This window comes from Bradyrhizobium sp. SZCCHNR1053, assembly GCF_032381235.1.
Taxonomy (GTDB): Bacteria; Pseudomonadota; Alphaproteobacteria; order Rhizobiales; family Xanthobacteraceae; genus Bradyrhizobium.
Genome location: NZ_JAUHJM010000010.1, coordinates 56,580 through 113,023, shown reverse-complemented (window position 1 = coordinate 113,023; position 56,444 = coordinate 56,580). Strand labels below are relative to the sequence as shown.

Genomic DNA, 56,444 nt, shown 5'->3' with positions numbered 1-56,444 from the left:
CCGGCGCCGGCCGGAATGTCCTTGTCGGCGCGCTGGCGCAGGATGCGGCGGACGCGGCCCGGCACGCTGTCGATCTCCGATTGCAGGGCATTGGAGATGTCGGCGCGGATCGCGGTGAGCTGCTTGCCCCAGTTCGATTCCGAGCGCAGGTCGAGCTCGGTGCGCAGGCCGCGAACGCCGTCATGCAGCGTCTTCAGCGTATCGCCGAGATTGGAGAAATGACCGCGCCGGATGTCGGCGCGCAGCACCGAGGCGAGCCCGGCGAGATCGTTGAGCGCGATGGTGACGGCGACGCCGAACGGAGTCGCCGCCACGCGGATCTCGTCGTCCGATGCCGCGATCTTGGTGGCGAGCCGGATGATCTGCCAGGGCGCGGCGAGCCGCTGCATCACCAGCGACAATGCGAACGGCAGCATCGAGGGCGTCTGCAGCGACGGCACGTTGATGGCTTCGGTGACGGAGGCAATCTGCGAATCGCCGAGCACGCGGATGATGCCGGGCAGCCGGCCGTTGAGGCCGTCGAGCGCCTCGCGATTCTGCAGCACCAGCGCGATCGGCAGCAGATCCTCGATCACGCTGGGGGCGCCGATGCGGGCCAGCGCGCGCTGGCGGTCGCCGGTCGCGTTGGGGCCGACGAGGTTCATCAGCGCGTCGGCGGCGGCGCGCTGCAGCTTGCGCGCGGCCATCTCGACCTCGCGCGAACTGTCGCTGGAGACCGCCATCGCGGCCTCGAATTCGGCGTAGCGCTCCGGCGCGCCTTCGCGGCCGAGCCACTGCCAGACCGGCAGCAGCGAGGCACGGCGGATCTGGCCGGGACGGAGAGGACCGGTGGAATCGGTGAGGAACGGGTCGAGCGGCCGGAACAGCCGACGCGGGCCATCGCCGCTCTGGCGGCGCTCCTCGCGGGCCTGCGGACGGGCGATCTCGATGGCGGGTTGGGGCCGCGCCGGGTCGGCAGATGGAGCGGGAGCCGGCGGCGCGACGGGACGCACCACCTTGCGCAGCTGCTCGAGCACCAGGGTCGCCACGGCGACGTCCTGGCCGCGCTCGATGGCGCGCTCGAATTCGCGCATCAGGAGCGACTGCGCGTTCGGCGGCAGCTGCCCGAGATATTCCCTTAACCGCTCGTGAGCTGTCTGACCCATGCGCCGGCGTGCAAATTTCCACGGCGAGAGCGCACATCGCGCACCCCTGCCCGAACCATAGCGTCCGCGGTATTAAGAACACCTTTAGGATGGCGAAATTCGCCGCCCCGTCAAACGCCGGGCAATCTCAGCTCCGCCCGCAGCCCCCCGGTCGGGGCATCGCCCAGGGTCAGGCGGCCGCCATAGAGCGCGGCCAGATCGGTGACGATCGACAGCCCGAGCCCCGATCCCGGCTTGGATTCGTCCAGCCGCTGGCCGCGCCGCAGCACCTGGGCGCGCTCGGCGGCCGAGAGGCCGCGGCCATCGTCGTCGACCACGATCCGCAGCATCGGCGACGCCCCGGACTGGGCCGGCGGCTCCACCGTGAGCTCGACCGAAACCCGCGAAGCCGCCCATTTGCAGGCATTGTCGACCAGATTGCCGACCATCTCCTCCAGATCCTGGCGCTCACCGCGAAACCTCGCGGCGGGATCGGCGGTCGCCTCGACCACGATGCTGCGGTTGCGGTAGATCTTTTCCATGGTGCGCCGCAGCGCCTCGATGGCCGGCGCCACCTCCGTCACGGTGGATACGATGGTGACGCGCGCGGCGATCCGCGCCCGCTCGAGGTGGTGGGCGACCTGGTCGCGCATGACGTCCGCCTGCTCCATGACCTTGGCCGCGAAGGGGTCCGCCGCATGGGTCGCCGCTTCATTCACGATGACGGAGAGCGGCGTCTTGATGGCATGGGCGAGATTGCCGACATGCGTGCGCGCCCGCTCGACGATCTCGCGATTGGCATCGATCAGCGCATTGGTTTCGCGGGCCAGCGGCGCGATCTCGACCGGAAACTCCCCTTCCAGCCGCTCGGCGCGCCCGGACCGGATGTCGGCGATCGATTCGGAGATCCGTTTCAGCGGCGCGAGGCCATAGCGGACCTGGAAGATGGTCGTGAGCAGCAGCACGATCCCGAGCGCCGTGAAGGTGCCGCCGAGGTAATAGTCGAAGCTGCGGGTCTCGTCGAAGATCTCCGAGGCATCGCCGGCGACGCTGACCAGGAATTTGCCGTCGGAGCCGAGATCCACCGGGCGCTCGACCATGCGCAGGTCCTGGTTCTCCGGCCCCTCGACATAGCCGATCCGGATCCCGGCCGCCGTGAGCTCGACCCCCTGCTCCTCCAGCTTGGGCAGCTTCTTGTCCCACAGCGAGCGCGAGGCCCGTACCTCCGGCTTCTCGGCGTCGGTACGGGTGATCTGCCAGTACCAGCCGGACAGCGGCAGCTCGAACAGCGGCTCACCCAATGACTGGAATTGGCGGTCCGGCGGATCGTCGGGGGTGGCGACCTCGGCGATCAGGGTACGCAGATAGAGGTTGAGCCGTCGGTCGAAGGCGCGCTCGGTCGCGTTGCGATAGACCGAGGACAGCACGATGCCGGTGATGGCGAGAATGACCACGAGCCACGCGGTCGCGGACAGGAACAACCGGGTGGCAAGTGAACTCTGGCGCATGACCGCAAACTAGCGAAACGGCCGGCGCCCGGCCACCTCGAATGGCATGCTCCGGAAACGGATCAGGCGCCTGCGGCCGGCGGCGGGGTCAGCAGGTAGCCGAGGCCGCGCACGGTCTGGATGACGTCGCAGTCGAGCTTCTTCCTGATGCGGCCGACGAACACCTCGATCGTGTTCGAATCGCGGTCGAAGTCCTGGTCGTAGAGATGCTCGACCAGCTCGCTGCGCGAGACGACGCGACCGGAATGATGCATCAGATAGGACAGCAGGCGGTATTCGTGTGAGGTCATCTTGACGGGGTTGCCTGACACGCTGACCTTGCCGGTGCGGGTGTCGAGGGTGACCGGCCCGCAGGTCAGCTCGCTCTGGGCATGGCCGGCCGAGCGGCGCAGCAGCGCGCGGATGCGCGCCAGGACTTCCTCGAGATGGAACGGCTTGGCGACATAGTCGTCGGCACCGGCGTCGAAGCCCTGGACCTTGTCGCTCCAGCGGTCGCGCGCGGTCAGGATCAGCACGGGCATCGCCCGGCCATTGCGCCGCCAGGCTTCCAGCACCGAGATGCCGTCCATCTTGGGCAGGCCGATGTCCAGCACGACAGCGTCGTAGGGCTCGCTGTCTCCCAGATAGTGCCCTTCCTCACCATCGAACGCACGGTCCACAACGTAGCCGGCGTCGCTCAGGGCCGTGGTGAGCTGACGGTTGAGATCCGGATCGTCCTCGACAACGAGCAGACGCACGCTTGCCTCCAAAGCTGAACTGCACGATTTCCGCCCTCAAGATGAACCGGAAGGCCGTGAACCGTGCATGAACGGAACCCGAGCGACCAAGTTACTTTTTGGTCATCTCGATCGGGACCGCCGGCAAGGGCCGACAGAATTGGGGCGGATATAAGCTCTGGAGGATGGGCATGTGAAGACCCGCCGCACCGATGGCGGGGCTCGAACGCGGACCTGCGGGGACGCGGACGGACGTTGCTCCCCCGGTCCCCTCCCCAGCCACGCAACGGAGCGGGTCGAACGGTCCTCGTGTCAGGTGCGGAAGAACACGAACCAGACCAGGCCGAGGACCAGCAGCGCCAGTCCGGTGGAGATGGCCAGGATCGCCAGGACCGACGGTCCAGGCTCACCCTGCCGCGCTTCGGTGGGGGTCTCGACGATCTGCGTCGGTCGTCTGGCTGCCATGGTGCCCTCAGCTGACTGTTATCCGCGTTCGAGCGGTAAAGCGCTCTGTCACGCACTCTCGTTGGCAACGTCGGCAGCCAGGTGATGTTCCGGTACGGCGCCCCCCTGCGACGGGTTAACGCCGATCCGAGAATCTGCCGGCCAGCTTGTTGAATCCGCAGCCTCGGGTGTTATCCTCGCGGCTGCCGCGAGAACGACATCCGCAGCAGCCCGGTTCGGAGCAAGCCGTTAGTTCGGAGTTAAGTGGAGTAGGTCATGGCCCCGCGCGCCAATTGGAAGGGTTTTCTGCGCCTGTCGCTCGTGACCTGTCCGGTCGCGCTCTATCCGGCGACGTCGGAGTCCGAGAAGGTCTCCTTCAACCAGATCAACCGCAAGACCGGCCACCGCATCAAATACAGCAGGGTCGATGCCGAGACCGGCGAGGAAGTCGCCAATGACGACATCGTCAAGGGCTACAAGGTCGACACCGACACCTACATCGAGGTCACCAAGGACGAGCTCGAGGACATCGCGTTGGAATCGACGCACACCATCGAGATCGACGAGTTCGTGCCGCGCACCGACATCGACAGCCGCTATCTGATCCGCCCCTATTACCTCGTCCCTGACGGCAAGGTCGGCCATGACGCCTTCGCGGTCATTCGCGAGACCATCCGCAGCATGGACAAGGTCGCGATCGGCCGTGTCGTGCTCACGAACCGCGAGCACATCATCGCGCTGGAGCCGCTCGGCAAGGGCCTGATGGGAACGCTGCTGCGCTACCCCTACGAAGTGCGCAACGAGGAAGAATATTTCGACGACATCCAGGATGTGAAGATCACCAGCGACATGCTGGATCTCGCCAAGCACATCGTCGAGAAGAAATCGGCCGACTTCCAGCCGGAGAACTTCGAGGATCACTACGAGGCCGCGCTGATCGAGCTCATCAACAAGAAGCGCAGCGGCGTGACGATCGCCGCCAAGGCCGCGCCGAAGTCGAGCGGCAACGTCATCAACCTGATGGACGCCCTGAAGCGCAGCCTTGCCAACGAGGGTGACAAGGCGCCTGCCGCGGCCGCCCCCGCGCCGAAAGCCAAGGCCAAGAAGCCGAAGAAGCGCGTCGAAGGCCAGCGCGAGATGCTGCTGCCGATCAGCGGCAAGAAGGCCAAGGACGAGACGAAGAAGGCCGAGGAGCCGAAGAAGTCGGAGAAGCCGGTGCGAACCACCGCACGCTCACGCAAGGCGAGTTGACGCTTCGATACGGCGAGCGACCTCCGGATCTCTGCACGTCGTACGGGTCCTCTGCATAACGGTCGCTCGGCCGCGACTGCCGCGAGTTCCAGGTGTTGCAGCGGGCACGCCACACCGCGCGTGGCGCCACGGGTCTGTCATCCACCAAGGACACCGCATCGATCGCTGCCGTCCCATTCACGGCGGAAACATCTGCCTTGGTCAGGTAAGTTGATCCTGCGACGGTGATCCAGCGATCAGGCGCGGATTTGTGATCGTGTCGACATCGCTCCGATGCTTGCGGAATGATCACGTCGCGCCTAGCTCTGCGGCGCGGGATGGTGATCCGGGCGTACAGCTTCCTGATGGAAGATTGATGTGCCTGGTCGGTCGGGACGACGCTGGCGAAGTCGTCCCAGCCGCACGACGCGGCGTATCAGGGGGATATGGATGTTTCAGCACGATGCGGACCAACGCCGGGCGCAGTACGCCTAGCGATGGCACGGGTTCAGCTGTCCGAGCTCTCCGCTTTCGCAGCCGTCGCGGATTCGTTGAGCTTCACCAAGGCCGCCGCTTATCTCGGCTGCTCCTTGCCCACCATCAGCCAGACCATCAAGAGCCTCGAGGAGCGGCTGGACGTCAGGCTGTTCAACCGGACGACACGCAGCGTGGCCCTCACGGAGGCCGGCGAGCGCCTGCTGGCGGAGATCCAGCCGATTCTCGAACGGGTCGACCAGGCCATCGAGAGCATCAACGCGTTCCGCGACAAGCCGATGGGCACCCTGCGCCTGACCGTATCCCGCGTGTTCGCCGTAAGGGGGCTCGGCCCCCTGATCAGGTCATTCCTGGCCGAATACCCGGACATCCATATCGAACTGGCTGTCGACGACACCAACAGTGACATCGTGCGCAATCGCTTTGATGCCGGCATCAGATCCGGACACCGGGTGGAGCGCGACATGAAGGTCATCCGCGTCTTCGACGAGTGCAGCTTCGTTGCGGTTGCCGCCCCCGGCTATCTCGCGGCGCATCCCGCGCCGGCCGTTCCCGAGGATCTCCAGGCCCATAATTGCATCCGGCATCGGGTCCCTGCCGACGATACGCTGCAGCCCTGGATCTTCGAAAAGGGCGGCGAGCGCACCGAGATTGCAGTGGACGGCTCCCTCATCGTCAACGACTTCGATCTTGCGCTGAATGCCGCGCTCGACGGCATCGGCGTTGCTTATCTCGTCGAGCCGATGATCGAGCCGCATCTGGCCGAAGGACGGCTAATGCGGCTGCTGCCCGGCTGGAGCTACGCGACGCCCGGACTGTTCCTGTACCATCCGAGCCGCCGGCAACCGCCGATGCCGCTGCAGGTCTTTCTCGACTTCGTCAAGCGCTGGCGCAGCGGCGTCACCCTGGACGCGATGTCGCGCGCGGCGGATTACGGCGCACACGGGTTGGTAGCAGCGACGTCACATCGAACGTCGATGCACGTCGAGCCCAACCGCCGCTGAGATCACGTGCGAGGCCGGAGAGATCATTCGCGCGTCGGCAGCGACGCTGCGAAACGCCATGATGCGCGCAGTTTGCGATGTGCAGCGGGATTGTTCGGGATTCCCATCTAACCTATTCACGATTATCACCATTAACAAATCGACACAGCGAGGCCAAAACCGCGGCGTGACCGCGTCGACGCTGGTGCGTGCGAGCAGCGTGTTAACGACGATCGAGTGTGCCTCGAACAAGCAGAGCACATTCATCAAATCGAAATTGGCTCATGCACACTGCATTCAACCATTCCGCCAGTCGCGCCGATCAAGCCGTCGACGGAATCAAATGTGTGAGAGCAGCAATCTGGCGAAGCCAGAGGCGACACGCGGGGGGCCGTGTGCATCGCCGTCAACCGGAGAAACGGAAATGAAGACGTTGAGGGGCCTGCTACTCGGGACGGGAGCAGTGATACTGTCCGCCGCAGCGGCTCAGGCCGCGGATCTTCCGCTGAAGGCCAAGGCCGTCGAATATGTGAAGGTGTGCTCGCTGTATGGCACCGGCTTCTACTACATTCCCGGCACCGACACCTGCATCAAGCTCGGCGGCTATCTGCGCGCCGAGACCGCGCTGTGGACCAACAGCAACTACGGTGGCGCCTATTCAGGCCAGGCCGGCGCAGACAACCGCCTGAGCAACCGCTATCAGACCCGTTCGCGCCAGGATCTGAACATCGATACGCGCACCGCGACCGAATATGGCGTGGTGCGCACCTACTTCGAGACCGTGCTGAACTGGACTTCGGGCTCCTATGGCGGCGCGGGCGCCGGCGCCACCTCCTACACTGGCGATGCCATCTCGGGCGGCATCGTCGGCGTCTACTACGCCTTCATCCAGTTCGCCGGCTTCACGATGGGCAAGGCTGTGTCGACCTTCGACGCGCCCTGGACCAACTATCCCGGCAACAATTTCGACGGCCTGGTCGGCGGCAGCGGCTCCAACAACGGCGTCAACCAGTTCACCTACACCGCCGATTTCGGCCAGGGCATCACCGCCGCGGTCTCGCTGGAAGACCAGACGCAGTTCTTCACCACCAACATCTGGAACACCTCGGGCATCACCGCGGCGGGCGTGCTCGGCGGCGCCTACGGCACCAGCAGCATCGGCGGGAACGTGTCCCCCGACATCATCGGCATGGTGCGCGTCGACCAGGCGTGGGGCATCTTCCAGGCGTCGTTCGCCGCGCATGACAATCATGCCGCCTATTACGGCGCGACCGAGACCTCGGGTCATCCCTCCGACAAGTGGGGCTGGGCCGCGCAACTGGCGCTGTCGATCAAGAACATCCCGACCGGTCCGGGCGACGTCGTCAACCTGCAGGCGGTCTACACCGACGGCGCGAGCCGCTACAACTTCCAGAGCCTCGCCAACACGACCTACGCGATGTACGGCGGCACCAACGTAGCCGGCGCCTATCAGAGCATCGGCTTCGCCGGCGTCGCCGACGCGGTGTTCGGCACCGGCACGGGCCTGTCGACCGTGCAGACCTGGGGCATGCGCGGCGCCTTCACCCACAATTGGGATCCGCGCTGGAATACGGCGCTGTACGGCGCCTATGCCCAGGTGCGCTATGGCCAGACGGGATCGAGCCTCATCTGTGCCGGCATTGCCGCCACCGCGATGCTGACGGCGGGCTCGACCTGCAACCCCGACTTCAATCTCGGACAGATCGGCCTCATCACCCGATGGACGCCGGTCAAGGGCCTGACCTTCTCGGCCGACGTGACCTACAGCCACCTCGACCAGAAATATTCGGGCACGGCGATTGCTCCGGCCGTCACGAGCACGGCGAAGCCGGCCGCGATCTACCAGCTCAAGGACCAGGACACGGTGAGCATGCTGCTGCGCGCCCAGCGCAACTTTTGAAGCTGGGCTGTTGAACCTCTGACTGCTCGACGAGCTTCCGGCGATGCCCCCGCCGGAAGCTTCGTTCGTGGAGACTGGCGGCGCGTCGCATGCAACAGAATGGGATGGGGCACAATGCAGCAGGCGTCGTGCACAATCACGACGCCTGTGACTTGATCGGCCAATGAGTTGATTCGGCCAATGAGTTGATCACGCGGCAATTTGACCGGCGGGCTACTTGATCGAGGTGTTGATCGCGGTGAACTTGCTGCTCAGCCCCGAGCCCAGGCCATTGACGGCCGCCAGGATCACGATGCTCAATCCGCCGGCAATGATGGCGTATTCGATCGAGGTCGCGCCAGCCTGATTCTTCAGGAAGCTCGCAATCAACTGCCGCATCTACCTCTCCGGTCGGGCTCGATCATCTGACGCGCCGGAAGGGCGCGCCGAGGCCGGGATGGACGCCCCGCCGGAAACCCTCCGTCATCGGCTTGAACAATCGGTTAACCCGATGAGGTACCTGCGCGGCCCAGATTCGGAGCCGGCATTCCATCGCAGGCCCGCCCTCGCCCGACCTCCGAGATCCGAACCGGAGTGCAAGCAACTGAACTTGCTTCGCTTTATTCTCAGTCCGCGGCCCCCGGCCGGTTGGCGGCAGAGCCGAGCCGCTGAATCCTCGTCCGACACATTCAGAAAAAATTCGGCTTATCCGCCGGATGCCACGTCATGATCTGGGTCAACGGCGATGGCGTGGACCGCCTTAAAGGTTATCCTGGTCGCCATGAGCACAACAGATTCCGCCCGCCCCCAGCTCAAGATCCGCAGCGTCGCGCTCGACACCGGCCGCGAGAACGTTGTCGTGATCTCCCGCCGCTCGAAGGCGCTGCGGCCCGAGGTCTTCCGCGGCTTCAGCCGCGTCGAGCTGCGCTGCAACTCGCGGACGCTGCTGGCCACACTCCTGATCACCGACGACGACGCACTGATCGGGCCCGACGAGATCGGCCTGTCGGAGCCGGCGCTGCGGCGCTTTGCCGAGCCGGCCGGCACGCTCGCGACCGTGTCGCCCGCGACGCCGCCCGACAGCATGGAGGCGGTCCGGGCCAAGATCCGGGGCGAGACCTTGAGCGACCAGGCGATCGTTGCCGTGATCGAGGACCTCACCCACTACCGCTATTCGGACATGGAGATCGCAGCCTTCCTGATCGGGTCGGCCAGCTTCATGACCTCGGGTGAGCTGCTGGCGCTGACGCGCGCCATGGCCAATGCAGGCACTCAGCTCAAATGGCCGGACCCGGTCGTGGTCGACAAGCATTGCATCGGCGGCATCCCCGGCAACCGCACCTCGATGGTGGTGGTGCCGATCGTCGCCGCCCACGGCCTGACCATCCCGAAGACCTCCTCGCGTGCGATCACCTCGCCGGCCGGCACCGCCGACACGATGGAGGTGCTGGCGCGGGTCAATGTCGGCGCGGAGGAGATGAAATCGATCGTCGCCGCCTGCAATGGCTGCGTGATCTGGGGCGGCCACGTCAACCTGTCGCCGGCCGATGACATCCTGATCTCGGTCGAGCGCCCGCTCAGCCTCGATACCCGCGAGCAGATGGTCGCCTCGATCATGTCGAAGAAGCTCGCTGCCGGCTCGACGCATCTGCTGCTCGACCTGCCGGTCGGCCCGACCGCCAAGCTGACCAGCGGCGCGGAGGCGATGCGCCTGCGCAAGCTGTTCGAGTTCGTCGGCGACAGGTTCGGTCTCAAGGTCGAGGTGATCACCACCGACGGCCGCCAGCCGATCGGCAACGGCATCGGGCCGGTGCTGGAGGCGCGCGACGTGATGGCGGTGCTGGGCAACGAGCCGTCGGCCCCGGCTGACCTGCGCGAGAAATCACTGCGGCTGGCGGCGCATCTGCTCGAATATGATCCGAAGCTGCGCGGCGGCGCCGGCTATAACAGGGCGCGCGAGCTGCTCGACAGCGGCGCGGCGCTCAAGCAGATGCTGAAGATCATCGATGCGCAGGGCCCACCGGAATGCCGCAGCGAGCTCGGCGATCTCGCCTTCGACGTCAAGGCCGAACACGACGGTATCGTCTCCGCGATCGATTGCCTGCGGCTCAATCGCCTGGCGCGCACCGCCGGCGCGCCCGTGAACAAGGGCTCCGGGATCATGCTGTTCAGGAAGATCGGCGATCGTGTCGACCGGGGTGAGCCACTCTATCGCGTGTTCACCTGCGATCCGTCGGAGCATGATCTGGCCGCAGCCGCGGCCGCCGCCAACCACGGCTATAGCTTCGCCGACGGCGCGAACGGTCGTTCGTGATGAACCGTCGTCGAGCATCGATCCATCGTCCTCGGGAGACCGCCGCATGAGTGTGACCGTTCGATTCTGCGGTGCCGCGCACACCGTCACCGGGTCCTGCTATCTGGTCCGGACCGACAACGGACAGATGCTGATCGACTGCGGCCTGTTCCAGGGTCAGAAGACGCTGAAGGAGCTCAATTACGGCGACTTCCCATTCCGTCCCGCCGAGATCGACGCCGTGCTGCTGACGCATGCGCATATCGACCATAGCGGCCTGCTGCCGAAACTGGTGCGCATGGGCTTCGACGGCAAGATCTTCGCGACGCGCGGCACCATCGATCTCTGCTCCTGGATGCTGCCCGATGCCGGCAACATCCAGGAGCAGGAGGTGCTGGCGCTGAACCGCCGCAACACCGCGCGCGGCCGCGGCGAGGTCAGCCCGATCTACACCCAGGACGACGCCATCGCCGCGCTGCAATACTTCCAAGCCGTCCCCTACGAGACCTGGACCGATATCATTCCCGGCGTCCGCGCCCGCTACTGGAATGCCGGGCATCTGCTGGGCTCGGCCTCGATCGAGATCGAATTCGCAGGACAAGGCGCCGACGGCGCGCCGCTGCGGCTGCTCGCCTCCGGCGATGTCGGGCCCGACGCCAAGCTGCTGCAGCCGGATCCGAAAGCGCCCGAGGGCTTCGACTACGTGATCTCGGAGGCGACCTATGGCGACCGCATCCGTGAGCCGACCACGCCGGAGCTGCGCCGCGGCCGTCTGGCCGGCGAGGTGCGCGACGCGGCGGCGGCCCAGGGCGCGCTATTGATCCCGGCCTTCGCGGTGGAACGGACGCAGGAGCTGATCGTCGATCTGGTCGGCCTGATGGAGCGTGGCGAGATTCCGGCCGCGCCGATGTTCCTGGATTCGCCGCTGGCGATCCACGCCACCGAGGTGTTTCGCGCGCACACCGAGAGCCTCGACGGCGGCAGCGATGTCGGCCGTCTGTTGTCGTCGTCGCATCTGCGCTTCACCGAGACCGTCGATGAAAGCAAGGCGATCGCCAAGCTGACCGGCTTCCACATCATCATCGCCGCCAGCGGCATGTGCGATGCCGGTCGCATCCGCCATCATCTCAAGCGCTGGCTGTGGAACAGCCGCGCCACCGTGCTGCTGGTCGGCTACCAGGCCAACGGCACGCTTGGGCGCTTCCTGCAGGACGGCGTCAAGGCGGTGCGCATCCAGGGCGAGGAGATCAAGGTCGCGGCGCGCATCCGCATGATCGACGACTATTCCGGCCACGCCGACGGCGCCGAGATCGCGCGCTGGATCGCGGCCCGCCGCCCGATCGCGCGCGGCCTCTTCCTGTCCCACGGCGAGGACGCTGCGATCGCGGCGCTGGCGACGCGCGTCGCCGAGCGGATCGTGCCGGCGGCGAAAGTGTTCTCGCCCCTGCTCGACGACGTCTATGAGCTGACGAGCGCAGTGCCGACGCCGCTCGACGTCGCGCGCCGACGGCGGCTGGCGCCGGAGGCGGTCACCCGGCTGGACTGGCACAACGACATGTCGGGTCTGCTGCTCGACATCCACGAGCGGATCGAGCAGGCCGCCGACGATCGCGCCCGCGGCGTCATCATCCGCCGCCTGCGCCGGGCGCTGGAGGAGTGATGCGAGCGGCGTAGCCGCGAAGGCTGCGCGCCTGCGATGTTCGTCGTCGAACGGTCACACTTTGATCGCACCTTGAGGACGATCGTGTGCGGTGCGAAGCTCGCAGACGGCGACGCTCTCACAGCTTGTGCATATTGAAACACACAACGTGCCGACGGCTGGTCTCCGAGAGCTGTTCTGATAGGCTCGACACGTGGTTCATGACAACGGAACGATCCGGGTGAACCGGGCGCAGGTGGGGAAACGAGGGGCTCTCACATGCATCAACCATCGAAATGGTGGGCGGGGCTGATCGCTGTTGCCGTGCTGTGGCTCGCGGCCATGAGCTTCAAGACGGCGGGGGTCGAGGACGATATCGCACCGCGGGCACGTGCCGCCGTTGCCGCCGCCGTCCCCGACACAGCCGCGGCTCTCAAGGTCTCTGTCGCGGGGCGTGACGTTCGCATCGAAGGGCCGGAGTTCAGTCCCAATCAGTCGACGAAACTGGAGGACGCCGCGTCGGTCAACGGCGTTCGGCTCGTCGACGGCACCTACGACAAGCTGCCGACACCGAAGCCGTATGCCTTCCGCGCCACGCGAAACGGCGGCCAGCTCGTGCTCGAAGGCGCGGTGCCGACGCCCGCCGTTCGGAATGCCGTGCTCAATGCCGTCCGTTCGTCCGGCGGTGAGGTGGTCGATCGCCTCGGCTATGCGCTGGGAGCTCCGGCCGACTTCGCGGCCATCGCGAGCCACGGATCGGTCCAGGCCGCCAAGCTCAACGGCGGCGCGTTCGCGCTCGCGGACAAGGCCTATTCGATCGCAGGTGCCGCCGCATCGTCGGACGCCTATGAGGCCGCCATCGCCGCGACGCGGCAGTTGCCGGGCGGCGCCGTGCTCGACAAGGTCGCGATCCTGCCGCCGGAGGCAAAACCGTTCATCTGGAGCGCGGTTCGCGAGGGCAACACGCTGGTGATGTCCGGCGTCGTTCCGAATGACGACATCAGGCGCGCGCTCGAGGCCGCCGCGATCAAGGCCTGGCCCGGCGCGTCGGTGATGCATCACATGCAGATCGCGCGTGGCGCGCCTGCTGGCGATTTTGGTGCCTACACGTCCTATGCGCTGACGGAGCTCACCAGGCTGAGCACGGGCCGCGTCGTCATCTCCGACGCCACCTACACGATTTCGGGCGAGGCGCCCTCGACCGCCGCCTATGACGAAACGATGGCCGGTGTCGGCAAGCTGCCGACCGGGCTGACCTTGGCGAAGGCCGACATTCTGCCGCCGGAGATCAAGCCCTATCGCTGGTCGGCGGAGTTCGACGGCACCGGCTTGAGCCTCACAGGTCTCGCGCCGAGCGGAGCGACCCGCGATGCGATGCTGGGCTCCGCCAGCGGACAGTTCGACGGCAAGCCGATCAAGAGCCAGATCGGCATCGCCCGCGGCGCCCCGGATGGCGACCTTGCCAAAGCGAGCGCGAGCCTGCTGCAGCAGCTCGCCCGGCTTTCGCAGGGGCGCGCCGAGATCAACGACACCCAGGTCTCGCTCAGGGGCGTCGGACTCGCCAACGTCACCGGCGCAGCCGTGCGCGAGCAACTGGCCGGCGCCCTGCCCGCGCCGTTTGCGCTCGCGTCCATCGACGTCCGCGACGGCCCGGTCTCGCCTTACGCGTTCGGACTGCAGAAGCAGGACGGCCGTGTCATGCTGAGCGGCTACGTGCCTGATGATGCCGCCCGCCGCGATCTCGTCGACGCCGCCACGTCGACGTTCATCACCGAGACGGTCGAGGACGGCCTGAAGATCGGCGACGGCGCACCAAAGGATTACGTGCAGTCGCTGAAGGCGACGTTCCCGGCGCTGGCGCGGCTGTGGTCGGGTGCGCTGACGGCGAAGGACGCGGCGATCACGGTCGACGGGCTCGCCATCTACGACAAGTCGGCAGAGCAGGTCCGCAAGGAGCTCGCCGATGCGGTCGGCAGCGGCTTCAAGCTCGACGACGTCAAGATCGGCCTCAAGCCGGAAAGCCCGCCACTCGCGGTCGCGGAGTGCCAGCCGGCGTTCAACGGGCTGCTCGCCAAGGGCCGCGTCCGCTTCAGCACCGGCAGCGCCGAGCTCAGCCGCGAGTCGCTGGCGCTGCTCGATCACCTGATCGAGGTTGCGCAGCGCTGCAAGGACGCCGAGATCGCGATCGAAGGCCACACCGACAATGTCGGCGACGAAGATAACAACATGGACCTCTCCAAGCGCCGGGCGGCCGCGGTGGTCGGCTATATCGGCGACGCCGGCATCGACACCTCGCGCATGACCTCGGAAGGCTACGGCCAGACCAAGCCGGTCGCCTCCAACGACACGGCCGAAGGCCGCGCGCAGAACCGCCGCATCGAATTCGTCGTCAAGTGAGGCGCTGACATCATGATGTACGACCTTGCGACATTTCCGTTCTGGATCATCCTCGCCGTCGGCATCGGCGGCTTTGTCGGCTGGCGCACCTGGTCGGACGAGCCGCGGCCGGACTGGCTGAGAAGCTGGCTGCTGCCGGCGACGCTCGCCCTCGTCATCGGGATCGTGATGGCGCTGCTGAGCGTGCTGCCCGGACGTGCCGGCCTGTGGCTCGAGGTCGGCCTGCTGATGGTCGGCGCCTATGTGCTCGGCTGCCTGATCGGCGGACAGCTCAAGGACTATGTCGGGCTGGGTGACACCAGTGCGATGTCGCCGGGCGGTCCTGGACACAGCGTCGCGTTCGCCGGCGCAACGGCGGCGGCAAGTCCTTGGGCGGACAGCCCATCCCCGGCTGCGCAAGCCGCAGCCAGCGTCGAGGCCGATCGCCTCGCCACTGAAGCCGCCGCGAAAGCTGAAGCCGAACGTGTTGCGGCCGAAGCCGCTGCAAGGGCGGAGGCCGAGCGTCTAGCCGCCGAAACGGCCGCAAAGACCGAGGCTGAGCGGCTCGCCGCGGAAGCCACGGCAAGGGCCGAAGCTGATCGTCTGGCGGCTGAAGCCGCAGCGAAGGCCGAAGCCGAACGTCTCGCTGCCGAGGCGGCGGCGAACGCCGAGTCCGAGCGCCTTGCTGCGGAGGCCGCCGCGAAAGCCGAAGCGGACCGCCTCGCTGCGGAAGCAGCCGCGAAAGCAGAGGCCGATCGTGTTGCGGCAGAAGCGGCCGAAAAGGCCGAGGCCGATCGCCTCGCCGCCGAAGCGGCCGCAAGGGCGGAAGCCGATGACCTCGCCGCAGACGCCGAAGCGGAACGGCTTGCAGCCGAGGTTGCCGCATCATCGGCGCCGGAGATCCCAGCCACAGCCGCCGGCCCTGCCCGCACCCAACGGTGCCGCCGATGATCTCAAGCTGATCAAGGGCATCGGACCCAAGAACGAGCGCGTCCTCAACGACATCGGCATCCACCATTTCAGCCAGATCGCGGCGTGGTCGCCTGACCATGCGAGCTGGGTCGGCCATCACATGGCCTTCCCTGGCCGCATCGAGCGCGAGCATTGGATCGCGCAGGCCAAGCTGCTCGCCGCGGGCCTCGACACCGCGCATTCGACTGCGGTGAAGTCCGGCGCGATCATGATCGATGATCAGGCCGACGCGCCGCTGAGCGAGGACGAGGCCAGCTACCTCCTGGCCCACCTGCCGGCGCTGATGCCGCCCGTCGAGAACGAGGACGCCCATGGCGGCAGCCGGCCGCTCGGGCTGGCGGCGCCGCGCGGCGGGCAAGCCGACGATCTCAAGCTCATCAAGGGCATCGGCAAGCAGAACGAGGCCCGGCTGCACGGCCTCGGCATCTGGCATTTCGAGCAGATCGCAGCCTGGACCGCCGAGCACGCCAAATGGGTCGGCTCGTATCTGGCGTTCGCAGGACGGATCGAGCGCGAGCGATGGATCAGCCAAGCCAGGGAGCTGGCGAACGGCCGATCGACCGAATTTGCGAAACGCGTCGAGGCTGGTCTGGTGAAGTCATCGCTCGACGACGGCTCGCGCGGGCAGGACAACATCGAGATCCTTCAGCCGCGCGAGTAGCGGCCCCAACTGACGAACCGTAGGGTGGGCAAAGACGCTGCTGTGCTCTCTCCTCGCGTCCCATCGCGGTGGCGCCGTGCCCACCATCTCGCCGCGGGCTGTGCTTGACGACGGTGGGCACGGTGCGCGACAGGGTGCCTTGGAACAACGGCTGTGCCGGGCGCCTTTGCCCACCCTACCTGTCTTTCCTATTCCGCCATCTCCACCGGCTCGGTGCGCGACGGGCCGGCCAGCGGCCGCTCCTCCATCAGCATCATGCAGACCGAGGCGCAGGCCAGCATCGCGGTGGCCGCGGCATAGACGAAGCGGAAGGCATGGATCATGTCGGCTTCCGCGATGCCGCTGACCGCGCCATGGGCGCCCTCCGCCAGCGAAATGTCGGCGCCCAGCGCCATCAGCAGGATGGCGCTGAAGGCCGCAACCGTGAACGAGGACATCATCGAGCGGAAGAAGTTCATCGCGCCGGTGATGGTGCCGATCTGGGAGCGGTCCACCGCGTTCTGCAACGACACCACTGAGATCGGGAACGCTGTTCCGAGCCCGATGCCGTAGATCGACAGCAGCGCCATCAGCACCCAGAGCGAGGGCGTCGTCACCGTCATGACCGCGGCGGCGATGGTGCCGATGATCGTGCCCACGATGGCAACGCGCTTGTAATGCCTGACCCGGGCCATGGTGCGGCCAGCGATCGCGGCGCCGAAGGTCGAGATCGCCGCGATCGGAATCAGGCCGAGGCCGGCCTCGCTCGGCGTCAAATGATAGACCAGCTCGTAATAGAGCGGCAGATGGACCGTGAGCCCGATCAGCGCGCCGAGTGCGCAGCCGCTTGCCAGCATGCCGTAGGGCACCACCGTGCCGCCCATCAGCGACAGCGGCAGGAACGGCTCATCGGCCCGTTTGGCGTGCCAGACGAAGGCCAAGCCCAGCGCCACCGCGCTGCCGATCATCGCCAGCAAGGTCGGCGACAGCCAGGCCAGCTTGTGGCCACCCCAGGTCAGCACCAGCATGAACACGACGGCCGAGGCCATCAGCAGCAGGCCGCCGGCCCAGTCGACCTTGCGCAGCCGGTGATAGACCGGCAGCCGGCCCATCTTGGGCAGCAGCAAGGCGAGAGCGGCGATCGCGAGCGGGACGTTGATCCAGAAGATCATCGACCAGTGCAGATGGTCGGCGAAGAAGCCGCCGATCACCGGCCCGAGCAGGCCGGCCAACAGCCAGACGCCGCTGAAATAGGCCTGGTACTGGCCGCGCTCGCGCGGGCTGACGACGTCGGAGATCACGGTCTGCACCACCGGCATGATGCCGCCACCGCCCAGCCCCTGCAGGCCGCGGGCGAGGATCAGCACCGGCATGTTCGGCGCCAGCGCGCAGACCACCGAGCCGACCACGAACAGGCTGAGCGCGGTGATGATCATCGAGCGCCGGCCATAGATGTCGCAGAGCGTTCCGAACACCGGCGCCACCGCGGTCGACGCCAGCAGGTAGGCAGTGATCACCCAGGAGAGATTGGTGACGTCCTGGAACTCGCGGCCGATGGTCGGCAGCGCGGTCGCCACGATGGTCTGGTCGAGCGCGGCCAGGAACATCGTCAGCAGCAGGCTCATCAGGATGGTCCGCACCTCGCCCTGGGTCAGCGGCACGGGCGGCGCGAGCGGCGGCGCATCCTCGATCGCCTGCACCTGCGGCGGAATGGCCGGCAGCTCGGCGGCGATCTCTTCGGGCAGGGATGGGGACGCGGCAGGACAATGGCTCTGCCGATCGAACTTGTTCATGGGATGAATGCTATGCCGGGCGCGACCAACGCCGCGCGGATTCGCTGACTGGCGAACTACTTAAGGCATAAATTTCCCCCGCGGCAGCCGGCCGGACGCATGGGTGCATCCCGACAGCACGAGAACGGTCGCATCATCGTGATTTGCTGCGAACGCGAGGTGATCGAGCCTATTTCGGCCGTCGCTTCAGCTTGGCCCGCTTCGGCAGCAGCACCGGCCATTGCACGATGTGGTCCTCGAGCTGGTCGTCCGGAACGTCGTCCTCGGTCCCTTCGACCCGGCCGCGCACCGAGACGCCGGCTTCATGCACCGTCTGAGGATCGCCCGAGATCAAGGGATGCCACCAGTAGAGATCGCGCCCCTCAGCCACGAGGCGGTAGCCGCAGCTCGGCGGCAGCCACGTCAGGGTGCGGACGTTCTCAGGCGTCAGGCGAACGCAATCCGACACTTGCTCGGAACGATTCGGGTAGTCCTTGCAGGCACATAGCCCGGCATCCAAGAGCTTGCACGAGATGTGGGTGAAGTAGATGTCGCCGGTATCCTCGTCTTCCAGCTTCTCCAGGCAGCATCGCCCGCAGCCATCGCACAGGCTTTCCCATTCTGCCTCGGACATCTCTTCCAAGATCTTGGTTTTCCAGAACATTCCCTCCTGGCCCGAGGGACGTTTGAGCGGTGCGGTCATCGGGCGATTCTCAAGGAGGGCATGGCGTGGCCGCCATCTAGGTGCCCGGCCCCGAGCCGCGCAAGGGGCTTTGCCGATTACGGCGGCACGTTAGCTTTGTGCATCAAATTGTGAGCGGAACCATTGGTTTGTGACCTCCGCTCGGCTAGATAGATGGTTGAGTCACTCCGGCGCGGCGCCGGCAACGCGGCTTGGGGTCAGGTGCTCGGGTTCGGGCGGCTGACTGTGCAGTGCCATGGGTTTGCCGCAACAATCGCGCAAGACCCTTCGATGGCCCCCAGCCCCACTTGCTGAGTGCTTTCGAAGCCAGCTGACACGCTTTCGAAACGACCAGGGTTCCCGTGCGGCAGATCATTCCAGACGATTGGAAGAAGCGGATCAACAATTTCCGCCTGGATCTCGACGCCCGCTTCGATTCGGCGCTGTTCTCCTCCCTGCGCGGCACCCGCGAGCTGTATGAACGCTATTCGGCGTTCATGGACCGCTTCTATGTCGGCGGCTGGAAGCGCTGGGTGTTCGTCGAGCCGTTCTCAGAGGCTGCCACCATCGGGCTGGGCGGCCTGGTGCTGATGCTGGCGCTCGCGATCCCCGCCTTCCGGGAAACAGCCGACGAGGACTGGCTGAAGAAGTCCGACCTCGCCGTCACCTTCCTCGACCGCTACGGCAACCCGATCGGCAGCCGCGGCATCAAGCACAACGACTCGATCCCGCTGGAGGACTTTCCGGACAATCTGATCAAGGCGACGCTCGCCACCGAGGACCGCCGCTTCTACGATCATTTCGGCATCGACATCGCCGGCACGGCGCGCGCCCTCGTCACCAACGCCCAGGCCGGCGGCGTCCGCCAGGGCGGCTCCTCGATCAGCCAGCAGCTCGCCAAGAACCTGTTCCTGTCCAACGAGCGCACCATCGAGCGCAAGGTCAACGAGGCGTTCCTGGCGATCTGGCTGGAAACCCGGCTGACCAAGAACGAGATCCTCAAGCTCTATCTCGACCGCGCCTATATGGGCGGCGGCACCTTCGGCGTCGACGGCGCGGCACACTTCTATTTCAACAAGTCGGTGCGCGACATCAACCTCGCCGAAGCCGCGATGCTGGCCGGCCTGTTCAAGGCGCCGACCAAGTTCGCCCCCCACATCAACCTGCCCGCCGCCCGCGCCCGCGCCAACGTCGTGCTCGACAATCTGGTCGACGCCGGGTTCATGACCGAAGGCCAGGTGTTCGGCGCCCGCCGCAACCCGGCCTTCGCGGTCGACCGCCGCGATGAAAGCTCGCCGAACTACTTCCTCGACTACGCCTTCGACGAGATGCGCAAGCTGGTCGACACGTTCCCGAAATCCTACACCGAGCGCGTCTTCGTGGTGCGGACCTCGATCGACATGACCGTGCAGCATGCGGCCGACGAGGCGATCGAGAACCAGTTGCGCCAGTTCGGCCGCGACTATCATGCGACCCAGGCGGCGACTGTCGTCTCCGACCTCGACGGCGGCATCCGCGCCATGGTCGGCGGCCGCGACTATGGCGCCAGCCAGTTCAACCGCGCCGTGGACGCCTACCGGCAGCCGGGATCGTCGTTCAAGCCGTATGTCTACACCACCGCGCTGCTGAACGGCTTCAAGCCGACGTCGATTGTGGTCGACGGTCCGGTCTGCATCGGCAATTGGTGCCCGCAGAATTATGGCCATTCCTATTCCGGCTCGGTGACGCTGACGCAGGCGATCACGCGCTCGATCAACGTCGTGCCTGTGAAGCTGTCGATCGCGCTTGGCGGCAGGGAGGGACCAAAGGCCGGCCGCGCCAAGATCATCGAGGTCGCCCGGCGCTTCGGCCTCAAGGCACCGCTGCCCGACACGCCGTCGATGCCGATCGGCTCCGACGAGGTCACGGTGCTCGAGCACGCGGTCGCCTATGCGACCTTCCCGAACAAGGGCAAGGCGGTGACGCCGCATTCCGTGCTCGAGGTCCGCACCGGCGGCGGCGACCTGGTCTGGCGCTGGGACCGCGACGGCCCGAAGCCGAAGCAGGCGATCCCGGCCTCGGTTGCTGCCGACATGGCGGGCATGATGAGCCACGTCGTCAGCGAAGGCACCGCACGCCGCGCCGCACTCGACGGCATTCCGACCGCCGGCAAGACCGGCACCACCAATGCCTATCGGGACGCCTGGTTCGTCGGCTACACCGGCAACTTCACCTGCGCGGTCTGGTACGGCAATGACGACTATTCGCCGACCAACCGTATGACCGGCGGCTCGCTGCCGGCACAGACGTGGCACGACATCATGGTCGCCGCGCATCAGGGCATCGAGGTCAAGGAGCTGCCCGGAGTCGGCATGGGCGAGAAGCTGCCACCGCAGCCCGCGTCCGCCGCGATGGCGCAGGCCGGCCAGCCGAAAACGCTGGAGATCAAGCCCGGCCCACCGCCGGTCCTGACCCGTCGCGGCGCCGACGTCCTGGTCCAGGTCGAGAAGATGCTCGACGACGCCGCGCGCGTGGCCGAGAAGGCGGCGCCCGTCGATCCGCGCAAACCCGCCAAGCCGGTGTCGTCGAGCGCGCTGGCCTTTCCTGAAAACTACGTCGCGGCAACGGCCGACGGCGTGACCACTCCTGCCCTGCGCAAGAACTGACGTCAGCGATCCCCGTGCGGCTGCTCTTCATCACCCTGCTTACGCTCCTGATCGCCACCGGCGTCGGCATCGGCGCGACCTGGATGACGACGACCCGCGGCACCGAATTCGGCACCTTGACGATCGGCGCGTGGACGGCGCGTCCGAAGACGGGCACGGCCGACGTCGACCCCTATGCCCGCGCGACCATCACCCGCAACGGCGAGCTGCCGATCGGCACCGGCGACGGCGTGGCCTTCACCGCCACCAGAGACGACAAGAAGAAGCCGCTCGACGGTCGCTGCGACATCCTCGTCAGCGGCGTCACGCCCCCCGCCCGCTTCTGGACGCTCACGCTCTACGACCGCAAGGGCCACCTCGTCGCCAACACGCTGCAGCGCTACGGCTTCACCAGCCAGGAGCTGGTGCGAGGTGCCGATGGCTCCTTCGAGATTCGCGTCGCCGCGCGCTCGCGCTCCGGCAACTGGCTGCCGACCGGCGGCATCGAGCGCTACGCGCTGATGCTGCGGCTCTACGACACGCCGGTCGGTGTCGCAACCCGCACGCAGCGCGACGCGCCGATGCCGTCGATCACGACAGTGGGCTGCCCATCATGATCCGGCTGCTGTTCACGGTCGTCGTCGGCGTGCTGCTCGGCGGCGTGGTCCATCTCGTCAGCGTGCTGGCGTTGCCTCGGATCTCGACCCAGGACGCCTATTCCCGGCTGACGCCGATGACCAAGCTGAACGCCGTGACGCCCTTGCCGCTCGCCGATCCCGGCAATTCGCCGATGCCGTTCATGGACCCGGCTTTCGCCATGGCGATCTGCCGCTACGATCTGTCCGACGGACCACTGAAGCTCACGGTTCCGGTGAGCCAGGCCTATACGTCGGTGTCGTTCTATACGCGCAACGAGATCGCCTACTACGCCATCAACGATCGCTCCGCCGGCAAGCGCGTGATCGAGCTCAACCTGATGACCGAGGCGCAGCATGAAGACCTGCCCGAGGACGAGGAGATCACGGCCGCCGACCGGCTGATCATCGATTCGCCGACGACGACCGGGTTGATCGTGCTGAAGGCCCTTGCCGCCGAGCCGGGTCTCATGCCGCAGGCGCAGGCCTCCCTTGCAGCGGCAAGCTGCGGCGTACAGACCGAGGCACCGGCCAAGGCCGAGAAGCCGCGCGGCAAACGATAAGTCAATACGACGTCCTGGATGAATTCGACAACACTCTCTTCATCCTTGGTGGCATAGTCGTTGTCGCGCGCCGCTGCTATGATGGATCAGGACGGCGGCGCTTCGCTCAACATCAGGTCATGGCTCTCGAAATCGAACGGAAGTTTCTCGTCAAGTCCGATGCTTGGCGGGATCAGGCGACGCACAGTGAACGCCTGCGCGACGGGCTCGTCGCACGTCAGGACGGCCTCAAGGTTCGCGTTCGCTGCTATGGCAACCGGACGACGCTGTGCGTGAAGAGCGGCCGCCGCGGCCTGACCCGAGATGAATTCGAATACGACATCCCCGCGGACCACGCCGCGGTACTGTTCGCGCATTGCAATGGGCGCATCCTCGAAAAGACGCGTCACTACGTGCCCGCGGAAAGCGGCGTCTGGGAGGTCGACGTCTACCACGACGCGCTCGAGGGCGTCGTGATCGCCGAGATCGAGCTGCCGACCGAAACGACCGTCGTGACCCTGCCGGACTGGGTCGGAGACGAGGTCACCGGCGACCCGCGCTACAGCAAGGCCAACATGCTGACGGAGCGCTCGCGCGCCGCGAAGGTCCGGGAGCTGCGACGCGCGCGCCTTGCAGGGCTGTGATGCACGCACGGGCCGTTGCGGCTTGACCCCTGTCAAATCACCCGTCGAGGGCCCACCTTAAACAGCGCGGACTTGGCGGTCTGGACGATCGCGCATGGAGTTTGCACGATGAGTTCATCGCAGGTGATGTCACAGGCGCTGCGCGCCAAGATCATGTCGGCGGACGAGGCTGCCGCGCTGGTCGAGCCCGGCAACCATGTCGGCATGAGCGGCTTCACCGGGTCGGGCTACCCGAAAGCGGTGCCGCTCGCGCTGGCGCGCCGGATCGAAGCCGCACATGCGCGCGGCGAACCGTTCCGCATCGGCGTGTGGACCGGGGCAAGCACCGCGCCCGAGCTCGACGGCGCGCTCGCCCGGGCTGATGGCATCGACCTGCGCCTGCCCTATCAGTCCGATCCGGCAACACGACAGCGCATCAACGCCGGCAGCATCGACTATATCGATCTGCATCTCAGCCATGTCGCACAGTTCGTGTGGTTTGGCTTTCTCGGCCATCTCGACGTCGCCGTGATCGAATGCGCCGGCATCCTGCCCGACGGGCGGCTGATCCCATCGACCTCGATCGGCAACAACAAGACCTGGCTCGATCTGGCGGACCGCGTCATCATCGAAGTCAATTCGTGGATGAACCCGGCGCTGCTCGGCATGCACGACATCTATTACGGCACGCGCCTTCCGCCACATCGCAAACCGATCCCGATCGTGGCGCCCGGCGACCGCATCGGCGAGACCACCTATCGCTGCAATCCGGACAAGGTCATCGCGGTCGTCGAGACCCATGCGGCGGACCGCAACACGAGCTTCGCCGCGCCCGACGATGTCTCCGGCGCGATCGCCGGGCACATCCTGGAGTTCTTCGCACACGAGGTGAAGCAGGGCCGCCTCCCGCGCAATCTGCTGCCGCTGCAATCCGGCGTCGGCAATGTCGCGAACGCCGTCATGGCCGGGCTCGACGACGGGCCGTTCCCGCATCTCACCGCCTACACCGAGGTGCTGCAGGACGGCATGCTGAATTTGATCCGCTCGGGCCGGATGGATCTCGCTTCCGCGACCGCATTGTCGCTGAGCTCGGAAGCTGCGATCGAATTCAACCGCGAGATCGAGTTCCTGCGCGACCGCATCGTGCTGCGGCCACAGGAGATCTCCAACCACCCGGAGGTGATCCGCCGGCTCGGCGTCATCGCCATGAACGGCATGATCGAGGCCGACATCTACGGCAACGTCAATTCGACCCATGTCCGCGGCAGCAGCATCATGAACGGCATCGGCGGCTCCGGGGACTTCGCCCGCAACGCCTATCTGTCGATCTTCATGACGCCCTCGACGGCAAAGAATGGGACGATCTCCTGCATCGTGCCGATGGTCACCCATGTCGACCACACCGAGCACGACGTACAGGTTCTCGTGACCGAGCGCGGCCTCGCCGATCTGCGCGGCCTGTCGCCGAAACAGCGGGCCCGCGCCATCATCGACCAGGCGGCGCATCCCAAATTCCGGCCGGCGCTGGCGGACTATTTCGAACGCGCCTGCCGTGATTCGACCGGCAAGCACACGCCGCATCTGCTCGAGGAGGCGTTCCGCCTGCTCAGGCCGGAATGAGCGCTGCGGCCCGATCACCGCAGCGGCACGTCTCGTAGGCAACGGGATCGTGGCTGTTCACGATCGTGACCCGGTCGCCATGGTCGCATTTCAGGCGCCGCAGCCGCTCCTGGTTGGCGATCCGCACCGTGCGATCCTGATCGCCCTTGCGCTGGAATAGCCCGAGCAGCAGCGGCATGCGTGGCCGCGGATCGAGCTGGCCGTGGAAGAAATAGGCATCGCCAGCGTGCAGCAGCCATTTGTCGCCGCGACGCACGGCGACGCCGCAATGCCCGCGCGTATGGCCCGGCAGAGGAATGATCAGAATGTCGCCGCTGCGATCGACGGCAGCGCGGACACCGCGAAAGCCGAACCAGTCCTCGCCGTCATCGCCGTAGAACTGCCAGTCGGGACGATGCCGCCATTGGCCGGCGACGTAGCGGCCGCGCGGCGGCGCCGGAGCCCCCTCGACGGCCATCGCATGCTCCGCGCGATGAACGTGCACCTTGGCCTTCGGGAAATCGCCGATGCCACCGGCGTGGTCACGGTCGAGATGAGTGAGCAGGATGTGCCTGACGTCATCGGGCGAGAAGCCCAATGCCCGCACCTGTTGCAGCGCCGTCTCCGACGCATCGAGAAGCGGCGCGGCCTGCCTCACCCAGCGTGCCCCCAATCGTGCGGGCGCGGCGATGTCGCCAGTGCCGATGCCGGTGTCGACGAGGACCAGGCCGTCATCGCTTTCGATCAGCAGGCAGTGGCAGACGAGGCGGGCGCGCGCGAACAGGCCGCCGCTGCCGCTCACCAGCCGACCGCCGCGTGGACACATCGTGCCGGTGTTGAGGTGGTGGACGCGCATCGATCTTCTCCTTCATTGCCGACATCGGGCGCATCCTTGCGTGCCGGCCTGAGATAAGTAAAATATTGATCAGTGATACATGTCATAGGCTACTCCTATGGATATCCGCGAGCTCCGCTACTTCTCTGCCGTGTTCGAGGAACGCAGCCTGACCAGGGCCGCGGCGCGCTGCTTCGTCTCGCAGCCATCGATTTCGCTGGCGATCGCCAATCTCGAGGCCGAGCTCGGCACCGAACTGTTCCTGCGCCACCGCAAGGGTGTCGTGCCGCTGGAGGCGGCCGAACGCCTGCAGCCGATCGCCCGCCGGATCGTCGGCGAGGCCGATGCCGCCCGCAACCTGTTCCGGCACGGCGCGCCGAAGCAGGCGCTCAAGCTCGGGCTCATGCGCACCCTTGACGGACGCCGCGTGACCGCGCTGCTCAAGCCGCTCACGGCGCGCGAGGATCTCAGGCTTCACATCGTCGGTCCGACCGAGCGGGCCGACGGACGCATCGTCTCAAAAAGCCTGGCCGGCGACGGCGAGCATTTCCTGCCGCTGTGGAGTGAGCGCTATGTCGCGGCGCTCCCGCTCGCGCATCCGCTCACGCTAAAGCCGCGCTTGCGCGCGGCCGACCTCGCCGACGTGGCGATGATCGACCGCTGCCATTGCGAGCACAGCGCGCTGGCGCGACGCAGCGGCGGACCGCGCGAGATCGCCGCCATTGCTGAAACCGAGGATTGGGCCCTGGCGCTGGTCGCCGCCGGCGTCGGCGTCGCGATCGTTCCCGAAGGCGTCGTGCACGGCCGAAGCGACGTTGCGGTCCGCGAGATCGAGATGACGTTGAAGCGCCAGGTCGGCCTCGCCTACTCCGCCTCGCGCGCCCCATCCGAGGCGCTGAAGATCCTGATCGCAACGCTGCGCGCGGCAGCGCCGCAGAAGCTCCGTGCGACAGCAGGGCGGCAAAAGGGAGCACCGGCCAAGCGAGGCCGGCGCCGGAGCAAGGTCGTGCCGGGCTAGCCCCGCGTCGTCAGCGGCCGTTCGATCAGGGGCCGCGCCGCGACCGGCGGATTGGCGGTCTGAGCCGCCAGTTCATGGATCAGGCGATCGGCGTCGGCGGCCAATCCGTCGGGAGCCTGGAGCACCAGGCGCTCCAAGGCCCAGCGGTAGGACGAGACGCGCTGCTCCAGGCTGATCTGCACCCATTGCACGATCAGCGAGTTCTCCTGCATGCGCGCGACCGCATCGGCCTTCTCGCGCGGCGAGAGCTCGGTCATGTATCTCATGCTGGCATCGCGCTTGCGGTCGAGATCGATGACGCGGATGGCCGATGCGAAGAACGGCTCGAAGCGGGTGATGTCGTCGCGCACGTCGTCGATCAACTGGGCGTAGCGCGAGGCGTGCGAGCGGTGCGGCTCGTCGATCAGGGCGCGGCCATAGGCGGTGCGGTCGAACACGACCTTCTGGCGCCAGGGCGAGGCCGACGGCTGATAGTCGCCGAACACGCTCTTCCAGGCAGGGCGCGAATGCGGCGGCTCGATCAGCGGATAAGCGAGATCGCGCAGCTGGCGCTCGTTGTCGGTCAGTTGGAATTGCGATGGGTTGACGCCGACGCTGGCGGTGGCTTCCGCCCCGATCCATTTGTGCATGTCGTCATTGCGCATGTCGGCGCGGGTGCGACCGAAATCGCCGCCGCTGCAGGCGCCGAGCAGTCCGCCGACGAGAACGAGTGCGAGGACCGGCAGCGCGCGCCGGGCCGGATTCACGATGGCCGGCATTCCCGTTTCCCCCGACCTGTCAGCGGCGACGGCGGCGGCGGCTTGGCGCTGTGCCCTCGCGGGGCCCGCGGTCGTCGGTCGGGGTCTCGCGCTCGATCCGAACGACGGGAAGAATCAGGATCGTTCCCATGCCCTCCTGCGGCGCGCCGGTCACGGCAGGCCGCGCGCGACGCGCAACGCCCGCCGGGAATTCAATGATGGTCGCCATGTTGACTCTCTTTCGTGCCCGAAGTTCTGACCCCCTGAAAACTCCCCGTCGCCCGAACTTCGCAGGCAAGAGGGCACGCAGAACTGACGATCACGAATGCCGGCGCATGAAGCTGCACTTTGGCATTCGGCGCGGCGAAGATCAGGCTGGCCGCGTGACGCGGCCAAGGCGAGATCATCGAACGGATCGATTAAGATCAGGACGTGGTTAAGAGGATATTAATGCGCGGGCCGCCCGACACGGATCGCGTGTACCGGCGGGAGAGAAGGCAAGCCAGCGTTGCGCCTTTGTCTCACCGGGTCATTTCGGCCCATCTTCACCGATTGTTTTCCTTAACGCCGCATTAAAACAACTCCGCTCTAATCGGCGCAACGATTGCCGAAGTTGCGTACCCCGACATGACAAGATCATCGCTGTTCCCCGGCTTCGACGGGTTGCTCACGCTCTCGCGCCGCGAGGGCGTGGACATCAAGCCCACTCTGCTGCGCGTCCTGACCGACCTCTATGTCCAGGCGAGCGCGCATTCCGCCGACGAGGAGCGGCAGTTCGTCGAATTGGCCTCCCGTCTGGTCGACGACGTCGATGATGCGACCCGTGCGGCGGTGCGAGCGCGGCTGGCGATCTATCCGGCGACGCCGATCGAGATTTTGAACAAGCTGGGCTTGCGCCCGGCGCAGAGCGAGCCGACGCCGCCGCTCGCCGGCCCCATTCCCGCATCGCTTCGCGCGTCGTCTCCGATCCCGCCGCGCGACGACGCGGCGTCCGGACTGTCGATGCAGCCGAAGGATGCCGCCGAGCTCAGCGAGATGTTCATGCGCGCCGCCTCGCACGAACGCATCGCCATCCTGCAGAACCTCGCCACCACGCCGCTGAGACCCGCCGCGCCGACGCCGTTGCACCGCGCGGTGCATGCGATCGAGGCGCTGGAGATGGCCGCCTTCAACGCCGACGTCGAGACGTTCACGATCGAGCTCGGCGAGAGCCTGATCCTGCCCTCACGCATGACCCACGAGGTCGTCAACGACCCGAACGGCGAGCCGCTGGCCTGCGCCGCAAAGGCGCTCGGCATGCCGGCGCCGGTGTTCGAGCGCGTGCTGCTGTTCCTCAAGCCGGAGATGGGCCAGTCCGTCCAGACCGTGTTTCGGCTGTCACGTTTCTACGAGCGCCTCAGCGAGCGCGCGGCGCTGATCATGCTGGCGGCCTGGCGCGGCTCCGGGATGGCCGCGATCAGGGCCAAGCATCGCACGGCGCTCTATGACGACGAACGTCAGCACGTCCGTGGCAGCACGGCGCGGGCCGGCACCGCGACGAGGCCGATCGTGCGCACGGGGACCGACGGCTTCAAGCGATGACGCGCGATCGCTGCCCCGAATCTTGGCGATGATCAGGGACGCTCGCGCACGAGATCGAGAAAATGACGGCCCTGCCTGTCCTCGGTCTCGATGATCCAGGCGTCGGGATCGAAGCGCAGCTCCTTGACCAGGCGTTCCTCGATCTGCGCTTCCTCGATCGGCTGCGGCGATATCGGTACGAAGAAGCGGTCGATCGGCCGGCTGTCGTCATAGACGGTCTGCGGCGCGGGAACATAGAGCTGGGCCGTGCCGTCCATCAGCGCGACCTTGACGAACACCGCGCCGGCTTCCTCGGCGCCACGGTGGCGGATCGCGCTGAACGCGCCGGCCGACTGGCAACGCCGCAGATAGGCGCTCACCCAGATGCTGCTCTTCAATCGCATGATGGTTCGATGCAGGTGCAAGCGCGCTGCAAGTCGCAGCCGCCCCTGCTCTATTCGATCGGATGACCGATGACAATCGCAAGCTCGCGCACCAGGCGGTCCGACACCTGGCCCGTCACCGGCAGCTTGCGCTCGCGCTCGAACTTCTGGATCGCGGCCTGGGTGTCGGAGCCGACCATCCCCGTCGGCTTCAACTGGCCATAGCCGTATTCGGTCAGCGCACGCTGGACCGCGGCGACACGGCGGACATTGCCGCCCTGCTGCGTCGGCTGCGGACGCGGCACGTTGCCCTGACCGCCGCTGACCGAGCGGACGAGATCCGCCAGAGGATCGGCATATTTCTGATCCGGACGCGCCTCGGTGGCGCGCTGCTCAACCGCCCTCTGCTCTGCAGCCCTGGTTTCAGCGGGCCGCGTCTCGATCACCTTCGGATCCAACGGCGAGATGTCCATCGGCCGGGGCCGCGGCAGCGGATTGGAGCTCGTCAGATTGGGCGGAATGGTCACGATGGACCCGAACATCGGCGCTGGATGCGGTCCGGATTGCAGGAACACGGCATTGACGATGATGGCGCTGCCGGCCGCGCAGGCCAGCAGGCCCGCAAACAGATCCTTGGGGCTGTAGAGCATGGCCCGCAGCAGCCAGCCGCGCTCGTCCGCGACGACGGCCGCAGCCGCGGCGGCGCGCTTGCGACGGCGCGGCGGCGCCGGATCATCCTCTGCAGCTCGTCTAGGCACTCTTCTTCACCTGCATGACCTGCCCTGGCAGGGCGGAGCGCGAGGGCGACAGCGGCGTGATGGTGGCGCCCGCGGCCGCCTCGGCCACGAAGTTGATCGGCAGCGCGATCGTGACCGTGGTCCCCTCGTCGATCTTGCTTTCTATCGACATTTCGCCGCCGTGCAAGTTCACGAGGCTCTTGACGATCGACAGACCGAGGCCGGTTCCCTCGTGACGGCGCTGGTAGGTCTTGCCGGCCTGGAAGAACGGATCGCCGATGCGCTTGAGATCATCGGCGGCGATGCCGACGCCGGTGTCGGTGATTCGCAGCAGCAGGCGCGCGCCGTCGACGCCGGCAGAGACCGTGACACGGCCGCCGCGCTCGGTGAACTTGATGGCATTGGAGACGAGGTTGAGCACGATCTGCTTGAAGGCGCGCGGATCACCGGTGACCATCGGCAGGTCCTGCGGCACGTCGGCCGACAGATCGACACCGTTCTCGCGCGCCCGCAGCGCCAGCAGGTTGCAGCAATTGATCAGCGCCGCGCGTGGCGCGAACGGCTCCGGCGTCAGCTCGAAATTGCCGGACTCCATCTTCGACATGTCGAGAATGCCGTTCACGACCGACAGCAGATGCTGGCCGGAATCGTTGATGAGCTGCGCATATTCGCGGCGCCGCGCGGCGTTCAGCACCAGCATTTGCTCCTGCATCAGCATCTCGGAGAAGCCGATGATGGCGTTCAAGGGCGTGCGCAGCTCGTGGCTCATGGTGGCGAGGAATCGCGTCTTCGCGGCGTCGGCGCGCTCCGCGGCGCCGCGCGCCAATTCGAGCGCCTGCTCCTGCAGCTTGCGGTCGGTGACGTCGCGCATGACCGCGACCACCTCCTGCTCCGATCCGCCCGGCGCCACGCCGATGCGGTCGAGGGGGCGGCAACGCATTTCGACCCAGATGAAATCGACCGGATGCTGAAAGCCGCGCCCCTCGCCCGGCGCATCGCGGCGCAGGCGGAACTCGACGCTCGAGGCTTCGCTGCCGCCTGCCGCCTCCGACAGCGCCGTGAGATAGGCCGGCCGGTCGACAACATGGACGCGTTCGAACAGGCCATGGCCGTGCAACTGCGCGACCGGCGCGCCGAGCAGCGTCTCGACCGCGGGCGAGATGAACATGACAGCGCCGTTGCGGCGATGACGGGAGATCACGTCGCTCATGTTGCGCGCGAGCAGCCGATAGCGCTCCTCCTCCATCGACAGCAGCGTCACGCTGGTGCGCGCGAGCGTGTCGGCGGCAAAGGCGAGCACGGCCGCATAGAGCGTCGCGGAGGCGACGCCGAAGGCGAGCAGCACGGTGCGCAAGGCGGGGGTGGTCTCGGGCTTCGGCAGCCAGCCGAAATGACCAATGAGGATGAGCAGCAGCGCGCAGCACAGCGCGAGCACGGCCGAGAACACGACGACGCGGCGCGAGGCCGAGAACGAGGCTTCCAGGGGAACGACGATCAGCCACACCGCGGCAAAGGATTCGATGCCGCCGGTCTCGATCGAGACCGCCATGATCAACGCCGACAACGCCAGCGACGACAGCGCGCAGGCGCTCTCGTAGCGGCCGGTGCGCGACAGATACCAGGACAGCAGGATGGGCGCGATCAGCCACGACAGCGCGCCGACCTCGAGCGCGCTCGGCGCGCCGCGCATCGCGAGATAGGCAGGAAACACGGCGAAGACGGCGAGGCTGCCCAGCAGGCGCGGCGCGATGAAGGCGCGGTGACGCGCGCGCGTCATCGCATCAGTTCGAGCCGATGGATGCAATAACGCATCGAGACAATCGCGGATGATACTCAACACACTCACGGCTCTCGCGCCTCGGCCTGTCGGTCGTTCTCACAAAGAGAACGCGCCGGGACGCCCCCTGTCGTCGGAAGTCACCGTGTCAGACTCGCATTAAGCGAACGCTAAGGGCCAGACTGCGGTGAGCCCGCCATTCGGCCGGGATGGTGAATGCATCGTTTCCGGCCGGGCCTGCGGTTGCGAAAGCTGTGCGATCTACAGCCGGTTGCGCGGCGCATGCGGCCCGCGCCAATGAAAAATTTACTCCGAAGAAAATCCGGCCTCCGGCTTCGCGAAATCTCAACCAATTAAGCCCAATGCAAGCAGTCGCGACATAGAATAATCAGCTGCGATCCCGGTTGCGCGATTTGAGCACGCGAGATCAGCAGCACGGTCGGGGTTGCGTGATGTTCTTTCTGCTTCGGATGGCATTCTGGCTCGGGCTCGTGCTGGTGCTGCTGCCGCGCGAGAAGAGCCAAGACGCCGACAAGCTGCCGCAGATCAATGCGCACGAAGCCGTGCAGGCTGCGACCGCCGCCGTCTCCGACATGAGCCAGTTCTGCAAGCGGCAGCCGCAGGCCTGTGAGGTCGGCGGCCAGGCTGCGACCGTAATCGGCCACCGCGCCCAGGAAGGCGCGCGCAAGATCTACCAGATCATCACCGACAAGGCCGATGCCGCGGAGAAGCCGGCCGGCGCCGACAAGTTCATCGGCCCGGTGAAACCAGCCAGTCTCGACAAGCGCGGCAACGATCACACCGGCTCGATCGACACCCCCGTGGTCGAGGAGGTTCCCCCGGGCGACGCGCCGGCCGACACGCTCTCGGCCGACGATCTCGCCGCCGAATGGCAACTGCCGCCGACGCCCTGAACCGGCGGAACCGACTGTCGCTTTCGCCGTCCCGAACGCCTATATGAAGGCCGATATCGGGACCGAAGAGCATCATGACGATCGACGACATCCGCGACAATTTCGCCCTGCTCGACGACTGGGACGACCGCTACCGCTACGTGATCGAGCTCGGCCGCACCTTGGCGCCGATGCCGGAGGACGAGCACTCCGCCGCGAACAAGGTGCAGGGCTGCGCCAGCCAGGTCTGGTTGTCGAAGCACGTCGATCGCAGCAGCGCCGTGCCGGTGCTGAACTATCTCGGCGACAGCGACGCCCATATCGTTCGCGGTCTGATCGCAATTCTGCTCACGCTGTATTCTGGGCGGACGCCGCAGGAGATCATGACCATCGATGCGCCCGCCGTGTTCGACGAGCTCGGGTTCCGCGAGCACCTGACGCCGCAGCGCTCCAACGGCCTGCGCTCGATGGTCGAGCGCATCCGTGCCGACGCCCGCGAAGCGCTCGCCACGGCGTCCTGATCGGTTCGGCTACTTCTCCCGCTCGGGCCGCTGCTGGCCCAGGCCCATCTTCTTGGCGAGCTGCGACCGGGTGACCGCATAGTTGGGCGCCACCATCGGGTAGTCCGGCGGCAGGTTCCATTTGTCGCGGTATTGTTCCGGCGTCATGTTGTACTGCGTGCGCAGATGCCGCCGCAGGGACTTGAAGCGCTTGCCGTCCTCGAGACAGACCAGATAGTCCGGGTGGATCGATTTCTTGACCGGCACCGCCGGCCGCGCCGGCTCCGGCGCGGGCTCGCTTCGTCCCGCCGCGACCCGGGTCAACGCGGCATGCACCTGGCTGATCAGCGAGGGAATCTCCGCCGCCGGGGTCGGGTTGTTGCTGAGATAGGCCGACACGATGTCGGCCGTCAGATCGATAAAGCTCTTGCCGGCCGCTTCGGTCATCGAACCCTCATCCCGCTCCGCCCTGTGACCGTCGATCGCAAAGTATCCCTCGATCGCAAGTATCACTCACGCCGAGTGACAGCGTTGTCTCGCGATTCTACAAGCAATATGGGCAATTGACTGGCAAAATGACAAGATAGTGAGGACTTCTTCTTGAGAAGTCTGTCACCTGCCAAGTACTGTGTACCACATTCCAGACGCGCTCAACCTGACCGTGTGGTCTGGCCCGTCAGGAGCGGCCTTCGAGATGGGTGCGCAGCTCGTCGATCGACGCGAAGCGCATCATCCCTTCGGGCATCTGCGCCTCGATCGACCCGTCGGAATAGAGCGAATAGGCCATCCCATCCACCACGCCCGACTTGACGATGCTGACGGCCGGCGCGTCCAGGTCCTTCGGCTCGGGCGGCGGCGGGGTTGGCTCGGGCTCGACGAAGGCCGGTGCGGCCCGCGCCAAGCGTCGCGGGAAGGGCGGGCGCAGAGGCTCCGGCGTCCGCGTCCGCTCCGGTCGCGACCAGCCATTGTCGAACGACGAATCCGATTCGGTTGCGGCGGGCTCGTCCAGCGGCACGGGCGGCGGGTCGCTGAGGGGCGGAGACCGGAAATCCGTCGGCGGCGGCTCGGCGCCGCGCTTCTCGGCGCGCTCCCGCTCGCGGCGCGACGAAGACGCAAACAGCAGGTTGCGCTTGGGCCGCTCGGCGGGTTCGGCCGGCGGCTCATCCGAGGCCGGCTTCGACTCGCGCAGCGAGGCCGACAAGGGAGACGAGGACAGTGGCGACGACGACACCCCCGAGGACAAGGGAGACGACAGGTCCGGCATGCGGGGACGCGGACGTGGCGAGCCGCCCTCGCGCCAGACGTCCTCCGTCGGCGGCACCGGGGCGGTCTCGAAGTCGGTCTTGCCGGCGGCGAGCGGGAGCTGAAGAGGCCTGGGTTCGGACTCAGCCTCAGCGCCCGGACGCGACCGCAGCCGACTCGAGATCATCTTCAGCTCGCTCAGGACGGCCGACAGTCCGAACAGGATCAGCCCACTGCAGACGCCAAGGGTCCCCGACAGGATCAGCGTGTTACCGACGCTGAACTCCTTGACTGGAATTCCCCAGGCGATCGCCCCGAGCCCGGCCAACACGGCGAGGGCCCCGGCGGCCAACATTGCACTCATCATCGAACTCATCCCCTAATGCGCCGGTTCCGGACGGTGTCCCGACCGAAATCACATTAGATAGTTGCGGTTGCCCGCGTCCTTGAATCCGGTTTCTAGTCCAAATCCGCGACAATTTGCAGCGGAAGTTCGGCCAATCCTGCTGAAGTTCTCGTCCGCCGTGCAGCCATCGTCATGATGCCGCCACAATATACATCGGCCAACCCTCGGCATTCATTGAGGTTCCTCCCGGGTTCTTCCGGCCCCTGTGGTTCAGCGGGCGTTCATTTGACTGTGCCAATATGGCGCTCAGCAGCCGAAATTCGGGTCCCCGCTGCGCTGCGAGAAGCATGCCTTCCCATAATTCCGACACCTCGGAAGCCGGGACGCGCTATACGGAGGCGGGGAACACAGGCCTGAAACGCGGAAGCGGGGTCGCCAGGGGACGCCGGGTTACACTCAGCCATGACAACGATAACCACTTCGGTCCTCGAGACGCCGACGCGGCGGTCCCTTGAGCGGACGTATGACGATCTTGCCATGTTCGTGCTTGCCGCGGTCGCGGTGGTGGCCGGGCTCACATTCCGGGATTACGGCCTCGGCTGGGATGATTACACCCATGCCGAATATGCCGATCTGTTGCTGCGCATGTACGGTTCCGGTTTCAGGGATCAGGCGGCGCTGTCGTTCGCCAACCTTTATATGTACGGCGGCGGCTTCGACATGGTTGCAGCCCTGCTGCACAAGATCCTGCCGCTGGAGCTGTTCGAGACCCGCCGGCTGGTCGGCGCCATCGTCGGGCTGATCGGCCTTGCCGTGACCTGGCGCCTGGCGCGCCGCATCGGCGGCCCGGTGGCCGGCCTTGCCGCCCTGCTGCTGCTGGCGCTCTGCCCGATCTTCTACGGCCACATGTTCATGAACCCGAAGGATGCGCCCTTCGCGGTGGCGATGGTGGTGCTGCTGATGGGCCTGGTCCGCCTCGCCGATGAGTATCCCTACCCCTCGCCGCGCACCATCCTGATCCTGGGCCTGGGGGCCGGCTTTGCGATCGGCTCGCGCATCCTGGGCGGCATGGCGGTCGTCTATGCGATGGTCGGCTTCATGCCGCTGTTCATGGAGGAATACCGCACGCAAGGGCCGCGCGAGGCGATCCGCCGCTTCGCCCACGTGCTCTATGTGCTGATCCCCGGCCTGATCCTGGGCTACCTGATCATGGGGCTGATCTGGCCCTGGTCGATCATCGAGCCGGCCAACCCGTTCCGGGCCCTGACCTACTTCTCACACTTCTTCGAGAAGCCGTGGAAGGAGATGTTCGACGGTGCGCTGGTCTCAGTGCCGGACATGCCTTGGTCGTACCTGCCGACGCTGTTCGCGCTGCAGCTGCCTGAATTGATGATTGCGCTGTTCGTCGCCGGCGTCGTGGCCTCCATCATGTCGCTGTCGCGGCCCGACGTGCCGGCACGCCAGAAGAGCATCCTGTTGATGCTGACGCTGGCGGCGACGCTGCCGATCCTGATCGCGATCGTCAAACGCCCGGCGCTCTACAACGGCATCCGCCACTTCGTGTTCGTGATCCCGCCGATGGCGCTGCTCGGCGGCATCGCGTTCTCGTGGTTGCTGTCGTGGCTCAACGCCGACGAGCGCCGCAGCTGGCAGCCGGTGGCGATCGCCGCCTTCTGCTTCGGCCTGCTGCTGCCGCTGGCCGAGATGATCCGGCTGCATCCCTATCAGTACACCCACTTCAACTTCATCGCCGGCACCGTGCGCGAGGCCGACACCCGCTTCATGCTCGACTATTGGGGGCTGGCGTTGAAGCAGGCCTCCGACGGGCTGAAGGAGCAGCTCGACGAGCGCCAGGAGGTGCCGCCGATCGGGCACAAATGGAAGGTCGCGGTGTGCGGCCCGCAGCGTCCCGCCCAGGTCGCGCTCGGCCCCGATTTCACCATCGGCTGGGACAGCCATGCGGCCGACTTCGCCATGACGCTCGGCGAGTTCTACTGCAAGGGACTGACTGCCCCTGTCATGGTCGAGATCAAGCGCGACGACGTCGTGTTCGCCCGGGTCTACGACATCCGCGGCCGCAGCATTTCCAGCCTGCTGTCGATCCCGGCGCCCTGAGCGGCCTACTCAGCCAAACGACATGACTGCTGCCCTGCCCTGCGCCTTGCCGCACGGCGGCGTGCCGCTTAGGCTCCGGTCAACCCTGGAAATCGGAGAATGCCATGTCGCCAGCCGAAGCGCGCCTCAAGGAAGTGCCGTCGAACATGACCGAGGCCGAATGGTCGCAGCGGGTCAATCTCGCCGCCGCCTACCGCCTAGTGGCGCTGTTCGGCTGGGACGACCTGGTGGACACTCACATCTCGGCCCGCGTGCCCGGCCCCGAGCATCACTTCCTGATCAACCCCTACGGCCTGCTGTTCGAGGAGATCACCGCCTCCAGCCTGATCAAGGTCGACCTCTACGGCAACCAGCTGTCCGAGAGCGAGTACAGCATCAATCCCGCCGGCTTCACCATCCATTCCGCGATCCACGAGGTGCGCGAGGATGCCGGCTGCGTCATCCATCTGCACACGCTGGACGGCGTCGCGGTGTCGAGCTGCGCCGACGGCCTGCTGCCGCTGAACCAGATCGCGCAATACGTCACCCACGACCTCGCCTACCACGACTACGAGGGCGTGGCGCTGGACCATGACGAGCGGCCGCGGCTGCAGCGCGACCTCGGCACCAGGAACCACATGCTGCTGCGCAATCACGGCACGCTGACGGTCGGCCGCTCGGTCGCCTCCGCCTTCGAGCGGATGTATCACCTGGAGCGCGCCTGCTCGATCCAGGTGCGCACGCGCACGCTGGGACCCTCGGCCTATCCGGTGCGCGACGAGGTCATCGACAAGAACGCGAAGCTGTTCGACAATGAGGATCGCGTCGAGCTGCGCTCCACTCAGCTGGTCTGGCCGCCACTGCTGCGCCGGCTCAATCGCCTCAATCCAGGCTACCGGAATTGATTGTCGCCCGCTGATCGGCTAGTCTGAGTCCATCACCCTCTACGCTTTTCGGAATCAAACGCCGCCCAATTCCGGGCGGCGTTTTTATTTGTCCGATGATGCGTCCGTCAGCAGCACACCGCCCGAGACAGGCTCTGCCGCTCAGGCAGACCGTCGAGTTGCTGCAGTTCCTCGGCCAGCCGGCGCTCGACGAAGCGCCGCTCGTGCTCGGCAAGGCGGGTGGCGAGCAGCTTGCTATAGCGCCGCACATTGGCCTCGCGCGAGAAGCGCAGGCGAGCGGCGGGCCGCATCCGGCCGCCGGGGAGATTGTCGGCCGCGGCGCCATCGGCATCGACATCGACAGGCGGAACGATGCGCATGGCGGCCCCGCCGCGCGGGCGCGGTGGCTGATCCTCGCGGTCGAGCTGACGCAGCGCACCGAGCACGTCGGCCAGATGCAGCGGCCTGGAGATGCCGGGAATCTTGCGCAGGCCAGGCTGCGACTCGACGGCATACATGTCCGACGCCCAGGACGACAGGATCAGCCGCTTCTCGGCCAGTGACAGCTTGCGGTCATTCAGCAGGTCTGCCGGCGACTCGTAGTGTGAGACCGGATGGAATCCGGCACTGCCGGCGGTGATCGAAAAACGGTGCTCGCTCATGGCGTCTCTCCTCTTCCACTCCTTTCACAAGAGACAGTTGCTGCAAGGGCGCGGGCGACATTCCGCCCGCGCCGCAGCTCGAACAAGGCGTCAAGCCGCCTTCTGCTGCGCGATCTGCTCGACCGGTGCCGTGCCGATGGCAATGCGGCGCGGCTTCATCGCCTCGGGGATCTCGCGTACCAGCTCGATCCGCAGCAGGCCGTTGTCGAACGCCGCGTTCGTGACCTGCACGTAGTCGGCGAGATTGAACTGCCGCTTGAAGGGACGCGACGAGATGCCCTGATAGAGATATTCGCGGGTCTCCTTGTCGGCCTTGCGCCCTTCCACCGTGAGCACGTTGTGCTCGGCGGTGATGGACAGCTCGTCCGGGGCGAAGCCTGCCAGCGCCAGCGAAATCTGGTAGCGGTCGTCGCCGAGCCGCTCGATGTTGTACGGGGGATAGTTGTCCTCGACCGCGCGCTGGGTCTCGTCGAGCAGGTCGAACAGACGGTCGAAGCCGATGGTCGAACGCCACAGCGGAGAGAAGTCGTAGGTCCTCATAGCCAAGTCCTCCTAAGAGCAAGATGGATACGAAGGAGCGCCGAGCCGATGCAAACTTCAAAGTCCCAGAAACTTCTGAGTATCAGACGACCGGTCAGCGCCCAGATATCGACCGGGCCCTTACGGCACCCGGCGCCGCCGAAGCGGCAGCAGACGACTTAGAACAGCCGACATCCGTTTCAAGAGGAAAAATCGAATTTTTTGTCGCAGCCTCTATCGCAGCGCAACACCCGTCAGGCGGCCACGGCGGACAGCCGCTGCAGCCGCATCGTCGCCTCCCGGAGCACGCTGACCAGCCGGTCGCGCTCGCGCTGGTCGATGTCGCCACGCGACAACACGGCCTGGCAGTGTGCCACCACGCGCTGCTCGCTCTCGATCAGGAACCGCGTCAAACGTCTAGGATCACCCATGCTCATGACGGAGGTCGGGTTAGGCGGCGGATGATCGTATTGCCAGGCTGGCATGATCGGGCCTGCGAGCTCGCGCTGCTGATGAGACCGGGCGGCGCGACAGCGCTCAACCACACCTCCCGTCGACCGTCGGTCCGTTCACAGCCGGCTCATGAACGCAATTGTGGCCGGTTCTGGACGAACTGCGATCGTCAACCTGATTGATAGCTGCGCGTTGTGGCCGATCCACGACCGGCCGCGGCAGCGATGAGTTGTTTGTAGATATTTCTTTCGCGCAGCCGGGGCCGGGCTGCGACCAGTCCGCCCGGATTCGTGCGATCAGAAGTCCATCGATGGCGCGGCTTGCCGAACAGCACCCGGTCGCCGGGCTTGACGTCGAGGGCGACCTGCTGCCCCTGCTCATTCCGCGCACCTGGACCCGCGGCGACGATCTCGCCCTCCTGCGGCTTCTCCTTGGCGGTGTCGGGAATGATGATGCCGCCCTTGGTCTTCTCCTCGGCCTCGATGCGGCGCACGAGCACGCGGTCGTGCAATGGACGGAAATGCATGCACATCCTCCTCTACAGATCAGCGATGTCATAAGCCTCGGGTCCATCCGGCCCCCGGGCGAGCAACGACCTAGGAAAGCCGAACTTTTCGTTCAAGAGGGTCACGCAAATTTTTTGGCACTCTCAGGGAACGATTGCCAGTGCGGCTCTTGAACCGGGCCGGCCGCTTTCCCAGCTCTGTCGTCGCCGAAAAATCCTGATCGCGCTTGTTGGGGATCACGATGCAGCTTCCGCCTTCTGTCCGGGCCGTCCTGGCGCCTGCCATCCTGTTTTGCCTGATGACCGGGCCTGCCTTGGCCCAAATTCCCGATCTCAAGCTCGGCCGGGTGCCGACGCTCGCGCCGCTGGTGAAGGAGGTGACGCCGGCCGTCGTCAACATCTCGGTCGAAGGCAAGGTCCGCCAGGACAACCCACTCTACCAGGACCCGCTGTTCCGCGAGTTCTTCGATGTCCCCAAGCAGGTCGAGAAGCAGATCAGCGCCACCGGCTCGGGCGTCATCGTCGATGCGCAGCGCGGCTACGTCATGACCGCCAATCACGTCGTCGAGCACGTCACGACAGCGCAGATCCGCACCAAGGACGGCCGTAAATTCGCCGCCCGCCTGGTCGGGCGCGATCCTGCCACCGATATCGCGCTGCTGCAGATCAGGGACCCCATCGACCTCAAGACCATCTCGCTTGGCGACAGTGACGCGCTCGAGGTCGGCGACTTCGTGATCGCCGTCGGCAACCCGTTCGGCCTTGGCCAGACTGTCACCTCGGGTCTCGTGAGTGCGCTCTGGCGAACCGGCCTCGGCAAGCAGGGCTACGAGGATTTCATCCAGACCGACGCGGCGATCAATCCCGGAAATTCCGGCGGCGCGCTGATCAATCTGCGCGGCGAGCTGGTCGGCATCAACACGGCGATCATCTCGCCGGGCGGCGGCAATGTCGGCATCGGTTTCGCCGTGCCCATCAACATGGCGCGGCGGGTGATGGAGCAACTGGTCGCCAACGGGCGCGTCGACCGCGGGCGTATCGGCGTGACCCTGCTCGACCTGGACGCGCCGGCCGATGGCCGGATTCAGGGCGCGCGCGTCGCCGACGTGACCGTGGGCTCGCCGGCCGAACGCGCGGGACTGCGCAAGGGCGACATCATCGTGAAAGCGAACGACATGCCGGTGCGCAGCGCCACGCAGGTTCGCAACCTGATCGGCCTCACACCGGTCGGGCAGCGCGTCCGTCTCGTGTTCGAGCGCGACCGCGCGCTCGGCAACGCGACGGTGGAGGTCGCGCCAGTCACCGAAGAACGTGCGCGCGCGAGAACCTCGGGCTGAGAATTCAACTTCTGTTCGCTGTTAGCTGCGCATACCACGTGGAGTAAATTTTTACCGTGCATCAAGCATGCAGCGAGACGCCGATACCTCTCTAAACGCCTGTTAAGTGCCATCGCGCTTATTGCAACCCCGCGGAGGTATTGAAATGCGGGGTGATGGTTTGGCGTTCAGTTTGCCACGCTGGCGCGTGACGCGCTGGCTGGCCGACCCGGGATATCCGGTGTCATCAGATATCCGACTCGCATTGACGGGTGAGCTGTACGGCTGCTGGTCGGTTTTCGCCGGCGGCGCCATCAACACCGTGGCGGTCGCCGCGGCGCTTGCGCTGCGCACGCCGACCGCCCTCTTCATCACATGGTTCGTGATGGAAGTCGTAATCTGCCTGTCGCGGCTGATCGTGATGATCATTGCCTACCGCCGCGCGCGCGAGCGGCTAACGACGCCGACCGACATCCACATCCTGCTGTCGGTGGCCTGGAGCGCCAGCGTCGGCTTCGGCGTCGGCATCAGCCTGGCGTCGGGCGACTGGGTCGCCGCGTCACTCACCTGCATCTCGTCGGCCGCCATGGTGGGCGGCATCTGCTTTCGCAATTTCAGCGCGCCGCGCCTCGTCGGCACCATGATCCTGTTCAGCATCGGCCCGGTGATCCCGGGCGTCGCGACGTCGCATGAGCCGTTGTTGTTCGCGATGTATCTGCAGATGCCGGTCTACTTCCTCGCGATGACCGGCGCGGCGTTCCGGCTCAACAAGATGCTGGTGGCGGTCATGCAGTCCAAACGCGAGAGCGACGAGCGGGCGCGGCGCGATCCGCTCACGGGCCTGTCCAACCGCGCCGGCCTGATCGACGCGCTGCAGAGCAGACTCACGGACAACGCCGGCGGCGACCGGAGCTTCGCCGTCCTGTATCTCGATCTCGATGGCTTCAAGCCGGTCAACGACACCTTCGGTCACGCCGCAGGCGACGAGCTGCTGAAGATCGTCGCCAATACGCTGCGGCGGACCGCCTCCCCGGACGACGTCATCGCCCGGATCGGCGGCGACGAATTCGTGGTGCTCGCCGGCGATCCGACGATCGACCACGCGCTGGCGCTCGGCGAGCGGATCATCGAGGTGATGGCCGCCCCGATGGTCATGCCGGGCGGTGCGCATGTCCAGATCGGCATCAGTATCGGCATCGCCGTCGCGCCCGAGCACGGCACCGATCCGGAAGCCCTGCTGTTCGCGGCGGACGCCGCGTTGTATGAAGCGAAATCGAGCGGGAAATCCTGCTGGCGATTGGCCTCGGCCGAAGCCAACCTCGCAGCGCTGCGCAAAATCGCCGGCGGCGATCTCGCTGCGAAGTCGGTCGCCAGCGCAGCGTGAGTTCAGCCTCGTGCAAACAATCTGCGCCGTCGCAGTCGTAGCCCGGATGAGCGAAGCGACATCCGGGATCTCACGCGCTGCCGCGTTGCCCCCGCATGTCGCTTCGCTCGTGCGGGCTACGGCCTCATCCAGCGGATCTAGCGCGGCATCTCCGCAAGCGCAGCGAGGATGCGGGCCCAGGAGCGGATGCCCTTGTGGTAGCTCTTGAGGTCGTACTTCTCATTTGGCGAATGGATATTGTCGTCGTCGAGACCGAAGCCGACCAGCAGTGAATCGAGACCGAGCGTCTTCTTGAAGTCGGTGACGATCGGGATCGAGGCGCCCGAGCCCATCAGGATGGTCTCCTTGCCCCACTCCTCGGTCAGCGCCTGCTTGGCAGCCGCCAGCGGCTTCATGGTCCAGTCGAGCGCGATCGCGGCACCTGCCGAATGATCGCCGAACTCGACCGAGCAGTCGCCGGGGATGCGCGCCGACACGTAGTCGCGGAACGCCTTGCGGATCTTCAGCGGGTCCTGGCCCTCGACGAGCCGGAACGAGACCTTCGCATGGGCCAGCGACGGGATCACGGTCTTGGAGCCCTCACCGATATAGCCGCCCCAGATGCCGTTGATGTCACAGGTCGGCCGCGACGAGATCTGCTCGATCAGCAGACGATCCTTCTCGCCTGCGGGGATCGACAATCCGATCGGCTTGAGGAAGCTTTCGGGAGTGAGGTTCAGCTTCTTCCACTGCTCCAGAACCTCAGGCGGAACGTCCTTCACGCCGTCATAGAAGCCGGGAATGGTGATGCGGCCGTCGGCGTCGAACAGGCCGCCGAGAATCTCGGTCAGCACCCGGATCGGATTGCGCGCGCCGCCGCCGAACACACCCGAATGCAGGTCGCGGTTGGCGGCCTTGATCTTCACCTCTTCATAGAGCAGGCCACGCAACGAGGTCGTGATCGCCGGCGTGTTCGGGTCCCACATGCCGGTGTCGCAGACCAGCGCGAAGTCGGCCTTGAACTCGTCCTTGTTGGCTTCGAGGAACGGCACGAAGTTCTTCGAGCCGACCTCCTCCTCGCCTTCGATCACCACGGTGACGTCGAGCGGCAGCGCGCCCGTCACCTTCTTCCAGGCGCGGCAGGCCTCGACGAAGGTCATCAGTTGGCCCTTGTCGTCCTCGGCGCCGCGCGCGACGATGATCTTGCGGCCGTCGGCGTGATCGGCGACGACAGGCTCGAACGGCGGCCGGTGCCACAATTCGAGCGGATCGACCGGCTGCACGTCGTAATGACCATAGAACAGGACATGCGGCCTGGCGGCGCCATGGCTGTTGCTCTTGCCGACCACGGCGGGATGACCGGCGGTCGGCCGCACCTCGGTCGCAAAGCCGAGCGTCGCAAGATCCTTGGCGAGGTGGTCGGCCGCTGCCTTGCAATCCTCAGCGAAGGCCGGATCGGCCGAGATCGACTTGATGCGGATCAGCGCAAACAGCCGTTCCAGGCTGTTGTCGAAATCAGCATCGATGTGATCGAGAACGGATTGAAGCTGCGCATTGGCCATGGCCACGAGACCCCTTTAGCAATTGACGACGATCGGCCCGCTTGTAGCTCCGTTGCGCGGTCCGGGCCAGCCTCCCGCGGCGAGAGCATCGCGCCGAAGGAGAGCGCTGCCTGGATCATCGCCGCAGCAATCCCCCAAGCGCGCCGCGCACCAAAGAGCGACCGATCGAACTGCCCAAGGAGCCGCCGACCTGCTTGCCGAGATCGGCCGCAATCCCGCCCACCACCTTGTCGGAGACCGAGCGGGCGACGTTGCGCGCAATCACCTGTGTCGTCGAGAGCTGGCCGCGCTTGACGTTGGTGCCGAAGATCGTCGCGGCGATGTCGCCGATCTTGCCGAGCACGCTGCCGGACGAGGCTTCCGTCGTCACGGCGGTTCCGCTGATCCGCTTCTGCAGCAGCTCATAGGCGGACTCGGCGTCGATCGCGGTGTCGTATTTGCCCTTGACCGGGCTCGCAGCGATGACCGCCTTGCGCTCCTCCGGCGTCACCGACCCGATCCGCGCCGACGGCGGCCGGATCAGGACGCGCTCCACCATCGCCGGCGTGCCGTTGCCCTCCAGGAACGAAACCAGCGCCTCGCCCTTGCCGAGCTCGGTGATCACCTTGGCGGTGTCCAGCTTGGGATTGGGGCGGAAGGTGTCGGCGGCGGCGGCCACCGCCTTCTGATCGCGCGGAGTGAAGGCGCGCAGCGCGTGCTGCACGCGATTGCCCAATTGCCCGAGCACCCGGTCCGGAACATCGAGCGGATTCTGCGTGACGAAATAGACGCCGACACCCTTCGACCGGATCAGCCGCACCACCTGCTCGATCTTGTCCATCAGCGCCTTCGGCGCATCGTTGAACAAGAGGTGCGCCTCGTCGAAGAAGAAGACCAGCTTGGGCTTGGCGAGATCGCCGACCTCCGGCAGCTCCTCGAACAGCTCGGACAGCATCCACAGCAGGAACGTCGCGTAGAGTCGCGGGCTCTCCAGCAGCCTGTCGGCAACGAGGATGTTGATCATGCCGCGGCCGTCGCGGTCGGTCTTCATGAAGTCGGTGAGCATCAGCGCCGGCTCGCCGAAGAACTTCGTGCCGCCCTGGTTCTCGAGCACGAGCAACTGCCGCTGGATCGTGCCGACGGTGGCGCGCGTGACGTTGCCGAACGATTGCGCAGCCTTCCGGATCGGCGCCAGCGGATCGGCGTCGGCATCAGCGCCTTTCTTGCCGGCCTCCGGAATGATGGCGTCGAGCAGCGCGCGCAGATCCTTCATGTCGATCAGGGCGAGGCCGTTCTCGTCGGCCACGCGGAACGCGACGTTGAGCACGCCCTCCTGGACATCGTTGAGGTCAAGCATCCGCGCGAGCAGCAGCGGCCCCATCTCGGTGACGGTGGCGCGCACCGGATGGCCCTGCTCGCCGAACACATCCCAAAATACCGTCGAGAACTGATCGGGCTGATAGGTGAGCCCGAGTTCGGTCGCGCGCTTGATGATGAAGTCCTTCGCTTCGCCGGTTTGCGAGATGCCCGAAAGGTCACCCTTGATGTCGGAGGCGAAGACCGGAACACCTGCACGAGCAAAACCTTCGGCCATCACCTGCAGCGAGACGGTCTTGCCGGTGCCGGTTGCGCCGGTGACCAGGCCGTGGCGATTGGCGAGCGCAAGCGTCAACCAGGCCGGCTGCTCACCGGCTCCCACGAAGATCTTGTCGTCGGTATCAGCCAGGGATTTTCCGGATGGTGCCATGATGATCCATCTTTCGAGAGTGATTGTTTCGCATCGCACGTGGAGCGGAGCATCTCGTGCAGTAACATAGTTGAGTTTCGCGAATGGGAACTAGGGTCAGGCTGCCTTACCTCTTCGCACGACACGCACTCTTCTTAACATTGGTGCTGCGGGATACGCAGGTTTGAGCCGTGGATTCAACATCTGGTCTTGCATCGCTGCAACAGTTCATCGTCGATCACGAATCGATTCGCGCACCGGGCCGGCTCCTCGCTTGTAATTCACGGATCGTCCGATCAAGATGAATTCAGCGAGAGGACGTTCGGTCTTGGGGGACCGGATGATACGGGGTTCACATGAACGAGTTGATTGAGCCGCTGGCCAGAACGGCCGGCATCGGTAGAGTCGTGGCTGAAATCATCGGCACCGAGCCCGACCTCCTCAGCGACAATGGACGGCAACGACGGGAGCAGCAGCGATCCGCCGGTGAACTTTTCAAATTCGGCCGCGACCAAACCGAAGCGGATCAGTTGGCACGATCGCGACAGGCACACCCGGCCTGAGCCGGTTGCCCAAAGCCCAACCGCCTGGGCCAGATCACCTGAAGCACCTTCGCGCGCGCCGAGCATCATGACATATCCGATCACCGAACTCGAAGGCATGACGGCCTTCTATGCTGCCAAGCTGAAAGCTTTGGGCATCCGCACCACCGACGCATTTCTCGAAGCCGCCCGGACCGTGAAAGGGCGCAAGGCGCTTGCCGCCACGACCGGCATCAGCGAGCAGCAACTGCTCGATTGGGCAAATTCCGCCGACTACATGCGCATTCCCGGCATGGGCAAGGCCAAGGTCTGCCTCGTCCGCGCGGCCGGCGTGCCCACCGTGCGCGAGCTGGCGCACCGCAACCCCGCCCGCCTGGCGCAGAACATCAAGGAAGTGAACACCCGGCGGAAGCTGGTTCGCATCCTGCCGTCGGAGAAGTCGGTCGGCCAGCTCATCGAAAAGGCGCGCCGGCTGGAGCCGAAGATCAGCTATTGACCAGCCTCTAGATTGACCGCGCTTGTGCGCGCGCGACACCTTGACTTGACGGTGGCAACCGCGCAAAGCGGCGCCCATGAGCGCCATTTCGCCGCACTCCGCCTCGGACCTCACGTCGAGCCACCCGCTGCTGCGGCCGTGGCTGGCGCGTCCATTCCCGGCGGTGATGGGCATCCTGAACGTCACGCCGGATTCGTTCTCGGATGGCGGCCGTTTCGATGCACCGGAGCGGGCAATCGCGCAGGCCGAGCGCATGATCGCGGCCGGCGCCGACATCATCGACATCGGTGCCGAGTCCACCCGGCCTTACAAGGGCGCGGTGCCGGTCACGGCCGAAGATGAGCTGGCGCGCCTGCAGCCGATCCTGCCCGCGATCGTCGCACTCGGCGTCCCCGTGTCGATCGACAGCATGAAATCTCAAGTTGTAGACTACGCGCTGAACCATGGTGCTGGGATCGCCAACGATGTGTGGGGTCTGCAGCGCGATCCCGCGATGGCCGCGGTCGTCGCGGCGCATGGCGCGCCGGTCGTGGTGATGCACAACCGCGCTGCCGTCGATCCGGAGATCGACATCATCGAAGACATGCTGGGCTTCTTCGCGCGCTCGCTCGACATCGCCGCCAAGGCCGGCATCCCCATTGGTAACATCGTGCTCGATCCCGGCATCGGCTTCGGCAAGACGGCGCAGCAGAGCATGACCGCACTGGCGCGGCTCGACGCATTCGCGCGCTTCGGGCTGCCGCTGCTGGTCGGCGCGTCGCGAAAACGTTTCATCAGCACCGTGGTGGCGTCGGAGCCGCAGGAGCGGCTCGGCGGCTCGATCGCGGCGCATCTGATTGCGGCTCGGCGCGGTGCTGCAATCATCCGGGCGCATGACGTCGCCGAGACGGTTCAGGCCGTGCGCGTGGCCGCGGCAATCGAGGCACTGGGATGACCGATACGATCTTCATCAAGGGCGTTCTCATCCACGCGCGTCATGGCGTGATGGAGCATGAGAGCGAGGTCGGCCAGCGCTTCGTCATCGACCTCGAGCTCTACACCGATCTGTCCGACTCCTCGCGCAGCGACCGCCTCGCCGACACCGTGTCCTATTCCGACGTGGTGGAGACCGCGACGGCGGCGTTCAAGGATGTCAACTACCGCCTGCTCGAACGCGCGGCCGGCGCGGTGGCCGATGCGATCCTGTCGACCTTCGCCCGCATTCGCGCCGTCAAGGTGACGGTGCATAAGCCGCATGCGCCGATCGCCGCCATCTTCGAGGATGTCGGCGTCGTGCTGACGCGCTCGCGGCATCCATGACGGCAATGGCGAGCGCGCTGATTGCTCTCGGCGGCAATGTCGGCGACGTCAGGGCGACGTTCCGGAGCGCCATTCCGGAGATCTGTGCGCGCGCCTCGGCGGCGCTTGTCGCGCGGTCGTCCGACTACATCACTCCGCCATGGGGCGAGGAGCAGCAGCCGCCTTTCATCAATGCCTGCATCGAGATCGCGACCGCGATGCCCCCACGGCCGCTGCTCGGCATTCTGCACCAGGTCGAGCGCATGTTCGGCCGCAATCGCGCGCAAGAGACGCGCTGGGGTCCGCGGACGCTGGACCTCGATCTGATCGCCTATGACGATTTCACGATCGACACGCCCGATCTCACGCTGCCACACCCCCGGCTGTTCGAACGCGGCTTCGTACTGGTGCCGCTGGCCGAGATCGTGCCGGCGCGACGGATTGCCGGCCGCCGGGTCGATGAGGCCGTGCTCGCCGTTTCGCGCGACGGAATCCGGCCGCTGCCAGCCGAATAGCTGACGTCTCCGGCCAAACAACCGTTTGGCTTGGCCCCCCTGACGTGGCATTTTGCGTCACAACAATCGCGATAACAGACGCCCCGGGAGACGCGTGCCGACATGACGACCGAGACCGACGATCTGCGACTGGCTGCCGATTTTGCTCCGGCCAGCGAGGCGGACTGGCGCAAGCTGGTCGATGGCGTGCTGAAGGGCGCGGCTTTCGAGAAGCTGGTCGGCAAGACCTATGACGGGCTCCAGATCCAGCCGATCTATCCGCGCGCCAAGCATGTCGCGCCGGTCGCAGGCCGCTCAGCATCGGCGCCATGGCAGGTCATGCAGCGCGTCGATCATCCCGATCCGGCCAAGGCCAATGCGCAGGCGCTGATCGACCTCGAGAACGGCGCGACCGGCTTGTCGCTGGTGTTCGCCGGGTCGAATGCCGCACACGGCTTCGGCCTCGCCGCCAGCGCCGACGCAGTGGCGCGCGCGCTCGACGGCGTGCATCTCGATGCTGCGATTGCAATCGAATTGCAGCTCGGTGAATCGGTCTCGCCCGCCTCGCTTCTCGCCGACTACGTCAAGCAGCGTGGCGTCGAGGCCGCTGGCTGCGACATCCGATTCGGCCTCGATCCGATCGGGGATGCTGCCAGTCGCGGCGCAAGCTCACATGACGCATCGATGCTCGGCGGCAACTCGGGCGCGCTGGTCAAGCAACTGCACGAGGCCGGCTTCAAAGGCCCGTTCTTCGCCGCGGACGGCCGGGTCGTGCACGACGCCGGCGGATCGGAGGCGCAGGAGCTCGCTTTCGTGCTCGCCTCTGGTGTCACCTATCTGCGGGCGCTCGAAGCCGAAGGCATCGCGCTCGAGACCGCGCGCGGCATGATCTATGGCCGGCTCGCCGCCGACACCGATCAGTTTCTCACGCTGGCAAAATTCCGCAGCCTGCGGCGGCTGTGGGCGCGCATCGAGGAAGCGTGCGGGCTGGCACCGAAGCCGCTCTTCATCTCGGGCGAGACAGCGTGGCGCATGCTCACCCGGCGCGACCCTTACGTGAACATGCTGCGCGCAACCATTGCGACGTTCGCGGCCGGATTGGGCGGCGCCAACGCCGTGACGGTGCTGCCGCACACGGCCGCACTCGGCCTGCCCGACGCATTCGCGCGCCGTGTCGCCCGCAACACGCAATTGGTGCTGCTGGAGGAGAGCAATCTCGCCCGCGTCGCCGATCCCTCCGCCGGCGCCGGCGGCATCGAGGCGCTGACCAGCGAGTTGTGCGTTACCGCCTGGGCACTGTTCCAGGAGATCGAAAAGGCCGGTGGCGTCGTGGCTGCCTTGCAGGCTGGGCTGATCCAGTCCAAGGTCGCCGCGGTCAAGACGGCGCGGAACGCCAACATCGCCAGGCGGCGCGACGTGCTGACCGGCGCCAGCGAGTTTCCAAATCTCAACGAGGCCGAGGTCGCGGTCGAAGCGGTTGCACCGCTGGCTCCGCAGGCGACAGCCAAGGCTGCGCTCACCTTCACGGCGCTCGCGCCCATCCGTCTCGCAGACGGGTTCGAGACGCTGCGTGATCGCTCCGACGCCCTGTTGAAGAGCAAGGGACAGCGCCCCTCGATCTTCCTCGCCAATCTCGGCACCGCCGCCGATTTCACCGCACGCGCGACTTTCGCCCGCAGCTTCTTCGAGGCCGGCGGCATCGCGGCGATCGATGGCGCGGGCGCTTCGGATCCGGCCGCGCTGGCTACCGCCTTCCGCGCCTCCGGCGCCGCCATTGCCTGCCTCTGCTCGTCCGACAAGGTCTATGCCGAGGCCGCGGTTCCGGCGGCCAAGGCCCTTCAGGCCGCGGGCGCGCGACATATCTATCTGGCAGGCCGCGGCGGCGAGCAGGAGGCCGCGCTGCGCGAGGCCGGAATCGGCAGCTTCGTGTCCGCCGGCGGCGATGCCCTGAAGACGCTCGAAGACGCCTATACGCATCTGGAGTGAGCATGACCGACGACACCAAGCCTCTCCTGACCGGCGGCTGCCAATGCGGTGCCGTCCGCTTCGCGTTCAAGACCACGCCGAACAAGGTCAGCATCTGTCATTGCCGGATGTGCCAGAAAGCCTCCGGCGCGCCGTTCGCCTCGTTCGCTGAGATCGACCGCGAGCACTTCGCCTGGACGCGCGGTCAGCCGGCCGCGTTCCGTTCATCCACGATCGCCGAGCGCTTCTTCTGTCCCGCCTGCGGCACGCCGCTCGGCTTCGGGCGTATTGATGGGCCGCGGATCGAGATCATGACCGGCAGCTTCGACCGGCCGGACCGGGTGGTGCCGACGCGACAATATGGCTCGGAGTCGCGACTTGGCTGGGTGGTCGCGATCGCCAATCTGCCGAGCCAGACGACACAACAGAACTATGGACCGGAGAAGATGGCGACCATCGTCAGCCATCAGCATCCGGACCATGATTGAGAGACGAGGACGCCAGGCCATGAGCCGCATTCCCGATTTCACCGCGATCGCGTTCGAGCCCACGGCCACGCCGGCTCCCGCAGGCAACGCCGAGCCGTGGCTCACGCCCGAAGGCATTCCGGTGAAGCCGGCCTATGGCGAGGCCGATCTCGCCGGCATCGACTTCCTCGACACCTGGCCGGGCATCGCGCCGTTTATGCGCGGTCCCTACCCGACCATGTATGTCAACCAGCCCTGGACGGTCCGGCAATATGCCGGCTTCTCCACGGCGGAGGATTCCAACGCGTTCTACCGCCGCAACCTCGCCGCGGGCCAGAAGGGCCTGTCGGTCGCATTCGATCTCGCCACCCATCGCGGCTATGATTCCGACCATCCGCGCGTCGGCGGCGATGTCGGCATGGCCGGCGTCGCGATCGACTCGATCTACGACATGCGCACCTTGTTCGCCGGCATTCCGCTCGACCAGATGAGCGTGTCGATGACCATGAACGGCGCCGTGCTGCCGATCCTCGCGCTGTTCGTCGTCGCCGCCGAGGAGCAAGGCGTGCCGCCGGAGAAATTGTCGGGCACCATTCAGAACGACATTCTGAAAGAGTTCATGGTGCGCAACACCTACATCTATCCGCCGTCTCCCTCGATGCGGATCATCTCCGACATCTTTGCCTTCACCTCGCAGAAGATGCCGAAGTTCAACTCGATCTCGATCTCCGGCTACCACATGCAGGAGGCCGGCGCGACGCAGGATCTCGAGCTCGCCTACACGCTCGCCGACGGCGTCGAATATCTGCGCGCCGGCATCGCCGCGGGTCTCGACGTCGACCGCTTCGCACCACGGCTGTCGTTCTTCTGGGCGATCGGCATGAACTTCTTCATGGAGGTCGCCAAGCTGCGCGCCGCGCGGCTGTTGTGGGCGAAGCTGCTGAAGCCGTTCAACCCGAAGGATCCGCGCTCGCTGTCCCTGCGCACCCACAGCCAGACCTCGGGTTGGTCGCTGACCGCGCAAGACGTCTACAACAACGTCGTGCGCACCGCCGTCGAGGCGATGGCGGCGACCCAGGGCCATACGCAGTCGTTGCACACCAACGCGCTCGACGAAGCGCTCGCGCTGCCGACCGACTTCTCCGCCCGCATCGCCCGCAACACGCAATTGTTCCTGCAGCAGGAGAGCGGCACCACGCGCATCATCGATCCCTGGGGCGGCTCGTACTACGTCGAGCGCCTCACCCGCGATCTCGCCGCAAAAGCCTGGGGCCACATCCAGGAGATCGAGGAGCTCGGCGGCATGGCCAAGGCGATCGAGGCCGGCGTGCCGAAGCTGCGCATCGAGGAGGCCTCGGCCAAGACGCAAGCCCGCATCGACACCGGCCGCCAGTCGGTGATCGGCGTCAACAAGTACAAGCCGACCGACGAGCCGCCGCTCGACGTGCTCAAGGTCGACAATTCCACCGTCCGCCGGCTGCAGATCGACAAGCTCAGCCGGCTGAGATCCGAGCGCAAGCAGGCCGAGGTCGATGCGGCGCTGTCGGCGCTCACGCGCTCGGCCGGCGACGGCAACGGCAATCTGCTGGCGCTCGCGATCGACGCGGCGCGCGCCAAGGCCACCGTCGGCGAGATCTCCGACGCGATGGAAAAGGTGTTCGGCCGCCATCGCGCCGAGATCAAGTCCATCACCGGCGTCTACAAGCGGGAGATCGCCGCCATGTCCGGCAAAGCCGAGAAGCTGCAGGCGCTGATCGAGGCGTTCGAGGAGGCCGAGGGCCGCCGGCCACGCATCCTGGTCGCCAAGATCGGACAGGACGGCCACGACCGCGGCCAGAAGGTGATCGCGTCGGCCTTCGCCGACATCGGCTTCGACGTCGACATCGGGCCGCTGTTCGCCACCGCCGACGAGGCGGCGCGGCAGGCGGTCGAGAACGACGTGCACATTCTCGGCGTCTCGTCGCTGGCGGCCGCGCATCTCACCGCAGTGCCGGAGTTGAAGGCCGCGCTCAAGAAGCAGGGCCGCGAGGACATCATGATCATCGTCGGCGGCGTGGTGCCGCCGCAGGATTACGACGCGCTCTACAAGGCCGGCGCCGAGGCGATCTTCCCGCCGGGCACCGTGATCGCCGACGCCGCGGAGGAGCTGATCCACAAGCTCAATGCGCGCCTCGGCCACAGCGAGGCGGCGGAGTAGTCCGACTGCGTCACACCCCACCGTCATTCCGGGGCAAGGCCAAAGGCCTTGAACCCGGAATCTCGACATTGTCTTGCGTCCATTCCTGAGAGCGTCGAGCTATTGACGCGCTGTAGTCAATCGCCGCGCGTTCGATCTGGGCACGATCGAACCTTTGCGGTACGTGCGCGCACAGACAACCAAACCCGGATCACAAGTCTCATGCATTCTACCAAACTGCTTGTCGCCGCCCTGTTCGGCCTGCTCACCCTCTCGCCGGCGATCGCCGCCGAAGCCAAGCCCGATGCGTCGATCAAGACCAAGGCCGCCGAGGCCAGCGTCACGCTGAGTGCCGACATCAAGGCCGATCCGGCGCTCGCCGCGAATTGCCTCGCCGAAGGCCGCAAGTGGATGGACAAGCAGGCCGCGGACGCCGCCAAGGACTACAAGGCGGACAAGGAACTGTTCCGCGACGGCCCTTACACCTATGGCCGCGACTATTCGGTGCGTTCGATCGTCGCCGATCGCTATGTCAGCGTGCTGCGCAACGACTACATGGACACGCATGGCGCCCATCCCAACCGGACGGTCGACACCATCCTCTGGGACAAGGCCGCCGCCAAGCGCATCTCGATCCGCCCGTTCTTCAACGAGACCGCCGACAACGCTCCGACCATGACCGCGATCAGCAAGGCGATCATCGCCTCGCTGCGGGCAGAGAAGAAGGCGCGTGACGCCGGAGACACTGACGAGTGGTGGTTGAAGAGCGTCGAGCCGAAGCTGCTCGGCATTGGCGCCGTCACGCTCGCGCCCTCGACGCTGGCCGGCAAGAGCTCGGGCCTCACCTTCCACTATCCGCCCTACGCCGTCGGCGCCTACGCGGAGGGCGATTATGTCGCCTTCGTGCCCTGGGAAACGCTGAAGCCCTATCTCAGCGCGGAGGGGCAGGCGATCTTCGGCGGCGCGAGGCCGAAGGGGGATGCGGAGGAGAACTAGCTGGCCGGGCCGCTCGCATCCGCTATAACGGGCGCATGTCCTCTCGTTCTCCTTCGCCAAATACCACGGCCTTGGCCGACGATATCAGCGCCGGCAGCCGCGCGGCGCTGGCGCGTGCGATCACCTTGGTCGAGAGCCGACGCGCCGACCATCAGGCCGCCGCGCGCGAACTGGTGCAGGCGCTGCTGCCACAGACGGGGCACGCGATCCGGGTCGGCATCACCGGCTCGCCCGGCGTCGGCAAGTCCACCACGATCGATGCTCTCGGCATGTTCCTGATCGGACAGGGCCACAAGGTCGCGGTGCTCGCGGTCGATCCGTCCTCGGCGCGTACCGGCGGTTCGATCCTCGGCGACAAGACGCGGATGGCGCGGCTGTCGCATCACGAGCGCGCCTTCATCCGCCCCTCGCCATCGTCGGGCACGCTCGGCGGCGTCGCCGCCAAGACGCGCGAGGCGATGCTGCTGTGCGAGGCCGCGGGCTTCGACGTGATCCTGGTCGAGACGGTCGGCATCGGCCAGTCCGAAACCACGGTCTGCGACATGACCGATTTCTTCCTCGCCCTGATGCTGCCCGGCGGCGGCGACGAGCTGCAGGGCATCAAGAAGGGCCTGGTCGAGCTCGCCGACATGATCGCGATCAACAAGGCCGATGGCGACAACGTCAAGCGCGCCAACATCACCGCCGCCGACTATCGCGGCGCATTGCATCTGCTCAGCCCCCGCTCCGAGCACTGGCATCCGCCGGTCGTGACCTATTCGGCGATGGCCGGGACGGGCATTGCCGAGCTGTGGCAGAAGGTCCTCGACCATCGCAAGGCGATGATCGCCTCCGGAGAATTCGCCGCCCGTCGCCGCGACCAGCAGGTGAAATGGATGTGGACCATGCTGGAGCAGCGGCTGATGGCGCGGCTGCGCACCGATCCGTCCGTCCGCGCGAAAGTGAAGAAGCTGGAGACCGACGTCGCCGAGGGCCGCGTCGCGCCGGCGCTCGCCGCCGAGCAGCTCGCGGAGATGCTGACATGAGCGAGCGGCCGCGCATCCTGATCACCGGATTCGGCCCGTTTCCCGGCGCGCCGTCCAATCCGACCATGCCGCTGGTGAAGCGGCTGTCGGAGCTGCGGCGGCCGGCGCTGGATGACGTCGCCATCAGCAGCCACATTTTTCACGTGACCTATGCGACCGTGGATCGCGAGCTGCCCGCCCTGATCGCCGAGCGGCGCCCGCATGCGCTCCTGATGTTCGGCCTCGCCGGGCGAACATCATACCTGCGCATCGAGACCCGCGCGCGCAATGCGATCACCACGACCTTCCCCGATGCCGATCGCCACGTCGCGCGCAAGGGCGTGATCGCGCCGGGCGCACATCCGGCGACGTTCGGTCCGCACATGGCGCGGCTGCTGCGCGCGGCGCGCGCCACCGGCATCGATGCCCGGGCCTCGCGCGATGCCGGCAGCTATCTCTGCAACTATCTGAGCTGGCGCGCGATCGAGGCGACCAAGGCCGCCGAAGGGCCGCGGGTCGCCGCCTTCATCCACATTCCTCCCTTGCCGCGTGCCGGCATGGCGTTGCCGCACGGCAGTTCGCGCATCACGCTGGAGGGGCTGGTCGATGCCGGCGAAGCCATGCTGATGGAGCTGGTCAAGCTCGTGCGACAGGCGACCTGTCGCACGAGCTGACGTCGATAGTGGTATGACCGCTGACCGTCAGCGCTGTGTCAGATGCTCCAACGGCGCCGACCGCCAAATCCCCCGCCGATCAGGCGCAGCAGGAGCAGCAGGACCACGGCGCCGATGAAGGCGTTAATGATCGCGGCGACCAGTCCGACGCCCAGATGGATTCCGAGCTGCGGCAACAGCCAGTTGCCGATGAATGCGCCGACGAGACCGACGACCAGGTCGCCGATCAGGCCGAAACCGCCGCCCTCCATGACGCGGCCCGCGAGCCACCCGGCGACGATGCCGACGAACAGAATAACCAGTAGACTCTCATTGGACAGATGCATGACCCTCTCCTCGCCGATCCATTGCGGGAACAATGTCCGCGAGTCCCATTGGTTCCCTCGGGAGAGGCTCACCGGTTCGCCGGGCGACCCACCACCGGCGGCGATCTGACGTGAAGATTTAACCCTACCGCCAACAAT

Annotated in this window: 53 protein-coding genes and 1 pseudogene (1 of these 54 only partly in view); 31 read left to right on the top strand and 23 right to left on the bottom strand. The window is 66.3% G+C overall.

Annotated elements, in window-relative coordinates:
• From QX051_RS22060 to QX051_RS22045, 4 genes are all read right to left on the bottom strand, one after another.
• Window positions 1-1,145, bottom strand: the 5' portion of a protein-coding gene (locus QX051_RS22060) for a hypothetical protein (protein WP_315777570.1). The gene continues 322 nt to the left of window position 1, outside the view; 1,145 of the gene's 1,467 nt are visible here — the first part of the coding sequence; its start codon is at window positions 1,143-1,145; the stop codon falls past the left edge of the window.
• Window positions 1,146-1,255: 110 nt separating this feature from the next.
• Window positions 1,256-2,632: a sensor histidine kinase gene (locus QX051_RS22055; protein WP_315777569.1), complete on the bottom strand. Its 1,377-nt coding sequence runs from the start codon at window positions 2,630-2,632 to the stop codon at window positions 1,256-1,258.
• Window positions 2,633-2,694: 62 nt separating this feature from the next.
• Window positions 2,695-3,369, bottom strand: coding sequence for a response regulator transcription factor (locus QX051_RS22050; RefSeq protein ID WP_006614547.1), 675 nt, complete (start codon window positions 3,367-3,369; stop codon window positions 2,695-2,697).
• A gap of 291 nt (window positions 3,370-3,660) precedes the next feature.
• A complete protein-coding gene (locus tag QX051_RS22045) occupies window positions 3,661-3,813 on the bottom strand; it encodes a hypothetical protein (RefSeq protein WP_315739841.1) in 153 nt (50 codons plus the stop codon).
• Window positions 3,814-4,068: 255 nt separating this feature from the next.
• On the opposite strand from QX051_RS22045, the gene QX051_RS22040 reads away from it, so the two are divergent.
• From QX051_RS22040 to QX051_RS22030, 3 genes are all read left to right on the top strand, one after another.
• Window positions 4,069-5,043: a Ku protein gene (locus QX051_RS22040; RefSeq protein WP_315777568.1), complete on the top strand. Its 975-nt coding sequence runs from the start codon at window positions 4,069-4,071 to the stop codon at window positions 5,041-5,043.
• Between the two features lie 476 nt (window positions 5,044-5,519).
• Window positions 5,520-6,521, top strand: a complete 1,002-nt coding sequence (locus QX051_RS22035; RefSeq protein ID WP_315777567.1) for a LysR family transcriptional regulator — start codon at window positions 5,520-5,522, stop codon at window positions 6,519-6,521.
• A gap of 403 nt (window positions 6,522-6,924) precedes the next feature.
• Window positions 6,925-8,421, top strand: a complete 1,497-nt coding sequence (locus QX051_RS22030) for a porin (RefSeq protein ID WP_315777566.1) — start codon at window positions 6,925-6,927, stop codon at window positions 8,419-8,421.
• 213 nt (window positions 8,422-8,634) lie between these two features.
• On the opposite strand, the gene QX051_RS22025 is transcribed toward QX051_RS22030, so the two are convergent.
• Window positions 8,635-8,799 carry a Flp family type IVb pilin gene (locus QX051_RS22025; protein WP_315716136.1) on the bottom strand — a complete coding sequence of 55 codons (165 nt, stop codon included), beginning with the start codon at window positions 8,797-8,799 and terminating at the stop codon, window positions 8,635-8,637.
• A gap of 382 nt (window positions 8,800-9,181) precedes the next feature.
• On the opposite strand from QX051_RS22025, the gene QX051_RS22020 reads away from it, so the two are divergent.
• The 5 genes from QX051_RS22020 (at window position 9,182) to QX051_RS22000 (ending at window position 16,341) form a co-directional block, all read left to right on the top strand.
• Complete coding sequence (locus tag QX051_RS22020; protein ID WP_315739844.1) at window positions 9,182-10,714, top strand: thymidine phosphorylase family protein; 1,533 nt, start codon at window positions 9,182-9,184, stop codon at window positions 10,712-10,714.
• 46 nt (window positions 10,715-10,760) lie between these two features.
• Window positions 10,761-12,353 carry an MBL fold metallo-hydrolase gene (locus tag QX051_RS22015; RefSeq protein ID WP_315777565.1) on the top strand — a complete coding sequence of 531 codons (1,593 nt, stop codon included), beginning with the start codon at window positions 10,761-10,763 and terminating at the stop codon, window positions 12,351-12,353.
• A gap of 258 nt (window positions 12,354-12,611) precedes the next feature.
• Window positions 12,612-14,729 carry an OmpA family protein gene (locus QX051_RS22010; protein WP_315777564.1) on the top strand — a complete coding sequence of 706 codons (2,118 nt, stop codon included), beginning with the start codon at window positions 12,612-12,614 and terminating at the stop codon, window positions 14,727-14,729.
• 12 nt (window positions 14,730-14,741) lie between these two features.
• Complete coding sequence (locus QX051_RS22005; RefSeq protein WP_315777563.1) at window positions 14,742-15,659, top strand: hypothetical protein; 918 nt, start codon at window positions 14,742-14,744, stop codon at window positions 15,657-15,659.
• Window positions 15,586-16,341: a hypothetical protein gene (locus QX051_RS22000; protein WP_315777562.1), complete on the top strand. Its 756-nt coding sequence runs from the start codon at window positions 15,586-15,588 to the stop codon at window positions 16,339-16,341. Before QX051_RS22005 ends, QX051_RS22000 begins: the two co-directional genes overlap by 74 nt.
• Window positions 16,342-16,529: 188 nt before the next feature.
• Here the strand turns inward: QX051_RS22000 and QX051_RS21995 are convergent, their stop codons facing one another.
• Both QX051_RS21995 and QX051_RS21990 read right to left on the bottom strand, forming a co-directional pair.
• The gene (locus QX051_RS21995) at window positions 16,530-18,113 is read right to left on the bottom strand and encodes an MDR family MFS transporter (protein WP_315777561.1); all 1,584 of its coding nucleotides are present in this window, start codon (window positions 18,111-18,113) and stop codon (window positions 16,530-16,532) included.
• 169 nt (window positions 18,114-18,282) lie between these two features.
• A complete protein-coding gene (locus QX051_RS21990) occupies window positions 18,283-18,795 on the bottom strand; it encodes a YcgN family cysteine cluster protein (RefSeq protein WP_315739849.1) in 513 nt (170 codons plus the stop codon).
• 341 nt (window positions 18,796-19,136) lie between these two features.
• On the opposite strand from QX051_RS21990, the gene QX051_RS21985 reads away from it, so the two are divergent.
• The 5 genes from QX051_RS21985 (at window position 19,137) to QX051_RS21965 (ending at window position 24,818) form a co-directional block, all read left to right on the top strand.
• The gene (locus QX051_RS21985; RefSeq protein WP_315756480.1) at window positions 19,137-21,419 is read left to right on the top strand and encodes a PBP1A family penicillin-binding protein; all 2,283 of its coding nucleotides are present in this window, start codon (window positions 19,137-19,139) and stop codon (window positions 21,417-21,419) included.
• A 14-nt stretch (window positions 21,420-21,433) separates the two neighbouring features.
• A complete protein-coding gene (locus tag QX051_RS21980; protein ID WP_315777560.1) occupies window positions 21,434-22,015 on the top strand; it encodes a DUF1214 domain-containing protein in 582 nt (193 codons plus the stop codon).
• A complete protein-coding gene (locus QX051_RS21975) occupies window positions 22,012-22,596 on the top strand; it encodes a DUF1254 domain-containing protein (RefSeq protein ID WP_315739852.1) in 585 nt (194 codons plus the stop codon). Before QX051_RS21980 ends, QX051_RS21975 begins: the two co-directional genes overlap by 4 nt.
• Before the next feature lie 119 nt (window positions 22,597-22,715).
• Window positions 22,716-23,219: a CYTH domain-containing protein gene (locus QX051_RS21970; protein ID WP_315777559.1), complete on the top strand. Its 504-nt coding sequence runs from the start codon at window positions 22,716-22,718 to the stop codon at window positions 23,217-23,219.
• Between the two features lie 108 nt (window positions 23,220-23,327).
• Entirely contained in the window at window positions 23,328-24,818 is a 1,491-nt protein-coding gene (locus tag QX051_RS21965; protein WP_315777558.1) for an acetyl-CoA hydrolase/transferase family protein, read from the top strand.
• Here QX051_RS21965 and QX051_RS21960 read toward each other — a convergent pair.
• Window positions 24,805-25,653 carry an MBL fold metallo-hydrolase gene (locus QX051_RS21960; protein ID WP_315777557.1) on the bottom strand — a complete coding sequence of 283 codons (849 nt, stop codon included), beginning with the start codon at window positions 25,651-25,653 and terminating at the stop codon, window positions 24,805-24,807. The two genes, QX051_RS21965 and QX051_RS21960, sit on opposite strands and share 14 nt — an antisense overlap.
• A gap of 97 nt (window positions 25,654-25,750) precedes the next feature.
• Here QX051_RS21960 and QX051_RS21955 point away from each other — a divergent pair, with 97 nt between their 5' ends.
• Window positions 25,751-26,650: a LysR family transcriptional regulator gene (locus tag QX051_RS21955; RefSeq protein ID WP_315777556.1), complete on the top strand. Its 900-nt coding sequence runs from the start codon at window positions 25,751-25,753 to the stop codon at window positions 26,648-26,650.
• On the opposite strand, the gene QX051_RS21950 is transcribed toward QX051_RS21955, so the two are convergent.
• A complete protein-coding gene (locus QX051_RS21950) occupies window positions 26,647-27,408 on the bottom strand; it encodes a hypothetical protein (protein ID WP_315777555.1) in 762 nt (253 codons plus the stop codon). The two genes, QX051_RS21955 and QX051_RS21950, sit on opposite strands and share 4 nt — an antisense overlap.
• Before the next feature lie 19 nt (window positions 27,409-27,427).
• The gene (locus tag QX051_RS21945; protein WP_315777554.1) at window positions 27,428-27,616 is read right to left on the bottom strand and encodes a hypothetical protein; all 189 of its coding nucleotides are present in this window, start codon (window positions 27,614-27,616) and stop codon (window positions 27,428-27,430) included.
• 398 nt (window positions 27,617-28,014) lie between these two features.
• Here QX051_RS21945 and QX051_RS21940 point away from each other — a divergent pair, with 398 nt between their 5' ends.
• Window positions 28,015-28,968, top strand: coding sequence for a DUF2336 domain-containing protein (locus tag QX051_RS21940; protein WP_315777553.1), 954 nt, complete (start codon window positions 28,015-28,017; stop codon window positions 28,966-28,968).
• A 32-nt stretch (window positions 28,969-29,000) separates the two neighbouring features.
• On the opposite strand, the gene QX051_RS21935 is transcribed toward QX051_RS21940, so the two are convergent.
• Genes QX051_RS21935 through QX051_RS21925 form a run of 3 tightly spaced genes read right to left on the bottom strand, consistent with a single transcriptional unit; the run spans window position 29,001 to window position 31,844 of the window.
• A complete protein-coding gene (locus QX051_RS21935; RefSeq protein WP_315739860.1) occupies window positions 29,001-29,351 on the bottom strand; it encodes a DUF1491 family protein in 351 nt (116 codons plus the stop codon).
• 50 nt (window positions 29,352-29,401) lie between these two features.
• Window positions 29,402-30,088 (bottom strand): peptidoglycan-binding domain-containing protein, encoded by a 687-nt coding sequence (locus QX051_RS21930; protein ID WP_315739861.1) that lies wholly within the window; start codon window positions 30,086-30,088, stop codon window positions 29,402-29,404.
• Window positions 30,081-31,844, bottom strand: coding sequence for a PAS domain-containing sensor histidine kinase (locus QX051_RS21925; protein WP_315777552.1), 1,764 nt, complete (start codon window positions 31,842-31,844; stop codon window positions 30,081-30,083). Before QX051_RS21925 ends, QX051_RS21930 begins: the two co-directional genes overlap by 8 nt.
• 452 nt (window positions 31,845-32,296) lie before the next feature.
• Here QX051_RS21925 and QX051_RS21920 point away from each other — a divergent pair, with 452 nt between their 5' ends.
• Complete coding sequence (locus QX051_RS21920) at window positions 32,297-32,758, top strand: DUF5330 domain-containing protein (protein WP_315777551.1); 462 nt, start codon at window positions 32,297-32,299, stop codon at window positions 32,756-32,758.
• A 74-nt stretch (window positions 32,759-32,832) separates the two neighbouring features.
• A complete protein-coding gene (locus tag QX051_RS21915) occupies window positions 32,833-33,258 on the top strand; it encodes a SufE family protein (RefSeq protein ID WP_315739864.1) in 426 nt (141 codons plus the stop codon).
• A gap of 9 nt (window positions 33,259-33,267) precedes the next feature.
• Here the strand turns inward: QX051_RS21915 and QX051_RS21910 are convergent, their stop codons facing one another.
• Together QX051_RS21910 and QX051_RS21905 are read right to left on the bottom strand one after the other, a co-directional pair.
• On the bottom strand, window positions 33,268-33,684 hold the full coding sequence (locus QX051_RS21910; protein ID WP_172112134.1) for a MucR family transcriptional regulator: 417 nt from the start codon (window positions 33,682-33,684) through the stop codon (window positions 33,268-33,270).
• A gap of 229 nt (window positions 33,685-33,913) precedes the next feature.
• A complete protein-coding gene (locus QX051_RS21905) occupies window positions 33,914-34,846 on the bottom strand; it encodes a hypothetical protein (protein WP_315739866.1) in 933 nt (310 codons plus the stop codon).
• Window positions 34,847-35,287: 441 nt separating this feature from the next.
• Here QX051_RS21905 and QX051_RS21900 point away from each other — a divergent pair, with 441 nt between their 5' ends.
• On the top strand, window positions 35,288-36,940 hold the full coding sequence (locus QX051_RS21900; protein WP_315756490.1) for a glycosyltransferase family 39 protein: 1,653 nt from the start codon (window positions 35,288-35,290) through the stop codon (window positions 36,938-36,940).
• 104 nt (window positions 36,941-37,044) lie between these two features.
• A complete protein-coding gene (locus QX051_RS21895) occupies window positions 37,045-37,824 on the top strand; it encodes a class II aldolase/adducin family protein (RefSeq protein ID WP_315777550.1) in 780 nt (259 codons plus the stop codon).
• 107 nt (window positions 37,825-37,931) lie between these two features.
• Here QX051_RS21895 and QX051_RS21890 read toward each other — a convergent pair whose 3' ends face one another.
• From QX051_RS21890 to QX051_RS21875, 4 genes and pseudogenes are all read right to left on the bottom strand, one after another.
• Window positions 37,932-38,465, bottom strand: a complete 534-nt coding sequence (locus tag QX051_RS21890) for a hypothetical protein (RefSeq protein WP_315777549.1) — start codon at window positions 38,463-38,465, stop codon at window positions 37,932-37,934.
• 90 nt (window positions 38,466-38,555) lie between these two features.
• Entirely contained in the window at window positions 38,556-39,005 is a 450-nt protein-coding gene (locus QX051_RS21885) for an Hsp20 family protein (RefSeq protein ID WP_315739871.1), read from the bottom strand.
• 233 nt (window positions 39,006-39,238) lie between these two features.
• Window positions 39,239-39,469, bottom strand: a complete 231-nt coding sequence (locus tag QX051_RS21880) for a hypothetical protein (RefSeq protein ID WP_315716108.1) — start codon at window positions 39,467-39,469, stop codon at window positions 39,239-39,241.
• Window positions 39,470-39,756: 287 nt separating this feature from the next.
• Window positions 39,757-39,963 (bottom strand): annotated as a pseudogene (locus QX051_RS21875) (co-chaperone GroES); the annotation flags it as partial.
• Between the two features lie 221 nt (window positions 39,964-40,184).
• Between QX051_RS21875 and QX051_RS21870 the strand changes: the two are divergent.
• A complete protein-coding gene (locus QX051_RS21870; RefSeq protein ID WP_315777548.1) occupies window positions 40,185-41,279 on the top strand; it encodes a trypsin-like peptidase domain-containing protein in 1,095 nt (364 codons plus the stop codon).
• Between the two features lie 145 nt (window positions 41,280-41,424).
• Window positions 41,425-42,642 carry a GGDEF domain-containing protein gene (locus QX051_RS21865; RefSeq protein ID WP_315777547.1) on the top strand — a complete coding sequence of 406 codons (1,218 nt, stop codon included), beginning with the start codon at window positions 41,425-41,427 and terminating at the stop codon, window positions 42,640-42,642.
• A 137-nt stretch (window positions 42,643-42,779) separates the two neighbouring features.
• Here the strand turns inward: QX051_RS21865 and QX051_RS21860 are convergent, their stop codons facing one another.
• The 3 genes from QX051_RS21860 to QX051_RS21850 form a co-directional block, all read right to left on the bottom strand.
• Window positions 42,780-44,183, bottom strand: coding sequence for a M20/M25/M40 family metallo-hydrolase (locus QX051_RS21860; RefSeq protein WP_315777546.1), 1,404 nt, complete (start codon window positions 44,181-44,183; stop codon window positions 42,780-42,782).
• Between the two features lie 115 nt (window positions 44,184-44,298).
• Window positions 44,299-45,909: a helicase HerA-like domain-containing protein gene (locus tag QX051_RS21855; protein WP_315739875.1), complete on the bottom strand. Its 1,611-nt coding sequence runs from the start codon at window positions 45,907-45,909 to the stop codon at window positions 44,299-44,301.
• 275 nt (window positions 45,910-46,184) lie between these two features.
• Window positions 46,185-46,520, bottom strand: coding sequence for a hypothetical protein (locus tag QX051_RS21850; RefSeq protein ID WP_315739876.1), 336 nt, complete (start codon window positions 46,518-46,520; stop codon window positions 46,185-46,187).
• Between QX051_RS21850 and QX051_RS21845 the strand changes: the two genes are divergently transcribed.
• The 10 genes from QX051_RS21845 (at window position 46,519) to QX051_RS21800 (ending at window position 55,980) form a co-directional block, all read left to right on the top strand.
• Window positions 46,519-46,926, top strand: coding sequence for a DUF4332 domain-containing protein (locus QX051_RS21845; protein ID WP_315739877.1), 408 nt, complete (start codon window positions 46,519-46,521; stop codon window positions 46,924-46,926). The genes QX051_RS21850 and QX051_RS21845 overlap by 2 nt on opposite strands.
• A gap of 76 nt (window positions 46,927-47,002) precedes the next feature.
• The gene (gene folP, locus QX051_RS21840; protein ID WP_315777545.1) at window positions 47,003-47,860 is read left to right on the top strand and encodes a dihydropteroate synthase; all 858 of its coding nucleotides are present in this window, start codon (window positions 47,003-47,005) and stop codon (window positions 47,858-47,860) included.
• Window positions 47,857-48,225: a dihydroneopterin aldolase gene (gene folB, locus QX051_RS21835; RefSeq protein WP_009028138.1), complete on the top strand. Its 369-nt coding sequence runs from the start codon at window positions 47,857-47,859 to the stop codon at window positions 48,223-48,225. Before folP ends, folB begins: the two co-directional genes overlap by 4 nt.
• Window positions 48,226-48,230: 5 nt before the next feature.
• The gene (gene folK, locus QX051_RS21830) at window positions 48,231-48,719 is read left to right on the top strand and encodes a 2-amino-4-hydroxy-6-hydroxymethyldihydropteridine diphosphokinase (protein ID WP_315777643.1); all 489 of its coding nucleotides are present in this window, start codon (window positions 48,231-48,233) and stop codon (window positions 48,717-48,719) included.
• Window positions 48,720-48,821: 102 nt separating this feature from the next.
• The gene (locus tag QX051_RS21825; RefSeq protein ID WP_315777544.1) at window positions 48,822-50,684 is read left to right on the top strand and encodes a methylmalonyl-CoA mutase subunit beta; all 1,863 of its coding nucleotides are present in this window, start codon (window positions 48,822-48,824) and stop codon (window positions 50,682-50,684) included.
• A 2-nt stretch (window positions 50,685-50,686) separates the two neighbouring features.
• Window positions 50,687-51,151 carry a GFA family protein gene (locus QX051_RS21820; protein ID WP_315716096.1) on the top strand — a complete coding sequence of 155 codons (465 nt, stop codon included), beginning with the start codon at window positions 50,687-50,689 and terminating at the stop codon, window positions 51,149-51,151.
• 19 nt (window positions 51,152-51,170) lie between these two features.
• Entirely contained in the window at window positions 51,171-53,327 is a 2,157-nt protein-coding gene (gene scpA / locus QX051_RS21815) for a methylmalonyl-CoA mutase (RefSeq protein WP_315777543.1), read from the top strand.
• Window positions 53,328-53,528: 201 nt separating this feature from the next.
• A complete protein-coding gene (locus QX051_RS21810) occupies window positions 53,529-54,302 on the top strand; it encodes an RsiV family protein (protein ID WP_315777542.1) in 774 nt (257 codons plus the stop codon).
• Window positions 54,303-54,337: 35 nt separating this feature from the next.
• Window positions 54,338-55,327: a methylmalonyl Co-A mutase-associated GTPase MeaB gene (gene meaB, locus QX051_RS21805; protein WP_315777541.1), complete on the top strand. Its 990-nt coding sequence runs from the start codon at window positions 54,338-54,340 to the stop codon at window positions 55,325-55,327.
• Window positions 55,324-55,980: a pyroglutamyl-peptidase I gene (locus QX051_RS21800; RefSeq protein ID WP_315777540.1), complete on the top strand. Its 657-nt coding sequence runs from the start codon at window positions 55,324-55,326 to the stop codon at window positions 55,978-55,980. Before meaB ends, QX051_RS21800 begins: the two co-directional genes overlap by 4 nt.
• A gap of 38 nt (window positions 55,981-56,018) precedes the next feature.
• On the opposite strand, the gene QX051_RS21795 is transcribed toward QX051_RS21800, so the two are convergent.
• Entirely contained in the window at window positions 56,019-56,306 is a 288-nt protein-coding gene (locus QX051_RS21795; RefSeq protein ID WP_315739884.1) for a GlsB/YeaQ/YmgE family stress response membrane protein, read from the bottom strand.
• Between the last annotated feature and the right edge of the window lie 138 nt (window positions 56,307-56,444).

What these genes read in the sequence shown, in the direction of transcription:
- QX051_RS21850 (WP_315739876.1), bottom strand. Translation starts at nt 46,520, where the DNA reads ATGATGCTCGGCGCGCGCGAAGGTGCTTCAGGTGATCTGGCCCAGGCG.
- QX051_RS21920 (WP_315777551.1), top strand. Translation starts at nt 32,297, where the DNA reads ATGTTCTTTCTGCTTCGGATGGCATTCTGGCTCGGGCTCGTGCTGGTG.
- QX051_RS21820 (WP_315716096.1), top strand. Translation starts at nt 50,687, where the DNA reads ATGACCGACGACACCAAGCCTCTCCTGACCGGCGGCTGCCAATGCGGT.
- QX051_RS22005 (WP_315777563.1), top strand. Translation starts at nt 14,742, where the DNA reads ATGATGTACGACCTTGCGACATTTCCGTTCTGGATCATCCTCGCCGTC.
- QX051_RS21965 (WP_315777558.1), top strand. Translation starts at nt 23,328, where the DNA reads ATGAGTTCATCGCAGGTGATGTCACAGGCGCTGCGCGCCAAGATCATG.
- QX051_RS21895 (WP_315777550.1), top strand. Translation starts at nt 37,045, where the DNA reads ATGTCGCCAGCCGAAGCGCGCCTCAAGGAAGTGCCGTCGAACATGACC.
- folK (WP_315777643.1), top strand. Translation starts at nt 48,231, where the DNA reads ATGGCGAGCGCGCTGATTGCTCTCGGCGGCAATGTCGGCGACGTCAGG.
- QX051_RS21910 (WP_172112134.1), bottom strand. Translation starts at nt 33,684, where the DNA reads ATGACCGAAGCGGCCGGCAAGAGCTTTATCGATCTGACGGCCGACATC.
- QX051_RS21855 (WP_315739875.1), bottom strand. Translation starts at nt 45,909, where the DNA reads ATGGCACCATCCGGAAAATCCCTGGCTGATACCGACGACAAGATCTTC.
- scpA (WP_315777543.1), top strand. Translation starts at nt 51,171, where the DNA reads ATGAGCCGCATTCCCGATTTCACCGCGATCGCGTTCGAGCCCACGGCC.
- QX051_RS21955 (WP_315777556.1), top strand. Translation starts at nt 25,751, where the DNA reads ATGGATATCCGCGAGCTCCGCTACTTCTCTGCCGTGTTCGAGGAACGC.
- QX051_RS22030 (WP_315777566.1), top strand. Translation starts at nt 6,925, where the DNA reads ATGAAGACGTTGAGGGGCCTGCTACTCGGGACGGGAGCAGTGATACTG.
- QX051_RS21795 (WP_315739884.1), bottom strand. Translation starts at nt 56,306, where the DNA reads ATGCATCTGTCCAATGAGAGTCTACTGGTTATTCTGTTCGTCGGCATC.
- QX051_RS21825 (WP_315777544.1), top strand. Translation starts at nt 48,822, where the DNA reads ATGACGACCGAGACCGACGATCTGCGACTGGCTGCCGATTTTGCTCCG.
- QX051_RS21860 (WP_315777546.1), bottom strand. Translation starts at nt 44,183, where the DNA reads ATGGCCAATGCGCAGCTTCAATCCGTTCTCGATCACATCGATGCTGAT.
- meaB (WP_315777541.1), top strand. Translation starts at nt 54,338, where the DNA reads ATGTCCTCTCGTTCTCCTTCGCCAAATACCACGGCCTTGGCCGACGAT.
- QX051_RS21975 (WP_315739852.1), top strand. Translation starts at nt 22,012, where the DNA reads ATGATCCGGCTGCTGTTCACGGTCGTCGTCGGCGTGCTGCTCGGCGGC.
- QX051_RS21995 (WP_315777561.1), bottom strand. Translation starts at nt 18,113, where the DNA reads ATGAACAAGTTCGATCGGCAGAGCCATTGTCCTGCCGCGTCCCCATCC.
- QX051_RS21890 (WP_315777549.1), bottom strand. Translation starts at nt 38,465, where the DNA reads ATGAGCGAGCACCGTTTTTCGATCACCGCCGGCAGTGCCGGATTCCAT.
- QX051_RS21925 (WP_315777552.1), bottom strand. Translation starts at nt 31,844, where the DNA reads ATGACGCGCGCGCGTCACCGCGCCTTCATCGCGCCGCGCCTGCTGGGC.
- QX051_RS22055 (WP_315777569.1), bottom strand. Translation starts at nt 2,632, where the DNA reads ATGCGCCAGAGTTCACTTGCCACCCGGTTGTTCCTGTCCGCGACCGCG.
- QX051_RS21865 (WP_315777547.1), top strand. Translation starts at nt 41,425, where the DNA reads ATGCGGGGTGATGGTTTGGCGTTCAGTTTGCCACGCTGGCGCGTGACG.
- QX051_RS22015 (WP_315777565.1), top strand. Translation starts at nt 10,761, where the DNA reads ATGAGTGTGACCGTTCGATTCTGCGGTGCCGCGCACACCGTCACCGGG.
- QX051_RS22045 (WP_315739841.1), bottom strand. Translation starts at nt 3,813, where the DNA reads ATGGCAGCCAGACGACCGACGCAGATCGTCGAGACCCCCACCGAAGCG.
- QX051_RS22035 (WP_315777567.1), top strand. Translation starts at nt 5,520, where the DNA reads ATGGCACGGGTTCAGCTGTCCGAGCTCTCCGCTTTCGCAGCCGTCGCG.
- QX051_RS21915 (WP_315739864.1), top strand. Translation starts at nt 32,833, where the DNA reads ATGACGATCGACGACATCCGCGACAATTTCGCCCTGCTCGACGACTGG.
- QX051_RS21935 (WP_315739860.1), bottom strand. Translation starts at nt 29,351, where the DNA reads ATGCGATTGAAGAGCAGCATCTGGGTGAGCGCCTATCTGCGGCGTTGC.
- QX051_RS21880 (WP_315716108.1), bottom strand. Translation starts at nt 39,469, where the DNA reads ATGCCAGCCTGGCAATACGATCATCCGCCGCCTAACCCGACCTCCGTC.
- folP (WP_315777545.1), top strand. Translation starts at nt 47,003, where the DNA reads ATGAGCGCCATTTCGCCGCACTCCGCCTCGGACCTCACGTCGAGCCAC.
- QX051_RS21800 (WP_315777540.1), top strand. Translation starts at nt 55,324, where the DNA reads ATGAGCGAGCGGCCGCGCATCCTGATCACCGGATTCGGCCCGTTTCCC.
- QX051_RS22025 (WP_315716136.1), bottom strand. Translation starts at nt 8,799, where the DNA reads ATGCGGCAGTTGATTGCGAGCTTCCTGAAGAATCAGGCTGGCGCGACC.
- QX051_RS21940 (WP_315777553.1), top strand. Translation starts at nt 28,015, where the DNA reads ATGACAAGATCATCGCTGTTCCCCGGCTTCGACGGGTTGCTCACGCTC.
- QX051_RS21905 (WP_315739866.1), bottom strand. Translation starts at nt 34,846, where the DNA reads ATGATGAGTGCAATGTTGGCCGCCGGGGCCCTCGCCGTGTTGGCCGGG.
- QX051_RS21845 (WP_315739877.1), top strand. Translation starts at nt 46,519, where the DNA reads ATGACATATCCGATCACCGAACTCGAAGGCATGACGGCCTTCTATGCT.
- QX051_RS21870 (WP_315777548.1), top strand. Translation starts at nt 40,185, where the DNA reads ATGCAGCTTCCGCCTTCTGTCCGGGCCGTCCTGGCGCCTGCCATCCTG.
- QX051_RS21990 (WP_315739849.1), bottom strand. Translation starts at nt 18,795, where the DNA reads ATGACCGCACCGCTCAAACGTCCCTCGGGCCAGGAGGGAATGTTCTGG.
- QX051_RS22010 (WP_315777564.1), top strand. Translation starts at nt 12,612, where the DNA reads ATGCATCAACCATCGAAATGGTGGGCGGGGCTGATCGCTGTTGCCGTG.
- QX051_RS22040 (WP_315777568.1), top strand. Translation starts at nt 4,069, where the DNA reads ATGGCCCCGCGCGCCAATTGGAAGGGTTTTCTGCGCCTGTCGCTCGTG.
- folB (WP_009028138.1), top strand. Translation starts at nt 47,857, where the DNA reads ATGACCGATACGATCTTCATCAAGGGCGTTCTCATCCACGCGCGTCAT.
- QX051_RS21950 (WP_315777555.1), bottom strand. Translation starts at nt 27,408, where the DNA reads ATGCCGGCCATCGTGAATCCGGCCCGGCGCGCGCTGCCGGTCCTCGCA.
- QX051_RS21970 (WP_315777559.1), top strand. Translation starts at nt 22,716, where the DNA reads ATGGCTCTCGAAATCGAACGGAAGTTTCTCGTCAAGTCCGATGCTTGG.
- QX051_RS21945 (WP_315777554.1), bottom strand. Translation starts at nt 27,616, where the DNA reads ATGGCGACCATCATTGAATTCCCGGCGGGCGTTGCGCGTCGCGCGCGG.
- QX051_RS21810 (WP_315777542.1), top strand. Translation starts at nt 53,529, where the DNA reads ATGCATTCTACCAAACTGCTTGTCGCCGCCCTGTTCGGCCTGCTCACC.
- QX051_RS21900 (WP_315756490.1), top strand. Translation starts at nt 35,288, where the DNA reads ATGACAACGATAACCACTTCGGTCCTCGAGACGCCGACGCGGCGGTCC.
- QX051_RS22020 (WP_315739844.1), top strand. Translation starts at nt 9,182, where the DNA reads ATGAGCACAACAGATTCCGCCCGCCCCCAGCTCAAGATCCGCAGCGTC.
- QX051_RS21885 (WP_315739871.1), bottom strand. Translation starts at nt 39,005, where the DNA reads ATGAGGACCTACGACTTCTCTCCGCTGTGGCGTTCGACCATCGGCTTC.
- QX051_RS21960 (WP_315777557.1), bottom strand. Translation starts at nt 25,653, where the DNA reads ATGCGCGTCCACCACCTCAACACCGGCACGATGTGTCCACGCGGCGGT.